We start from the raw sequence: 51,618 nt of genomic DNA on the forward strand, positions 1-51,618 counted from the left end.
CATCGGCCGCGGCGTCGCATCCGGCGTCCGGGCAGGCGCGGGCGGGGCTTCCTCGATGAGGACATGCGCGTTGACACCGCTGAGCCCGAAGCCGCTGACACCGGCCACGCGGGGCTTGTCGCCCTTGGGCCACGGCGTCACCTGCGTGGGGATGGCGATCTGCAACTGCTGCCAGTCCACGGCCGGGTTGGGCGTTCGGAAGTGGAGGTGCGGGGGAATCTCGTCCTGCCCCAGCGACAACACGACCTTGATCATCCCCGCGGCTCCGGCGGCGGACTCCAGGTGTCCGAGGTTCGTCTTCGCGGAGCCGACGAGCAACGGAGCGTCCGCGCCGCGCCCGTGCCGGAGCACCGCGTCCAGCGCCCGCAGTTCAATCGGGTCGCCCAGCGGCGTCCCCGTGCCATGGGCCTCGATGTAGTTCACGTCCGCTGGGGCCAGGCTCGCCGACTCCAGCGCCTTGCGCAGCAGCTTCTCCTGCGCGGGCCCGTTGGGAACCGTCAGGCCGCCGCTGAGCCCGTCATGGTTCACCGCGGAGCCACGGATGACGGCGAGGATGCGGTCGTTGTCCCGCTGCGCATCCGAGAGCCGCTTGAGCACCAGGACGCCGCAGCCTTCGCCGCGCCCGTAGCCATTGGCGGACGCATCGAACGTCTTCGAGCGCCCATCCGGCGCCAGCGCCCGCATCTTCGACAGGACGATGTTGTTGTCCGGCCGGAGAATCACGTTCACCCCGCCCGCGAGCGCCAGCGAACACTCCCCCTGCCGCAGCGCCTGGCAGGCCAGGTGGGCGGAGACGAGCGCCGAGGAGCACGCGGTCGCGACCACCATGGACGGCCCCTGGAGGCCCAGGACGTAGGACACACGTCCCGCGGAGAAGCTCAGCTCGTTCCCGGTCCCCATGTACGGCAGGTCCCGTGTCTGCACCGCGTTGAAGGGAACGCGCCCGTAGTCACTGCTCAGGAAGCCGACATAGACGCCCGTGTCGCTGCCAACCAGGGAGCCCGGGGCGATTCCGGCGTCCTCCAGGGCTTCCCACGACACCTCCAGCATCAAGCGCTGCTGAGGGTCGACGTAGTTCGCCTCACGCGGCGACAGGCCGAAGAACTCACTGTCGAAGCCGGCGATGGGTTGGTTGAGGAACCCACCCTCACGGACCACCATCTTCCAGCCCGCGTCCGGGTCCGCCGCGTAGTACGCATCCACGTCCCAGCGGTCCGGCGGGACGGTGCTCACGGCATCGACGCCGCCGCGCAGCAGCTCCCAATAGGCGCGCGGGTCGTTCGCGCCGCCGGGGAACCTGCACCCCATGCCGATGACGGCGATGGGCTCCGAGCGCGCGCGCTCCAATCCATCCACGCGCGCCCGGAGGGTCTTGATTGCCAATGCCGCCCGTTGCAAGGGCGTCATCGACTCCATCGAGAGAGCATTCTCCTCGTTGGACATCCTCACTCGAATGGACTCATCCGACACTGCCCACCCCTTTCGCTTCGACTAGCTGATTGAGATCTTTTCCAACGGTTCCGGCGCGGAGCTGGACGCAGCGGCCGGGCTGCTTGAATCCGGAGAGGTAGCGCTCGCCGGAGGCTCACGGCGGTCACTGGGCCGGGCGCCCGCATCGGAACCCGTCGTCCCCTTCGGCCGCTTCGCGAGGATCAGGTCCCCCGCCTTCTGGAGCACGTCGCCAAACGACACCCCGGACCGGTGCGGCTGGCCCGCCGCCGGAGCCGCGTGCGCCTGCTTCGCCTGGCCCTCGATGGCCGCGTCGATGTGCTGCAGCTCGTGAATCTGCGCTTCGAGGATGTGCGCGACGCCCTTGAGCGCCTCCTGCTTCGCGCGGAAGAGCTGCTGCACCAGGCCTCGCCCGCCCGGAATCAGGGCGTTGGTGAGCTCGGCGAACCGAGCGCCGTACTCCGGCGAAGCGCCAAAGGAACCCTGCGGATAACGATCATCTTGCGTGGACATCAAACACCTCTTTCTTTTTGGAAACTCACGATGAGCCGGTCACCCTCCATGCGGGCACCCGACGTCGGGAGGAGTGCAATCATCCGAGGCAACACGACGTTGCGCCGGACGGCCCCGACCTGGATGACGAACTCCGCGCCGCGGCGGGAGAGCTCGACATCGCTCTTCGCCACGAAGGGGAGCCGCACCTCCAGCGAGTACGCATCCACTGCGTCCTTGCGGATGCCCAGGGCAGGCTGCGGGGCCGTGAGACGGACGGGGTCCTCTCCCTGGTAGAGCTGCTCCGCGAAGACCTCCAGCGGCTTCTCCCCCACCATCTCCGTGGCCTGGTGCGGGACCTTCAACACCAGCAGCGACGAAAAGGCGCTCTGGAGCTTCTCGACGAGTGGCTGCTGCGCCCGCCCCCGGTCGGAGCCGGCGTCGGCGGCTTCCGGTGCGAGTCGGTTGATGACGACGCAGTCCACCGCGAGGCCGAGCAGGCTGAAGTACGTGTACGCCCGCTGCGCCTCCTGTCCGGACACCGTGTCCGCGGTGGTCACCAGCCGGAGGGTCGTCACCTCCGGGTCGTGCAGCAGCGCGTCCACGGCGTTCAGCCGGTCGCGAACCTCCAGGCTCGCGTCCGCGCCGTGGAGGCTCGCCGCCAGCAGGCGTGCCTTGCGCCCCTGATGCGTGGGCGTCTGCTGCTTGCGTGTGTACCAGCTCATCGCCGGCACGGTGTTGAGCAACTGCAGGGCCGAGCTGGTGGACGGGCAATCCACGATGACGAGGTCGTGCTGCTGCTCGCGGAGGTACTCGCCCAGCCGGAGGAGCATGACGATGTGGGCCGCCTCGGCCGTCATCGCCACCTCCTCCGCGTTCACGCGCTCCGGCCCGCCATCCACGAGCGCGGCCAGTCCTCCCTGGCCCCCGTTCCATCCCCGGCGGAGCTCTTCGCCAACGTCCACCTCGTGGAAGGACAGGTGGTCGTTGACGCCCACGGGAACACCCCGGGGGCCGGAGAAGAGCGGACTCTCGACGCCCATGGCGGCGCTGAGGCCGCGGGACAGGTCGAACGAAAGCACCAAGGTCCGGAGACCCCGGCGGGAAGCCGCGAGCGCTGTCGCGGCCGCCACCGTGGTCTTCCCGGAACCGCCGGTACCGGAGACAAGAATGATCCTGGCCATCTCAATCCACCTCTCGCGCTAGGCCGCCTTGGCCGCGTCAGACATCCAGCCCGACTTCCCGAGCCACGTCTGCGCACGGTTGAGCTGCGAGACGGTGGACTGGGTGCTCAGCAGGCTCTGGACAGTGGACTCCACCTGCTTGAGGTTCGCCGCCGAGAGCGTCTGATCCACCACGGGATTCAGCCGGAAGTACTTCTTCCGAAGAATCATGCGGCACTGGTAGTCCGCCGCGTCCGAGCCGGCCTCCAGCATCATCTTCACGAGCACCATGGGGTCGTGGAAGTCCAGCAGCCACTTGGAGAAGCCCCAGTTGGCCACGCCCTTACAGAAGTGCGGCGTGAGGTACGACGACATGCAGCCGTTGCCCACCGACATCATCAGGATGTTCGTCAGGTCGGGCGGCTCCGTCTCCAGCGTCTCCACCTTCTCCGAGCGGCTCTTGCGGGTGATGTTGTTGATGATCTGCGCCAGCGCCACCAGCGACGGGTTGTTGGCGAAGATGCCGCCGTCGACGTAGCCGCTGCCCTGCTCCCGGATGCCCTGGTAGACGGGATAGGAGAGCGGAGGCGAACCGCTGCGCATCAGCACGTCCACCACCAGCTCGTTGTGGTCGGAGTCGTTGTCCGGCCCCGTGTTGTGGAAGACCTTGGCCTTCCAGGTCCGCAGCGACTTGCGGTGGCCGTCGAGCTGGAAGGACGGCAGCGCCACCTTCCGCTTCAGGTCTCCCAGGCGCAACGTGGCGCCGAAGTAGCTGCAGAAGAAGTCGCGCATGTAGCTGGAGTCGAGCAGCGCGGCGTTGCCCGTCAGCGCCATGGCGGTCCGCCCCAGTGACACCGCCTTGCGGTTCATCTGGACGACCTCACCCCAGAAGTCGAGGATCTTGGGGAAGGCGTCATCGGGGTTCTCGTAGGTGGCGAAGAACGCGGCGTTGAAGGAACCCGCGGACGTGCCGGAGAACAGCTCCACGTCGTTCAGCAGGCTCTGCCCGCCTCCGCGGCTGGTCAGCGTCTCCTTCAACGACTTGAGCAAGCCCGCGGTGACATACCCCTCACCACCGGAAATAGACGTACCATCCATTGCAAGGACTCGGTGCGGCATTACATGACCTCCATGGGGAGCTGCGCAGCCAGCCCCGTTGCTGGCATTTCCGCCCGAGACATTTCTGCGATTGGCGGGAGCGTCAAAAACCTATCCAGACATTTCTGTATTTCAATTGCAAGCACGGCGACATTCCGTTCATCCATGATGAGCGTCATGTGATTGCCTGGAACCGGTATCACTTCCGTCCCCGCGAGCGCGAATCTGCGCACACTGTCGACGAGCGGATCGCCGCCAATCGTCACCGGACCCGTCCTGAAAAGTGTGGCGGAGCCTCCATACGAAGAGAACGTATAGAGTTGCTCCGAGCGGCGTGTTGCCAGGAAATTCCGGGCCGTCAGCGCGCTGTCTCGCAAGAAACGCCACAGGTATGAATACTGCCCATCTGTATCCCGACGAAGCAGGTCTGCCCATGCCTCGGGCAGGCTGATTCCCATCCATTCGCCTATCAATCTCAGGCTGGCGTAGTCCCGCGGCATCTGGGCCTCCCCCAGCACCTTGATGAGCTGGGAGCCCGCGGGAATCTCCTGCGGGGTACCGTCGTGCCCGGCCAGCCGGTCCAGCGCCGCGCCGTCAATCAAGCCGAGCAGCGCCACCTGTTCCCCGAGCGCTTCGAGCTGCCGCGCCATTTCACAGACGACGAGCCCTCCGTAGGACCAGCCCGCGATCCGGTACGGCCCGCGCGGCTGGACCTTCCGCAGGGCCGCCACATACAGCGCGGCGGTGTCCTCGATGGTCTCCGGTGGCCGCTGGTCGTCCATGACGCCGGGCATCTGGAAGCCGAACACGGGCTGCTCCGCGTCCAGGTGGCGGGCCAGGGTGACGTAGACGGCCGGGCTGCCAGCGGACGGCGGGGCGAGGAACAGCGGCGGCTTGTGACCCAAGGGCTTCAGCGCCACCACACAGGCGGGCAGCTGGCGAATCAACGCGGTGACCTTGCTGGAGTGTTCGTCAACCCATTGCGCCAGGGCCTCCACGGAGGGCCGGTCGAACACCTCGTTGAGGGGCACCTCGATGCCCAGCTTCGCGGAGATGCGCGAGATGAGCGTGACGGCGAGGAGCGAGTGGCCTCCCAGTTCGAAGAAGCTGTCGGTGGGGGCCACGGAGCTCAGGCCCAGGAGTTCGCCGAACAGCGCCTGGAGCTGCCGCTCCGTCTCGGTCCGAGCCTCCGTGCGGGCCAGCGCGCTGGCGACGGGGGCCTCGGACGCCACGGGAGGGAGCGCCTTGCGATCAATCTTCCCGCTGGGCGTCAGCGGCAGCTCAGGGAGGACCGCGATGACCTCCGGCATCATGTACTCGGGCAGCACCTCACGCAGGGCCTTGCGCAGCTCGGCCCGCAGGTCACCGTTCTCCATCGACTGGGGCTGCACGTAGGCCACCAGGCGCGGCGCCCCGCTGGGGAGACGCTGCAGGAGCACCGCGGCCTGGACGACGTCGGGATGACGGCCCAGCGCGGCCTCCACCTCTCCCGACTCGACGCGGTGACCACGAATCTTGAGCTGGTCGTCCTGACGGCCCAGGTATTCGATACGTCCGTCGGAGAGGTACCGGGCGTGGTCCCCCGTGCGGTAGAGCCGCGATCCCTCCGTGCCCACGTCGAAGGGATTGGGGACGAAGCGCTCCGCCGTCAGGTCCGGCCGGCGCAGGTAGCCTCGGGCCAGTCCGACGCCGCCGATGTACAGCTCGCCGGGTACGCCGACGGGCACGGGCTGGAGGTACCGGTCCAGGATGTACAACCGCATGTGCGGGATGGGCCGGCCAATGGGCACCCGCTCCGGGGGTGGTGTGCCATCCGGGAGCAGCGTCTCGAAGCAGCACGCCACCGCGGCCTCGGTGGGGCCGTACTCGTTGATGACGCGCGTGGGGATGCCCTGCTCCCTCCACGCGGCCAGGTCCACGCCGTGCAGCCCTTCTCCGCCCAGCACCACCGCATGGGTGCGGCCGAGCACCTCGCGCGTGCGCCCCAGGCCGTTGAAGGCCCGCAGGTGCGACGGCGTCATCTTGACGAAGCTGAAGCCCTGCTCGGGGTAGTCCCGGGACGTCAGCTGGTCGATTTCGTGGCCGCGCGGCACGAGGAACAGCGCGCGGCCCGCCAGCAGCGGCGCGAAGAGGCTCGTCAACGTGCCGTCGAAGCTGACGGAGCCAATCACCGGGCTCCCCGTCCCTTCGCGAAGCCGGTACGCGTCCACACTCCAGCGCAGGTAGTTGACGATGCTCCGGTGCGTGATTTCCGTGCCCTTGGGCCGGCCCGTCGAACCCGACGTGTAGAGGATGTAGGCCAACTGGTCCGGGAGGCCGTCGCGACGGAGCTGCTGGCCGGGCGCGGCGGGCATGTCCCGGTAGCCTTCGTCCACATGGAGAGTGACGAAACCCCCCATGCCCCAGAGGCGCTCGGACAGCTTCGTGGAGGAGATCACCACCCGGGGCCGGGCATCCGCGACGATGTGGCGGAGCCGGTCCGCGGGCTCGTCTGCATCGAGCGCGAGGAACGCGCCCCCTGCCTTCATCACCGCCAGCAGGCTCACGATGAGCTCCGCCGAACGGTCCAGGTAGACGCCGACCACCACCTCCGGTCCCACGTCCAAATCCTGGAGTGACGCTGCGACCCGGTCGCTGAGCTGGTCGAGCTCGCCGTAGGTCAGCTCCCAGTCGTCCACGACGACGGCCACCGCATCCGGCGTGCGCAGCGCCTGGGCTTCGATGAGCGCATGGAGGCACGCGCCTTCCGCCTCCGGCGTCCCCGTGTCGTTCCACTGCCGGAGCACGCGCTCGCGGACATCCGCGGGGAGCACGGGCAGCTCGCCCACCGGACGCTGGGGCTCGGCCACGAGCCCTTCGAGCAGCACCTGGAAGCAGTCCACGTAGTGCTGGATGGTGCCCTGCTCGAAGAGGTCGCGGTTGAACACCATCCGCGCCGACAACCGGTCGCCGTGGTCATCCACGAAGAGGTTGAGGTCGAAGCGCGATGATTCCGCCTCGAACTCGAGCGGCCGCATGCGGAGGCCCGTCTCGTCCTGGGCCTCGCCGGAAGCGCGGACCCAAGCAAAGACAACCTGGAACAGCGGGTTGAAGCCCAGGCTGCGCGCGGGCCTCAGCTCCTCCACGAGCAGGTCGAAGGGCAGGTCCTGGTGAGCGAAGGCCTCGAGCACCGTCTCACGCACGCGCTCCAGCACCGTGGCGAACCCCGGGCCGCCACCGAGGTCCACCCGCATCACCAGGTTGTCCACGAAGAAGCCCACCAACGGCTCCAGCTCCGTGCGCGTCCGGTTGATGGAGTTCGCGCCCAGGACCAGGTCCTCACGGCCCGTGAGGCGGTGCAGGAGCACGAAGAACGCGCTCAGCATCCCCACGAAGGGTGTGGTGCGGGCCGCGTGGCTCTGCGCCTTCAAGGCCGCGGTGAGCTGGGGCCCCACTTCGAAGCGCACCTCTCCGCCTCGGTTCGACTGCACCTTGGGGCGCGGATGGTCCGTGGGAAGCTCGAGCAGCGGAGGCGCCCCATCCAGCTTGTTGCGCCAGTAGTCCACCAGCTTCTGGCGCACCTCGCCCTGGAGGTACTCCCGCTGCCATACAGCGAAGTCGGAGTACTGGAGCGTCAGGGGCGGCAACGGTGAGGGTTGGCCGCCGGCGAAGGCGCCATACAACGTCACGATTTCACGGACGAGGATGGCCTGCGCCCACACGTCCGCCGCGATGTGGTGCAGGCAGAGCTGGAGGTATTGCCCCTGGGGGCCCCGCTCGATGATGAGCACACGCATCACGGGGCCTGTGGACAGGTCGAAGGGCCGCTTGCCCTCACGCTGGAGGAAGGCCTCCACGCCCGCGGGTTCGGAGGCCAGCACCTCGCGCTCGTCGAGCACGCGGAAGTCGAACCGGGGCTCCGGGTCGACAATCTGGACTGGGACGCCCGCGTGCTCGGCGTAACGCGTGCGCAGCACCTCGTGGCGGCGGATGACCTCGGTGAAGCAGCGCTTCAGGATTTCCACGTCGAGGTGCCCTTCGACCTGCAACGCCAACATGAGGTTGTAGGCGGTGCTCCCGGGCTCCAAGCGGTCGAGGAACCACAACCGCGTCTGTCCGTAGGAGAGCGGCGCGGGCCCGATGCGTTGGACCGGGACGATGGGCGCCTCCTCCTGGCCCTGGTCATGGGCACGCAGGAGCTTGAGCAGCTCGGGTTTGTGTTCCGCCAATGACTGCCGAAGCTCCGGGCCGGCGGCGCCTTTCGGTCCGCGAAGCCTCAGCGCGTCGCCTTCCACCCGGACTTCCAGTCCTCGCCGATTCAGCTCGGCGAGCAGTTCCCCCATGTTCATACCGTCAACTCCTCGATGTCGGCTGCGGCCTCCGCCGCGGGAGCACGCGCGAGCAGCTCCTTGAGCTCGAGCTGGGTGCTCAGCACATCCACAATCCCGTCGAGCGTGGTGCCGTCGATGAACCGCGCCATGAGCAGGTCCACCCCCAGCTCACGGCCAATGCGGTTCTTCAGCTCGACCGCGCGCAGCGAATCGAGCCCCATCTCGTTCAGGGAAATCTTCTTCTGGAGGACCTCGTGGTCCGGAGCGAAGCCCAGCAAGGGCCCCAGACGGCTCTGCACGTACCGCGTCAGCAACGCGCGCCGGCGCTCAGCGTCCGCCCGCTTCAGCTCGTCCATCAGCTCATGCATCCGTGAAGCGCCCGCGGACCGGGCCTGCTCACGGAGCATCAGCTCGGAGAACAAGGGGCCGTGGCCGGGCGAAGGCCCCGCCTCCAGCGAGGAGACGCTGAAGGGCACGACGCCCACCTGCACGGCCCCCTGCTCCAGCAGCTGTTCGAAGACCTGCAGCGCCACTTCGGGTGAGAGGCTGGTGGCATCCGACGCTTCCGACCGGTCCGCGCTCTTGGCGGCCATGCCCGCGCCCGACCACCGTCCCCAGTTGATGCTGAGGGCTGGCAGTCCCTGGCGATTCCGGTGGTGTGCCAGTGAATCGAGGACACTGTTCGCCGCCACGTAGTTGGACTGTCCCGCCACGCCCACCAGCGAGGCCGCGGACGAGTACATGACGAAGAGGTCCAGCGACATCCCGACCGTGGCGCGGTGCAGGTTCAACGCGCCCTGCACCTTGGGCGCGAACACGCGCGAGAAGCGCTCCGCCTCCTGGTGCAGGATGACGCCATCCTCCAGCATGCCCGCCGTGTGGATGATGCCCCGCAGGGACTGCCCCCGCTCGGACACGCTCGCCACCAGTCGCTGCACGTCCTCCTGACGCGAGACATCCGCGCGCGCGACGGTGACGTTGACGCCCCGCGAGGTCAGCGCCGCGAGCCGAGCGTTCGCCGCGTCCGTGGGCGCACTCCGGCCCACCAGCAGCAGGTGCCGCGCCCCGGCCCCCGCCAGCCACTCCGCCGTCGCGAGTCCCAGCGCCCCCAGGCCTCCCGTGACGAGGTAGACGCCATCCGGTTGGATACGCACGGGGGCTGCGCGTTCAGGTGGCTTGCCAGGACGCACGAGGCGCGCGCCCAGGAGCCGGCCGCCGCGCAGGGCCATGACGTTCTCCTGCGGCGGCTGCGCCATGAGGTGGAACAACCGCTCCAGCGATTCGGAGCCCGGCTCCAGGTCCACCATGCGGCACGCGAGCTCCGTGTGCTCGATGGCCACCGCGCGGCCGAAGCCCCAGAGCGAGGCCTGAGCGAAGCCCTCCACCGCATCCGTGGGCGTGGCGGCCACCGCGCACTCCGTCACCATCCACAGAGCAGGCGGCTGCGCCCAGCTGGTACGCGCCATCGATTTCACGAGGTGAAGCGCGCCCACGGTGCTCGACGGCACTGCGCCGGAGAGGGCTTCTGGAGAACGGTCACCGAGCCCCCACAGGAAGGCCACTGCCGCCAGCGCCGAGCCCGCGGAGGAGACGTCCTGGAGCAGCCGGTCAAAGCCGGCAGCGTCATGGGGGTTGAGCCGATAGTGGGTTGCGTCGATGCGTTCGTAGGACGCACCGGGCGTGGCCACCACGCAAGTCCAGGCACGTTGCCGCGCCAACGCCTTGATTTCGTCCGCGACGCGGTCCGAGTCCACCAGCAACAGCCAGGCCCCGGACTGCGAAGCCACCTGGTCACGCGCGGTGGGCACGGGCTGCTCCCGCCACGCCAGCTCGAAGAGGAGTTCCTGCATCGCCCCGGAGAAGGCCGCCTGGAACGCGCGGCGGTCGACCTGCTTCAGCAGCAGGCCTTCCACCTCGGCGACGACGGCGCCGTCCTCGTCCAGGATGCGGAGGTCGGCGCTCACCAGTCCGTCGGAGAGCGACGTGCGTGCACCGGTTCGGGCGTGCACCCAGATGCTGCTCCCGGGTCGCTTGAACCAGCGCAGCCGCTCGATGGCGACCGGAATGCGCCCCTGCCCTTCTCCCGCCACCTGCGCGCCGCCGTCCGTGAACGCCGCCGCCGCCGTCTGGAAGCACGCGTCGAGCAGCAACGGATGCAGCCAGTAATCCCCGAGACCGATGACGAGTTCATCGGGCAGCCGCACGTGGGCGAGGCATCCGTCCCCACCGAACCGCAGCGCATCGATGCCTCGGAACGAGGGGCCGTACTCCAACCCACCACGCGCCATCATGTCGTAGTGCGCGCTGACGGAGCCCTGCCGCGGGAACGACTGCAACAGCCCCGACTCCAGGGCCACGTTCTCCGGGTGCGTGCGGCCTTCGGTGATTCGACCTTGCGCCAACCGGGCCCAGTTCCGGTCCGCGGCCCCTGTCTCCTGCCCGAAGATTTCGAAGCGGGAGCCCTGCTCCTCGGGTGTCAGCACCGTCTGGACGTTTTGTGACTGTCCCTCCGCGAAGACCAACGCCCGCTCCAGCTCGATGGACGTGAGTTCCAGGGGGCTCCCACCCGAGGTCGCGTGGTGCGCGGCGCCGAGCGCCATCTCGACGTAGCAAGCGGCCGGCAACACCGGGTTGCCCAGCACACGATGCTCCTCGATGAAGGCGGGCTCGTGCCTGCTCAGCCGGGCCGCGAACCGTGACTCCTTCGAACCCGCGAGCGACAGCGGTGTCCCCGGCAGGGAGTGCGCCTCGCCTCGTGCGGCATCGTCACGCGCCACATGGCCGCGGTGCTTCTCGGGGCTTCGCAAGTCCATCCAGTAGCGCTCACGCTGGAAGGGATGCGTCGGCAAGCAGCGCGGGCGCCGCTCGAACGGCGCATCGAACGCGGCCCAATCCACGTCGAAGCCGCGCATGTACAGCTCCGCCACGCTGGAGAGCAGCTGCGCCGTCTCTCCAGCGGACGGACGCAGGCTGGGAAGCCAGCACAGGTCTTCCGACTGGAAGGTCCTGCGGCCGATGCCAGCCAGGATGGGCGCTGGCCCCAGCTCCAGATAGGTCCGGTGACCTTCCTCGCGCGACAGCTCCAGCGCCTTGGCGAAGGCGACGGGCTCTCGGATTTGACGGTACCAGTAGTCTGGCCGGGTGATTTCGTCGCCGACACGCCGCCCCTCCAGCGTGGACACCAGCGGGATGCGCGGTGCCGCCAGCGTGAGCCCTCGGAAGGACTCGGCGAACGGCTTCAGCACGGGCTCCATCTGCGCGGAGTGGAACGCGTAGGACATCCGCAGACGCTTCGTCTGGACGCCCTGGCTCGTCAGGGCCTGCTCCACCTCGGTGATGGCATCGGGCGCCCCTGAGACGACCACGTCATCGGGGCCGTTGACCGCCGCCAGGGAGACCTTTCCGGCGTGCGGCGCAAGGGCCCGGTTCACCGTTTCGAGCGAAGCGGAGACCGCCAGCATCGCGCCAGGGCCCAGCAATTCGCCGATGAGCCGCGCGCGCGTCACGACCAGGCGCAGCGCATCCTCGATGCTGAACACCCCCGCGACGGCAGCCGCGGCATACTCACCCAGGCTGTGCCCGATGAGCGCCGCTGGCGTGACGCCCCAGGCACCCCACAGCTCCGCCAGCGCATACTCCAGGGCCACCAGCGCGGGCTGCGCATGGCGCGTGTCCTCCAGGAGCGTCGCGGAAGATTCACCGAAGAGGAGCGCTTCGAGGCTGCAATCGAGCAGGCCCTCCAGCGCCTTCGAGCACCGCTCCAGCGCGGCGCGGAACACCGGCTGCGTCTCGAAGAGTTCGCGCCCCACTCCAGGGCGAAGCGCGCCCTGCCCCGTGAAGAGGAAGACAGGCCGGGGGCTCTCCGTTCCGCGCAGGGGTTCGCGTGCCGGACGCAGCTTCTCTTCGCGCAGCCGCGTCAGGTTCGCGCGCAGCTCCGCGGTGGTCGCGCCCGAGACGGCGGCACGGTGCTCGAACTGGGAGCGGCCCGTGTTCGCCGTGTAGCACCAGTCTCCCAGCGCCGCAGGGTCCTCTGGCAAGGCGCGCTCCTGCGCTTCCATGAGCGCTTCGAGCGCGGCTTCGCTCTTCGCCGACAGCGTCAGCACATGGGCCGGGCGCTCCGCATCCACGCGGGGGCGCGCCAGCACGGGGGCCTCCTCCACCACCATGTGCACGTTGGTGCCACTGAAGCCGAAGCTGCTGACTCCGGCGATGCGGCGCTTGTCACCGCGCAGCCAGGGCTGGGTGGCCGTGGGGATGGTGACGGGCAGGTCGTCCCAGCGGATGTTCGGATTGGGCCGCTCGAAGTTGAGGTGCGCGGGGATGGCCTCGTTCTGCAACGCGAGCAGGACCTTGATGAGCCCCGCGATACCAGCGGCGGCCTCCAGGTGGCCGATGTTCGTCTTCACCGAGCCGACGTACAGCGGCTCACCGCGAGCGCCCTTGCGCCCGAAGACGGACCGCAACGCCTCCATCTCGATGGGGTCGCCGAGCAGCGTCCCCGTCCCGTGGGCCTCGATGTAGCCCACCTGGTCCGGCTCCACGCCACAGCTGTCCAGCGCCGCCCGGATGACGCGCTCCTGCGAGCGCCCGTTCGGCACCATCATCCCGCTGCTGCGGCCGTCATGTGTGACAGCCGAGCCCCGAATGACGCCGAGGATGGCATCGCCCTTGGCCAGCGCGTCCGACAGGCGCTTGAGTACGACGACGCCACAGCCCTCGCCGCGCCCGAAGCCGTCCGCGGACGCGTCGAACGTCTTGCAGCGGCCATCCGCCGCCAGCATGCGGTTCTGGCACTCCACCATCACCGTGACGGGAGAGAGGTTCAGGTTCGCGCCCGCGGCGAGCGCGAGGTCGCTCTCGTCGTTGCGGAGGCTCTGACAGGCCAGGTGGATGGCGACGGCGGACGACGAGCACGCCGTATCCACGGAGACCGCGGGCCCCTGAAGGCCCAGCGTGTGGGAGATGCGTCCCGCGGCGACGGACGGGTAGTTGAGCGACGCCGAGTGGAACTCCATGTTCTCGGCGATGCCCAGCAGGTTGTAGTCGTTGTGCATCAGCCCCAGGAAGATGCCGGTGCGGCTCCCAGTGAGGCCGGCGGGCGGAATGCCGGCGCGCTCCAGGGCTCGCCAGCACTCCTCCAGCAGCATGCGCTGCTGCGGGTCCATGCCCTTGGCGTCACGTGGCGTGATGCCGAAGAAGCCAGGGTCGAACAGGTCGACGCCGTCGATGAACGAGCCTCGGCGCGTGTACATCTTTCCCGGGACACCGGGCGTGGGGTCGTAGAACGCGTCGACGTCCCAGCGTGAGGCAGGCACCTCTCGTGTCGCGTCGCGGCCTTCGGCGAGCAGCTCCCAGAACGTCTCTGGCAGGTCACCTCCACCGGGGAAGCGACAGGACATGCCCACCACGGCGATGGGCTCGGCCGCCAGCAGCTCCTTCTTCGAGCGCAGCTGGCTCGCGAGGTACGCGAGCTTGACGACAGGCAATTCAGAAATGCGTGTGGATAGTTTCGCCATCAGGGTCTCATCTGGTGAGCGCGCTCTCCAGCTCCTGGTCGATGAGGGACGTCAGCTCCTGCTCCGACAGCCCTTGAATCTCCGCGGAGAGCGCGCCCTGCGCCTCCCGCGATGCTTCCTGCTTCTTCTGTGCCTCTGTCCCCAGCCCCAGCTCGTCGGTCAGGTGCGCGACGAGTCCGTTCACGGTGGGGAAGTCGAAAATCAGCGTCGAACGCAGGCTTCGCCCGAGGCTGCTCGCGAGCCGGTTCTTGATTTCGATGGCCAGCAGCGAATCGACGCCCAGTTCGAACAGGCGCTCGTTTCCGGACAGCCGCTCCGACTCCGGCATGCCCAACGTCGCGGACACCTGCCCCGCGACGTGCTGACGCAGCAGCTCCGCCTTGCGATTCGGCGGCGCCGCGTCCAACTGCGCGCGGAAGGCCGGCGCTTGCACCCGCTGTGGCACGCTCCCCAGCAAGCCCTGAACGAGCGCCTGCCGCGCGAGCCCTGGCAGTTGCTCCGCCAGCCGCGTCCAGTCCACGGGGAAGACGCCCCACTGGACCTGTGTGCTCCCGATGAGCCGCTCCAGCACGCTGAAGCCCTGCTGGACCGGAATGGCGCCGAAGCCCTGCGCCCCCGGCCGCGTGGAGGCCGCCCGCTCCAGCCGCGCCGCCATGCCCGTCTCCGCCCACGAGCCCCAGTTGAGCGTCAGCGCGGGCAGCCCCTCCGCGTGGCGCAGATGGACCAACGCATCGAGGAAGGCATTCGCGGCGACGTAGTTCGACTGACCCGGTGAACCGATGAGCGAGGCGGCGGACGAGAAGCAGACGAAGAAATCCAGCGCCATGCCCCGGCTGAGCGCATGGAGGTTCCACGCACCCTGAAGCTTGGGGGCCAGCACCTCCCGGAACTGCTCGGACGTCTGGTTGGCGAGCGTTCCGTCGCGGAGGACGCCCGCCGAATGGATGATGCCGCGCACAGGCGGGGCGTCGCGCAGGCTCGCGAAGAGGTCCGCCATGGCGTCGTGAGACGCGATGTCCACCCGCGCGACCCGCACCTTCACGCCCTGGCCCTCGAGCGCATCGAGCTGGGCGCGGGATTCAGGAGACGGCGCGCTGCGTCCCATCAGGACCAGGTGCCGCGCACCCTGCGCCGCCAGCCAGCTTGCGGCACGCAGGCCAAGTCCACCCAGACCTCCCGCGACGAGATAGGTGGCCTCCGCGACGATGGACACCTTCTTCGCAGCGACCGTCCGTGAACGGGCCCGCTCGAGCCGGGGGGTGTAGAGACCTCCACCACGAATGGCCGCGCCAGCCTCCCCATCGGGCAGCGCGAGCGCCTGTACGAACGTGCCCAGGTCTTCGGACCGGGGCTCCGCGGGCAGGTCGATGCGGAGGCACCGCAGTTCGGGCAACTCCGTCGCCACGGCCTGTCCGAAGCCCCACAGCGGCGCCTGCGCGACGCGCGCACCGTGCGTGTCCGTGGGCAGGCTTTGCGTGCCCCGCGTCACCAGCACCAGCCGGGGCGGCGTTCCCTGCCCATGCGACAGGGCCTGCGTCAGCCGCAACGCGCCCAGGCACCCCGACTCCTGAGCCGCGTCGAGCCAGTAGCGTGCGTCATCCGCCTGCCCCCTCCCATCGAGTCCCCAGAGGTACAGCAGCCCCGTGGGCGGCTGATTCGCCCACGCCTCGACCAGCCGCGCATGGTCCTCCGGGCTGGCGGGATTGATGCGGAAGCCCTCTGACGCGCTGCTGAACGACGCCCCCTTGCGAACCAAGGTGCAGCGCTCGCCCCGCTGCGAAAGCACCTGCAGCAGGTCCGAGGAGAAGTCGTCCTCGTTGGTGAAGACGGCCCAATGTGGAATCGCGGAGCGGGCTTCCTCCGGAACATCACGCGGTACCCAGTTGAGTCGGTACAGCCAGTCCTGGAAGTCGTTGTCGAGCCCGCGCAGCAACACGTCGCGTTCGGCCTTGCGCACCGAGAACCCCGACACGGCCGCCACCACCGCGCCATCTTCGTCACACAGGGTCAGGTCCGTCGCGGAGAAGCCCTCCTGTCCCTCCCGGGGAGGCTGCGTCGCATACGTCCAGACCCGTTCCGGCAGTGGCCGGTACAGGTCGAGCGTCTGCAAGGCCACCGGGAGGTGCAGCGCGTCTTCCTCCGTGAGCTGCGACACCGCAGCCGCCGTGCGCAAGCAGCCGTCGAACAGCGCCGGGTGGACGCGGTAGTGCCCGCTCCGGTCCTCCACCTGGCCCAATGACAGCGCGGCCCCAGTCCCCCGATGCAGCGACGTCAGCACGCGCAGGGACGGCCCATAGTCGAGCCCATGGTGCGTGAAGACGGCGGAGAGCTCATCGATGGAAACAGGCGTCGAGCAGTCCCTCCGCCACGCCTCCCGCTCCACCGATGGGGCCACGGCGCTCAGAGCCGACACCCGGCACGTCACATGGGTGACCCAAGCCGCGCGTGCGCCTCCGCCCTCCTCCGAGCGCTCATCCCCACGGCTCACCACCTTGCACAGAAGGCCCGCCTCGCCCTGGTCCTCCAGCACCGTCTGGACGACCCGCGTCTGCTGTTCGGGAAGCACCAGCGGCTGAAGCAGGGAGATGTCCTCCAGCCGCAGCGACTCCGTTCCGAGCACCTGCGCCGCCGCCGAGGCCAGCATCTCCACGTAGGCCGCGGCGGGAACCACCGCCTTGCCGTACACCCGATGGTCCGCCACGAAAGGCACGGTTCCCGCCGACAGCTCACTGGAGAAGACGGTCGTCCCCTCCTTCAAAGCGGCGGACTCCAGACGCGTCCCCAGCAACGGGTGAGTCGACGCACGGCGCGACGTGCGCGTCCAGGGTGCGGGCACATCCAGCCAGTAGCGCTGCCGCTCGAAGGGATAGGTCGGCAGGACCTTGCGGGTCCGCCCATAGCCCGCATCGAAGCGCTCCCAGTCCGGCCTGGCGCCGCGCACATACAGCTCGGACATCGCCCGGAGCAGGCCGACCCAGTCGGAGCGGCGCGGGTGAAGCGTCTCCAGCCACAGCGCCTCCTCACCCGCCACCACGTCTCGCGCGAGGTTGGACAGCGAAGGCTTGGGGCCCACCTCCAGGAACACACGCACCCCGCGCTGGAGGAGCGTCCGGATGCCCTCCTCGAAGCGCACGGGCTGGAGGACATGCCGGGACCAGTAAGCCGGCTGGGTGATGGCCTCGCCTGCTTCGCGCCCGTCGAGGTTCGAGATGAGGGGAAGGCGCGGCTTCTGGAAGGAGGCGCGGCTCGCGGCCCGCTCGAACTCCGCCAGCATCGGCTGCATCAGCGGGGAATGGAACGCGTGTGACACCTTCAGTCGCCGGCTCTCGATGCCCGCCTCCACGAGCGCCTGGACCACGGTGTCGATGGCCGTGCTGTCTCCTGAGATGACGGTGTTCCGCGGCCCATTGATGGCCGCCACCGTCACCCGGGGATGCCCGGCGATGAGCGGCAGCACGCGCGCCGGCTCGGCGAACACGGCCAGCATCGCGCCGCGCTCGGGCAGCGCCTGCATCAGCCGCGCGCGCTCGGCCACCAGGGGCAAGCCGACCTCGGGCTCCAGGACGCCCGCGAACATGGCCGCCGCGTACTCGCCCACGCTGTGGCCCAGGACCGCGTCGGCGCGCAGTCCCCAAGCCCGCAGCAGGTGCGCCAACGCCAGCTCCAGCGCCACCAGCGCGGGCTGGGTGTATCGCGTCTCGTCCAGCGCCCCTTCCGTGTCCTGGAAGAGCACCTCGGTGAGCGGCCGTTCCAGGTGCGGCTTCAGGATGCCCTCGAAGCGCAGGAGTTCCCGGCGGAACTCGGGCTGCGTGTCGAACAGCTCCCGGCCCATGCCCGCGTACTGGGAGCCCTGGCCCGTGAAGAGGAACGCGACGCGGGGTGCCTCGGCGTCGCGGCGGCCTTCCACGCAGGTCTCGGGGACGGTGGGCGCACCACGGCTGAACGCACGCAGCGCCTCGGTCAGCTCCTCGGGGGTCGAAGCCGTGAAGGCCGCGCGCTCTTCCATGGCGCTCCGGCCGGTGTTCGCCGTGTGGCAGATATCCGCGAGCACTTCCGCGGGGCACAGCGACAGCTCCTCCGCGATGGACCCGGCCAGCCTGCGAAGACTGGCGTTCGAGCGCGCGGAGAGCGCCAGGACGTGACGCGGGCGTTCCACATCCCGGACCGGAGACTTCGGCCGTGGCGCGGACTCCAGGACGACGTGCGCGTTCGTCCCCGAGAAGCCAAACGAGCTCACCGCCGCGAAGCGCGACTCCGTCCCCTGCCACGGACGGCGCGCGGTCGGCACTTCGATGGCCAACTGCTTCCAGTCCACATGCGGCGTGGGCGTGCGCAGGTGGAGATGCGGCGGAACCTCCTCGTTCGCCAGGCACAGCGCGGATTTGATCAACCCCGCGATACCGGACGCACCTTCGAGGTGCCCCATGTTCGTCTTCACCGAGCCGGCCATCAGCGGCTGCTGCCGTCCCGTCCTGGCGCAGTAGACGGACGCGAGGGCCTCCAGCTCGATGGGGTCGCCCAGCGACGTCCCCGTCCCGTGGGCCTCGACGTAGCCCACCTTCGCGGGCTCCACCTGTCCGTCCCGCAGCGCATCCCGGATGACGCGCTGCTGGGCAAGCCCGTTGGGCACCGTGAGCCCGCTGGTCCGCCCATCCTGGTTCACCGCCGAGCCGCGAATCACCGCGACAATGGGGTCCCCATCCGCGATCGCATCCGACAGGCGCCGCAGGAAGACGAGCCCACAGCCCTCACCTCGCCCGATGCCGTTCGCCGAGGCGTCGAAGGTCTTGCACCGGCCATCGGGCGACAGCATGTGCGTGCGCGACTCAATCAGCGTCGCGACGGGAGAGAGGACCAGGTTCACCCCGCCCGCCAGCGCGAAGTCGCTCTCCCGCTGACGCAGGCTGCGGATGGCCAGGTGCACCGCGACCAGTGACGAGGAGCACGCGGTATCGACCGTGAGGCTGGGCCCTTCGAGTCCGAAGGAATACGACAGGCGTCCCGCGGCGACGCTCGCGCCATTCCCCGCGCCGGTGTGAGCGTCGATGAGCTCCGGGGACTGGGTGGCAATCTGCGTGTAGTCCTGCCCCATCAGCCCGACGAACACGCCAGTCCGCGTCCCGCTCAGGCTCGTCGGATTCCGGCCGGCACGCTCCACGGCCTCCCAGGCGACCTCCAGCAACAGCCGGTGCTGCGGGTCCATCCGCGCCGCCTCGCGCGGGGAGATGCCGAAGAAGCGCGGTTCGAACTGGTCGATGTCCCGCAGGAAGCTCCCGTGGCGCGTGTAGATGCCACCGGGATGGTCCGGGTCCGGGTGGAAGAAGCTGTCCGCGTTCCACCGGTCGGATGGAATCTCGGTGACGGTGTCCACGCCCTCGGAGAGCAGGCGCCAGTATTCGGAAGGGCTGGTGACGCCCCCCGGGAACCGGCAGCCGATGCCGACAATGGCAATGGCCCCGTGCTTTTCCTGCTCATGGGCATCGAGCTTCGACTGCGTCTCCTGCAACTTCAGGAGCGCGCGCTTCATCAGCTCGCCGTAGCTCGTGTCGTTTCCTTGCGCTGACATCGATCCGTCCCTAGTTCATCTTCGACAGCTGCTCGGAGAGCAGGTGCGCGAGGTTCGCCTCAGCCAGCCCTTCCAGCGGGCTCTCGACCGGGGCGTCTGACTTCGACGTGACGCGCGCTTCCTCCGTGAACTCCAGAGGGATGAACGCGTCCATGAGCTGCGTCGCGAGCTTCTCTGCCGTCGGGTAGTTGAAGACGAGCGTCGCCGGCAGCGACACGCCGAGCCCGCTCTGAAGCCGGTTCTTGAGCTGGAGCGCCGCCAGCGAGTCGATGCCCAGCTCGTGGAACCCCCGCGCCGGGTCGATGGACTCGCTGGAGCCCACGCCTCGCATCCACGCCACTTGCTCGCGCACGTAGTCCATCAGCAACTGCCGACGCATCTCGATGGGCGCCGCCGTGAGCGTGTCCAGGAACGACGCGCGCTCCACAGTGCGCTCGCCCCCTGCCCGCTCGCGCAACTCCGCGACGTAGGGCGTGGACCGGCCGCTTCCGAAGACAGCCCAGTCGATGGCGGCCACGCCTACCTGAGGAACGCGCGACGTGAGGAGCAGCTCCAGCGCGCGCAGGCCCTGCGCCTTCGGAATGACGCCGAAGCCCGGCGTCCGAGCCTCCTCGCTCACCGACACCTGGGCGCCCGCGTCACCGGCCCAGATGCCCCAGTTGATGCTCAGGGCAGGCAGCCCCAAGGCACGGCGGTGGTGCGCCAGCGCGTCCTCGAAGGCGTTCGCCGCGCAGTGATTCGACTGTCCCGCCGAGCCGACGAGCGATGCGACGGAGGAGAACATCACGAAGTAGTCCAGCGGCAGGCCCGCGGTCAGACGATGCAGGTTCCAGGCGCCACGCAACTTCGGCCGCAGCACCGTCTCGAAGCGCTCCCAGCGCTGCTGCCGCAGCACGCCGTCATCCAGCACACCGGCCGAGTGGAACACGCCGCCCAGAGGGGCCATGTCCCGCGCCACCTCGTTCAGCAGCGCGGCCAGCGGCTCCGCATCCGCGATGTCGACTTGCCGGTACTCGACACGGACACCCTTCTGGCGCAGGTGCTCCAGACGTTCCGCCGCCTGCGGCCCCGGAGCGCCCCGGCCTGTCAGCACCAGGTTGCGTGCCCCCCGGCTCGCCAGCAACTCCGCCGTCAGCAGGCCCAGGCGTCCGAGCCCGCCCGCCACGAGATAGCTGCGGTCCGCCCGGAAGGCGTCGACGCGCTCCGCGGACGGCTCGACCAGCTTCCGTGACTCGACCCTCTGGAGTCTCGCGACGTAGCGGCCATCGCGATAGGCCACCTGGTCCTCCGCCACCTCCGCGCGGCGGCGAATCTCCTGCGCGAGCAACTCCACCTGGGCACTCGGTTCGCCCTGGGCATCGAGGTCGACACACCGGCAATCCAACTCCGACGCCTCGATGGCCAGGGGCCGCGCCATGCCCCACAGCAACGACTGGGCGAGCCCGGGCAACGGAACGCCCGGCTTCACGGGCTGCGCGCCACGCGACACCAGCCACACCGTGCCGGAGTACCCACGGTCCAGCAGGAACTGGAGCAGTCCCAGCGCGCCACCACCCGTCACCCGAGCCGCCTGCCCCAGCGCATCCGCATCCAGCGTCTCCGCTTCCTCGGTGTGGGAGCCCCACATCAGGATGACGTCGGACAGTGCCGCCGGCAGCGGCAGTTCGCGCAAGGCCTCCACGAGCGCTTCGGGCGAGTCAGGGACCTCGAAGGTGGTCTCATCGATACGGTGCGGCTGTGTGCCACGGATGGCGACGAAGCAGGCGCGGCCATCGCGCGTCAGCACCTGTGCGAGCTGCTGCCCCGTGCCGTCGCGCTCCGAGAGAATCAGGCACGCGCCGCTCGCGGGCACCAGCGTCTCCGGACGACTCCCCTCCAATGCGAGCGGTTCCCACCGCCGCTCGTAGAGCCACTCATCCAGCGAGGTGGAGAGCGCGGCACGCAGCGCCTCCTGGCTCGTGCGCTGAAGCTCCAGGCCGCGCACCCAGGCGCGCAGCGCTCCATCTCTTCCGAAGATGCGGACATCCGCACGCAACCGCTTCCCAGCCTCATCCACCGGCCGCACTACGGCATGGCTCCACACGCCGTCTTCGATGCTGCCCAGCACGTGAAGCCGCTCGATGTGCACCGGCACGTACAGCTCGGTGCCATCCATGTCCGGATAGGCGCCGCCCACCACCTGGAGGCAGGCATCCATCAGGGCGGGATGCGCGAGGTAGCCACCGCCGCTCCCGAGGCCCGCCGGGCGCTCGATGCGCGCCAGGACCTGCTCGCCTTCCCGGCGCAGCTCGGTGATGCCCTGGAACTCCGGCCCGAAGTCGACGCCCGCGTTCCGTGCCCGCTGGTAGTAGTCCTCGACGGGAAGCGGGGTCTGCAGGTCCTTCAACACGCTGTCGAGGTCATGCGCCTCGGTGGCCGATACACCATCACCGAGGACGACGAGCGTGCCCGTCGCATGAAGGCTCCACGCGCGCTCCGAGCCCTCACCCGTCCGGCTGAAGATGCGCACAGCGGCCTTGCCCTCTCCGTCGCGGCGCACGGCGCACTGCACTTTCCGCTCGGCATCCTTCGGGAAGGTCATCGCGTTGAGGATGGCCAGGTCTGTCAACTCCAGCGCGGCCGTGCCCAGCAACCGGGCCCCGGCGGCCAGTGCCATCTCGACGTAGCCCGTCGCAGGCAGCGTGGGCGTGCCGAAGACGCGGTGCTGGCCCAGGAACGCCTGCGAGGCAGGCCCCAGCGTCGCCTCGAACAACAGCTCACCGGCCTCCAGGACGGCCAGGGGCACGCGCTCGCCAATCAGCGGGTGCTCGGCGCGGGAGACGCTTCGCCCGTTGGGGCGCTGGAGGCCCGCGCCCTCCTCCCAGTAGCGTTGACGCTGGAAGGCATACGTCGGGACTTCCACCTTGCGCCGTGGGTAGCCGGCATCCACTGCCGCCCAATCCACCGGAACGCCGCGTACGTACAGCGCCGCCAGACTCTCCAGCATCTGCCGCCAGCCCCCGTCATCGGCGCGCAGGCTCGGCAGCCAGGTGCCCACGCCCTCGGGCACCGAGCGCGCCGCCATGCCGAGCAGGGTCGCCTTCGGGCCGACCTCGACGAAGACGCTCATGCCGTCGCGGTACAGCGCCTCCACGCCCCGGCCGAACTGCACCGGGTTACGAAGCTGGCTGCACCAGTAGTCCGGCGTGCAGAGCTCGTCAGTGATGAGCTCGCCCGTCATCCCGGAGACCATCGGAATCGACGGCGGCGAATAACGCAGCGTCGCGGCGACGGCCCTGAACTCCGGGAGGATGGCCTCCATCATCACCGAGTGGGCCGCGCGCGGGATGTTCAGCCGCTTGACCTTGTAGCCCTTCGCGTCCAGCGCCTGGCCTATCTCCACAATCTCTGCGGGGATGCCGGAGATGACGACGTTGTCCGGCCCGTTGACGGCCGCGATGGAGCTGGCCCAACCGCCCTGGGCGAGGAACTGGCGCAGCTCCGGCTCCGCCGCGGAGACCGCGATGTTGCTGCCCTCCGGAAGCTGCTGAATCAACCGTCCGCGGTGAACGGCCAGCTTCAGGCCATCCTCCACGCTGAACACGCCCGCGATGCAGGCCGCCGCCAGCTCGCCCGTGCTGTGTCCCAGCACTACGTCCGGCTGGATGCCCCACGACATCCACAGCTCGGCCAGCGCGTACTCCAACACGAAGACCACCGGCTGGGCGTAGTCGAGCTGGTCGATGGGCGATGGCGTCCCCGGCTCCGCGTAGAGGACGGAGATCAGCGAACGGTCCCAATACTCACGGAGCATCTGGTCGAACGAATCGATGCGCCGGCGGAAACCCGGATGCGTCTGGTACAGCTCGCGCGCGGCTCCGACGTACTGCGAGCCCTGACCGGAGAAAAGGAACGCGACCTTCACCGCCTGCTTCGTGTCGGCCTCTCCCTGGACGACCCCCGGGTGCTCGTCATTCCGCTCCGCCGCGCCCAGGACGGCTGCCACCTGCGCGGCGTCCGCCCCCACCACCGCGAGCCGGTGGTCGAAGGCGACACGCCCGGTGTTCGCGGAGAAGCACACGTCCGCGAGCGATGCGCCCGGTGCTTCGAGCGCCGCCCGGTAGCGGCCCGCGAGCTGCCGCAGCGCCTCCGGGCTCCGCGCCGAGAGCGCCAGGAGGTGCCGCGAGCGGTCCATCTGCTGCACGTCCGGCGCTGGCGTCGCCTGCGGCGGCGCCTCTTCGAGGACAACATGGACGTTGGTGCCGCCGATGCCGAACGAACTGAGCCCCGCCCGCAGGACACCCTGCGTCGCGGTCCACGGCCGGGCCTTGTCCACCACGTAGAAGGGCGTCTTGTGGAGCTCCAGCCGCGGATTCGGCGACTGATAGTGGAGCGTGGGCGGCAAGGTGCGGTGCTGAAGCGCGAGCACGACCTTGATGAGCCCAGCGATGCCCGCCGCGCTGTCGAGGTGGCCGATGTTGCCCTTCACCGAGCCCAGACCGCACGACTGCGTCTGGACCTGTCCCCCAAACGCCTCCGTCAGCGCGGAGACTTCAATGGGGTCGCCAATGGCCGTTCCGGTGCCATGGGCTTCGACATAGGAGATGGTCCGCGGGTCCACCTTCGCGTGCTGATGCGCACGGCGAACCACGTCCGTCTGGCCCTCGACGCCGGGCGCCATGAAGCCCACCTTGCGGTGCCCGTCGTTGTTGATGGCGGAGCCCTTGATGACGGCGAGCACCCGGTCCCCATCCGCCAGCGCCTGGCTCAGGCGCTTGAGGACCACGATGCCAGCGCCGCTTCCCGGGAGGGTTCCGTTGGCCCCGGCGTCGAAGGGACGGCAGTGGCCGTCGCGCGAGAAGACGCTGCCTTCCTCGTACAAGTAGCCCACGCGGTGGGGGACCTTGATGGCCACGCCGCCCGCGAGCGCCAGGTCGCAGCTGCCCTCATTCAGCGCCGCGCACGCCGCGGACACCGCGACCAGGGACGTGGAGCACGCCGTCTGGACGTTGATGCTGGGCCCGCGCAGGTCGAGCTTGTAGGACACCTGCGTGGCCAGGAAGTCCTTGTCCTGGGCCATCAGGTCCTGGAAGAAGCCGATGGGGCGCGTCAGGTCCGGGTAGGGATAGCGATAGTGGCTGACGCTCTTCCCGGCATACACGCCGACGAGCCCGTTGCGCCCCGACGGCGGATAGCCCGCGTGCTCCAGCGCCTCCCAGGCGCACTCCAGGAACACCCGCTGCTGCGGATCCAACGCGCGTGCCTCACGGGGCGTCAGCGAGAAGAACTCCGCGTCGAAGGCGTCAAAGTCCTCCATCACCGCCGACGAGCGGACGTACCCGGGATTCCGGAACGCCTCCGGACTGACGCCCGCGGCCAGCAGCTCGTCATCGGTGAAGGTGCCCACCGACTCCACGCCCTGCATCAGGTTCTGCCAGAACTGCTCGGGCGTCGACGCCCCGGGGAAGCGGCAGCTCAAGCCGATGATGGCGATGTCCCGCGCATCCTGCGTCAGCGGCGTCTCCTCGCGCGGCGCGAGTGCCTCCTCGGGCTTCGCCTCACCGCCCGCCGCCGCAAGCTTGGCCGCGAGCACCTTGACGGTGGGCCTGCCGAACAGGTCCGTGACGGGAACCGATAGCCCCAGCTTTTCCTTGAGCTCGAGGTGGAGCTTGATGAGGTGTACCGAGTTGGCGCCCAGCTCGAAGAAGTTCCGGTCCGGGTGGACGTCTGGAACCCCCAGCACCTCCGCCACGGCCTTCGCGATGGACTGCTGAAGCGCCTGGGCCTCACGGCCTGGACGGACGGCGGCAGCGGGCTTGCTCTCCTCGCGCTGCGTGGGCTGAGCGACGTGGTCCGGATGCGGCAACGCCTTGCGGTCCACCTTCGCGTTGCGGGTCAGCGGCAGCGCCTCCAACACGACATAGGTCGTTGGGACCAGGTGTTCGGGCAGCTTGCGCGACAGGAACTCACGGACGTGCCGGGTATCCACACCGCGCTTCGTGTCCGAGGCGACGACGTAGGCGACCAGGCGCTTTTCGTGGTGCTCGCCGACCGCCCCGACCACCGCCGCGCTGATGCTCGGCTCCTGGAGCAACGCGGCCTCGATTTCACCCGGCTCGATGCGCTGTCCACGGATGGAGAGCTGGAAGTCGACGCGGCCGAGGAACTCGATGGTGCCATCCGGAAGGTACCGCCCGAGGTCGCCGGTGCGGTAGAGGCGCTCGCCCGTCCGTGGGTGCACGGTGAACTTCTTCGAGCCCGCTCCCGCGCCCACGTAACCCAGCGCCACTCCCACGCCCGCGCAGCACAGCTCGCCGGGCACCCAGATGGGGCGCTCGTCCAGGTGCTCGTCCAGCACGTAGTACTTCGTGTTCGAGATGGGCTTGCCGTACGGGATGCTGCGGCGCCGCTCGTCGGCTTCGACGACCGGATGGGAGATGTTCCACAGGGACGTCTCCGTCGGGCCGCCGACGCTCATCAGCTTCACGTCGCCGAACTTCGCCCGCAGCCGCGCGGGCATGGTGACGGGGAGCCAATCTCCTCCGAGCATCACCAGGCGCAGCGGGCAGGTCAGCCGGGCGTTGCTGCCTTCGAGATACGTCAGCAGCATCTCCATCATCGCCGGCACGGTGCTCCAGATGGAGACGCCATGACGGGACATCAGCTCGGCCCAGTGGGAGGGGTCCCTGCGCGAGGAGGCGTCCGGCATGACCAGGGCCGCGCCCGCGCTCAGGGTTCCGAAGACGTCGTAGACGGAGAAGTCGTGGTGGAGCGCACTGAGCGCGATGACGCGGTCATCCGGCCCGACGCCGAACTTCCGGTTCGTCCACTCCACGCCGTTGACCATCCCCGCGTGGGTGAGCATGGCCCCGTTGGGCTGCCCCGTGGAGCCGGAGGTGTAGAGGATGTGCGCCAGGTCCTCGGGCTTCTGCACGGGCGCCAGTGGCGCCTCGCTGTACTCACTGAAGGCGTCCGGCGTGACGACCAGCACCTGCACCCCTTCGGGCCAGGACTCCTGGGCGAACTTCGGCTGCGTCACCGCCAGCTCGGCCCCGCCGTTCCGCATCATGTAGACGCGCCGCTCGTGCGGCAGCCCTGCGTCAATGGGCAGGTACGCCGCTCCCGAGCTGAGAACCCCCAGCGCGGCCACGACCTGCTCCCACCCCTTCTCCATCACAATCGCGACGATGCGGTTGGGCGCGGCGCCACGCTCGCGCAGCGCATGTCCGAGCCGGCTCGAGCGCCGGGCGAGCTCGCCATAGCTCAGGCTGACGCTCGACGAGGCCAGCGCCAGGGCGTCCGGGCGCGCCGCGGCGTGGCGGTAGAAGCCCGTGTGGAGCAACTCCCCGCTCCGCGGGCGCGCCGTGTCGTTGACGCGGGCCAGCAGTTCCACCTGCCGGACCGGACGGGTGTCCAGCCCCTGCTGGTCCCACGCCGCGTCGTCCTCCGCCAGCCGCCGTAGCAGCGCGCAGAAGCTGGAGAACATGTCTTCAATCATGCCGGGCGGGAACAGCTCCTCCGCCACGTCCCAGTTCAGGAAGACGCCGCCCCGCTGGTAGACAATCTGCAGGTCGATCCACACCTGGGGCGTCTGCGTCAGCGCCTCGATGAGCTCGCCGAACTCCTCCGCCAGGAAGTCGACCCAGTGCGAGTCCTTGCTCTTGGAGTGAGACGCGAAGCTCGTCATCACCACCGGCATGATGGCGCCCGCGATACGCCCCTGGGCCCTGAACAGCTCCCGCAGCAGCTCGACGCCGCTGACCTCACGGTGCTCCAGCGCCAGGAAGAGCTGGTCCCGGATGGCCAGGGCCCGCTCCGTGAACGTCCGCTCCGGCCGGTGGTCCACCTCGATCAGCGTGAAGCTGGCGAAGGTGCCGACAATCTCGTTGACCTGGGGATGAAGGGGCAGCCGGTTGAAGTGCGGGACGTTGAGCGTGAAGCGAGGGCTGCGGCTCCAGCGCGCCATGACCTCCGCGTACGCCGCCAGCAGCAGCTCCGGCTCCGTCAGCTTGCGCGCGCGGGCTCGCTGCTTGAGCGGCTGCCAGGTATCCGGCCCCAGCCGTTCGAACACGCGCCCGAAACGAGGACGCCGGAGCGAACCCGGGTCCTTGTCGAGCGGGAGGTCCGGCGCGGGCGGGAGGTTCGGAAGACGGGAGCGCCAGTACTCGAGCGAACGCGCATAACGAGCACCGCGCGCATGCTGCACCGCCAGCGCGTAGTCCCGGAAGGACAGGTCCAGTTGGGGAAGCGCGGGCGCCCCACCCAGGTGTTTGTAGAGGTGAACGAGCTCCCGGTAGAGAATCTGGAAGCTGTAACCATCGATGAAGGTTCCATCGATGCTCATGAAGAGGCGCGAACGGCCCCCGTCGAGCTGACACACGCGGAGCTCGAACAACGGCCACTGGTCGAGCGCCAGCACCTGCTGCGACAGCCGCTCGCGGATGGCCTGGAAGCGAGCCTCCGTCTCTTCCTGTTCGCGTCCGAGCAGGTCCTCCACGGGCAGGACGTAGCGCGGCACATCGGGGAGGATGCGCTGCTGGAAGCCCGGGAGCGCCACCACCCGAAGCATCTCGTGGCGGGCGATGAGCAGGTTCCAAGCGTCCTCGAAGCGGGCCAGGTCGAGCGCGTGGCAGTCAATCTCGTTGTACGCGTGCATCGCCGCGTTCATCTCGAGCTCGGCCTGCCGGCCCACGCTGTAGGCCTGCTGGATCTCCGTCATCGGGAACGGCGCGTGCCGCGCCTCCGGCCGGGGAGTGATTTGCGGAAGCGTCTCCGCCTGGGGCACGCGCTGCTCCGACAGCAGGGTCAGCAGCGCTGCCTTGTTCGCCACGAGCTGGTCGCGCAGCGCTCCCGGAATCTCGCCGGTGGGCGAATCGACCGCCAGGCGGTCCCCCTCCACCGACAGCTTGATGCCGTGCCCAGCCAGGGCCTGAAGAAGCTCATTCAATGTCATAGCAGGACCCGCTTCGAATCATTGCGCTCCGAGGAGGCAGCGCCGAGCACACTGGCCACAGCGAGCTTTTCGAGAAGCTCAGCCGTCACCTGCTCGATGGAACGTTCATCAACGAAACTCTTGAGAGGCATGCTCACGTCGAGTTCGCCCAGCACCATGTCCCGCAACTCGAGCGCCATGATGGAGTCGAACCCCAGCGCGTCGAACGAGTCCGTGGACGAGAGCTTCGCCGTCGGGATCTTTCCGACCTCGCTGACCATCTCCTTGAGCCGCGCCTCCAGGACACCACGGCGCGCGGAGCCATCCAGCGCGAGCAACACCTCGCGCAGCTTGCGAGGCGCCTCCACGACGTCAGGGACGTCATCGATGGCGGACGCGGGCCGGAACAGCGACGAAGCCACGATGGAGGGATGGCTGGCAGTCCATCGCGTCACATCGAAGCGCGCGATGCCCCGGGTGACGCGGTTCTCCGCGAGCACCAGCGCCATGGCCGCCAGGGCTTCCTCCACGGACATGGGCGACATGCCCCGCTCCGCCAGCCGGTCGCCACGCCGAGCATCCGCTACGGCCATGCCGACCTCGCCCCAGCTCCCCCAGTTGAGACTGATGGCCGGCAGACCCCGTGCGCGACGGAAGTGCGCCAGCGCATCGAGGAATGCATTGGCCGCGGCGTAGCTGGCCTGCCCCGGCGAGCCAATCAGCGACGCCGTCGAGGAGAACAGGACGAAGTGCTCGAGGGTGGTGTCCGTGGCCAGCGCATGGAGGTTCCAGGCACCATCGACCTTGGGGCCCATGACCGTCTCGAAGTCCTGGGGCTCCCACTGCAACAACGAGCTGTCCGCCAGCACACCCGCGCTGTGGAAGATGCCCCCCAGCGGCGCTCCGCCTCGGCGGACGGCAGCCAGCATCTCCGCCACCGACTCCGGGCGGCTCACATCGACGCGGAAGGTCTCCACCCGCGCGCCCGCCGCACGCAGCGGCGCCAGGGCCTGCCGGGCCTCCTCGGTCTCACCTTTTCTTCCACAGAGGGCAAGGTGCCGCGCGCCGCGCTCCACCAGCCAGGAGGCGAGCCGCAGTCCGATTCCACCGAGCCCACCCGTAATCAGATACGTGCGGTCTTGCCGGGGACGAAACGCTCCCGCGCCTTCCGGAATCGTTTGGGTCTGCGTGAGCGAGGGCACCAGTCGCTGCTCGCCGCGCAGCACGACCTCGTCGTCGTCAGCGGCAGCAGGAGCCTTGCGCGCCAGCTCCGTCACCAGCGCACCGAAGGCCGCGGGTTCGATGTCGATGCGCTTGCAGGCAAGCTCCGGGTGCTCGTAGGCGACAACGCGTCCCAGGCCCCACAGTGGCGCGCCAGCAATCGCCGTGGGTCCAACCGCTTCGCCAGCGGCTTGCGAGCCCTGGGTGACGAGGAACAACCGAGGCAGCGCAGGCACCGACTGCCGCGCCAAGGTCTGCACGAGCGACGCCGCCGCGTGGACCTCTCGCTGAACCGAGGTGTGCAGCCCTTCCAGTGATTCGGGGTGCTCCGAACCCGACAGGTAGATGACGCCTCGGGGCGCCGGGCTCTCGGACAGCCACTCCCGCAGCACCGACGTCTGCTCGGAGCCCACGATGGCCACGCGCACGGTGCCTCCGGCCGTGGATAGGGCTTGCCGCAGCGACTCCGAGGCAGCCGGCTGCGTGCTCACGATGAGCCAGCGTCCCTCCGCGTCCACGGGACCCTGCCCCACCGTGCGCGCATGCCACGTGAGTTCGCAGAAGAGGTCCCGGGGGGATGCATCCCGGACGGTCTGCACGCTGCTCGGCGCTGGAGCGACCGCGCCGTCCCACCAGTAGCGCTCACGCTGCCACGGGTACGTCGGAACCACCGTCTTGCGCGCCCCCGTGAAGAGCCCCTCGAAACGAATGGAGCCTCCGGAGGAGTACCCACCCGCGATGACGCCCAGGACACCCGTCCAGGCATCTTCACCGGGCCTGCTGGCACGCAGAATGACGGCCTTGCTTCCGCGGCTTCGCGCAGCGGCCTCCAACGCCTCCCCAACGGAAGCCTCACAAGAGACCTGGATGAAAGCCGAGGCGTTCCGCGCACACAGGTGCGCCACGGACGACGTCAGGTCGCTCACCGCAGCGCGCGGTCTCTCCCAGTACGCACCCGGCACCGTGGCGCCCACTTCGACCCAGGTGTCATCGACGGTGGAGAAGAAAGGGCACTTCACGGGTTGAGGACGCACAGGCTGCGCTGGAGCCAGCTGCAAGGCGAGCCGCACGGCGTCTTCCACGCTGAGGGCTCCCGCGACCACTCCCGCGGAGAGCGCTCCCACGCCGAAGCCGGAAACAGCGGCGGGGGTCAGACCGCACGCGCGCCAGAGCTCCGCCAATGCGAGTTGGAGCACGAGGAGAGCGCCCACCGGGTGTCCTTCGCCCGCCTGCTCTCCCGCCACCTGGTCGATGACGGACCAACCCGCCACCTGCCGGAGGACCGCATCCACCTTCTCCGCGTGGGCTCGGAAGACGTCCCGGCCCAGCAGCTCACGCATCAACCGGTTGGCCTCGGGCTCCGTGCCACCGAAGAGGAAGACGGGCTCGCCCTCGCTTGAACCTCGAGTGACACCCGGCGCATCGCGCCCCTCCGTGACAGCGTGAAGGGCCGCGCGAAGCGCCTCGGGCGTCCTCGCCACGAGCACCGCGCGGTGCGCATGGTGTGAGCGTCCAGCGCCCGCCATGAAGCACGCATCCTGGAGCCGCGCTCCAGGACCGGCCTCCGACACGTACCGGAGCCATGACTCCGCCAGTGTGCGCAACGCGGGCTCCGAGCGCGCGGAGAGGGGCAACACATACGGCCCGGCGTCCACGGCGGCATGGGCTGCCTCCGCGTACGCCTCGACGAGCGCATGCGCGTTCACACCGCTCATCCCAAACGAGCTCACAGCGACGCGATGAGGTCCGTCCTTCTCCGCCAGGGACGTGCGCGCTCGAGGCACCGCGAGCCCTGAGCCCTCCCACGTGAACTCCGGGGTCGGGTGCTCGAAGTTGATGGAGGGAGGCACCTCGCCCGCCTGGAGCACCAGGACGGCCTTGATGAGTCCCGCGATGCCGGCCGCGGCCTCCGTGTGACCGATGTTCGGCTTGACGGAGCCAATCCACAGCGGGCGCTCCGAAGTCCGCGCTGCGCCGTAGACGCGCGACACGCCGTCCAGCTCGATGGGATCTCCCAGCCGCGTTCCCGTCCCGTGCGCTTCCAGGTAATCCACTTGCCCGGGCTCGATGCCCGCGCGCTGCAACACGCGCCGGTACAGCGCCTCCTGCGCCCCGACGTTCGGCACCGTGAGACCACCGCTCGCGCCGTCGTGGTTCATGCCCGTGCCACGCAAGGTCGCGAGGATGCGGTCGCCATCCCGAACGGCGTCCCGCAGCCGCTTCAGGACGACCACGCCACAGCCCTCCCCCTGCACCATGCCGTCCGCATCCCGGTCGAACGTGCGGCAGTGACCGCTGGGGGAGAGGGCTCCCGCCTTGGACAGGAACACGCTGAGTTGCGGCGCCAGGATGAGCTTCACGCCTCCGGCGATGGCGAGCGTCGACTCCTCCGTCCGCAGGCTCTGACACGCCAGGTGCACGGCGGACAAAGAGGACGAGCACGCGGTGTCCACCGCCATGCTCGGCCCTTCGAGCCCGAGGAGGTACGACAGCCGGCCCGCCACATAGCTGGCGTCCACACCCGTGGAGTAGTGGGCGCTCACCTTCTCCAGACCACCCTCCGTGACGAACGCATAGTCCTTCGCGTGGACGCCCGCGAAGACACCGGTCCGCGACCCCTGGAGCTGGTGCGGGGGAATGCCAGCGTCCTCCAGGGCCTCCCAGCTCACCTCCAGGAAGAAGCGCTGCTGCGGGTCCATGCCCTCGGCTTCACGCCGGGAGATGTGGAAGAACTCCGCGTCGAACCGGTCCACCTCGTCGACGAAGCCGGCGCGGCGCATGGACGACTTCCCAGGCCTGGAGGGGTCCGGGTCATAGAGCCCCTGGAGCGCCCGCCGGTCGCTGGGAATCTCCGTCAGCGCCTCCCGTGCCCCCCACAGCAGGTCACGGAACTTCGCGGGGCTGGTGGCGCCCCCCGGAAAGCGGCAGGCCATGCCGATGATGGCAATCGGCTCCCGCTCACCATTCGAGGCCGTGGCCAGCTTCTTCTGCAGCTTCTCAATCGTCAGCAGCGCCTGCTGGAGTGGCGACAACTCCGCCATGAATCCGTCCTTGCGGTTCATCACGCGACCTCGAGGCTGAGTTCGGCCAACGTCCGGGCGATCTGCTCGCGCGCTTCGTCCTCGGACAGCCCGGCAATGCGCTCCATCAGGCCCTGCTCCTCCTGCTCGGGCGTGCTCACGTCGCCCGGGTCCGACGCCAGGCGGCCACGCCGCGCCTCCAACAGGGACAGCAGACGCTTCGCCAGCGGCCCCAGCCGGGGCAGCTCGAAGAAGAGCGTCGTCGACAGCGGGAGCTCGAGCGCCCGCGAGATGCGCTCCTTCAACAACGTGGCCCCAATGGAGTTCAGGCCGAGTTCGAAGAAGGTCCGCCCCTGCACATCGAGCGTCGCGGGCTCGACCTCCAGCACGTCCGCGAGGTGCCCACGCAGGAACGCCTGCATCTGGGCCTCCCCATGCACAACGGGAACGCGGGAAGCATCCCCGGCGGCCACCGCGGCGGCCTGAAGGAGGCTGGCGGCATCCGGCCGCGCGTCCTTGGGTGAGCGGCAGACTTCATCGGGTGAAAGCCACTCGGGCCACAGGCGCTGACGCTGGAAGGGGTAGACCGGCAGGCTCACGCAGCGCCCTGCGCGCACCGGGAACACCTCGGGCGGCACCGCCCCATCCGCGACGAAGACACGGCCGGCCTCCACCTGCTCCAGCGGCATGCCCTCCTGAACCAGGAGCGTCGTCCCACTCGACGTCGCAAGCGAACCGAGGAGCGCCACGAGCCCAGCCCGGTCGCCCGCGATCACCGCGGCACGGTGCCGGTGGTGCTGACGCTTGAGCGCCGCCGTGAAGCAGACGTCCTCCAGCGTTGCCACGGAGTCCGGCGTCGCGGCGAGGAAGTCCCGAAGCTGGAGCGCCCGCTGACGGAGCGCGTCCTGAGAGAGCGCCGAGAGCGCCAGGAAATGGACCGGCGCTGGCGTCCGCTCCAGCACCGCAGCCGGAGCTGCCTCCAGGACCACGAAGCCGTTGGCACCGCCCAGGGACGTGGACACGATGCCCGCTCGCAGAGGCACGCCAGGCTCCCGCGCGGCCCAGGGCTCCAGCTCCGTCTGGATGCTCAGCCCGAGCGCGTCGAACGAAACCAGCGGGTTGGGCGCATCCACGTGAATCGTCGGCGCAAACGTGCGGTGGTGCAGTGACAGGCACACCTTGATGAACTGCGCGATGCCCGCCGCGGCGCCCAGGTAGCCCACGTTGTTGCTGATGGCGCCGAGCCTGCAAGGCACCGGCCGCTGCGTCCCGAGCGCCTCCCCGATGGCCTCCGCCTCGGCCGCGTCGCCCTTGAGGAACGACGAGCCGTGCATCTCGATGTAGTCGATGCTCGCCGGAGCCACCCCGCCCTGCTCACACGCCTGCCGGATGACGTCCGCCTGCGCCGAGGCGCTGGGCGCCATGATCCACTCGTTCCGACCGTTGTGATTGACGGCGCTGCCCCGAATCACCGCGTACACGCGGTCACCAGGCTCAACCCTGGACAGGCGCTTGAGGACGACGACGCCAGCGCCCTCCCCGCGCACGTAGCCGTCCGCCTGCGCATCCAGGGTCCGGCACTGCCCCCGCTCGGAGAACACGCCGGCCTGGGACAGCATGATGCTGCTGTCCGGCGACAGCATCAGCTCGACGCCCCCGGCGAGGGCCATCTCCACCTCGCCCAGCGTCAAGCTGCGGCACGCCTCATGGAGGGCCACCGTCGAGGAGGCACACCCCACGCTCGACACGGTGCTGGGTCCCCGGAAATCAAAGGCGTAGGAGAGCCGGTTGGCCGCGAAGGACGCCGTCGTTCCCAGGACGGAATAGCCATCCAGCGCGGACCAGTCCCGCGCCAGCATCCGCTGGAAGTCGCTGAAGTTGACGCCCATGAAGACGCCCGTGCGGCTCCCTCGCACGGCGTCGAAGGGCAGGCCTGCATCCTCCAGCGCATGCCATGCACACTCGAAGAGGAGACGGTGCTGCGGGTCCATCTGCCGCAGCTCCCGCTTCGACAGCCGGAACGCCGCGGGGTCGGCCAGCTCCACGCCTTCAATCAGTCCGGCCTTGCGGTTGCGAATCGTCCCGGGGCGATCGGGTGCAGTGTCGAAGAGCGAAGACAAAGGCCAGCGCCCGGCCGGGATGTCCCCCGTCGCATCAATCCCATCACATAGCATTTGCCAGAGCGTACGCGGGCAGTCCGACATGGGCAGACGCAGGCCCAGTCCAATCACAGCAATGGGTTCACACAACATCAAGGCACGGCTCCGCTGGCGACTCGCAAGCCGCTCAGACTCATCACCTGTTTGAACTTCATTCTCAACCAACAAGAATCAATAAAGACATACGTCCGGAACGTCTTTCACTGCGGCCGGCGTGGCATCACGCGGCCCGAGGCCTCCGTCCTCCACCACGGACAGATCGCCAAAATCAAAAAGGGCGTGCTTGTACAGCTTGAGGCGCGGACTCAATCCTTCGGGCCCCACCCGCACCGCGACGAACTTCGCGCGATCGGTCTGCATCATCCGCTCGAAGTCCCGAACGGCTTGCTTCGAGGACACGGGATACCCGAACCGGGAGATGGCTTCCAGAACCACAGAGGTCTGGATCCCACAATAGATGAGGTTGACGCGCTTGGGCTGGGATTGGAACTCGGAGGCCTCGATGGCGACCTGGGTCATCTTGTCCGCGGAGTGCTCCCAGAGCAGCGCGTTCAGCTGGCGAACCCGCTCCAGCTCCGGGGCGGACACGCCCATTTCCTGGAGGAAGCGCCACAGCTCCGAGCCTGGCTGGAATGGCGGCTGCTTCTCGTCGAAGCGCACCAGGTACATCTTGGATTCGAGCGTTCCGTCCTCCAGGAAGCTCAGTCCCAGGAACAGCGGGTAGTACTCGGTCCGCAGCGCGGAAGCGTAGGTCTTCACCCGCTCCGCGAAGGGCCCTGCCCGGAAGCGCTCCGGCAGGCGGCTCATCGCCTCATCGAAACCGGAGTGCCCGCGCATGGGGTCGAAGTGCCAGCTGGCGGCAATGGAATACCGGGTGGGGCCTCCGGGCTTGAACTCCGCGCGCACCAGTCCCAGGTCGGATGACCGGAATGTCTCGCAGATGGCCACGGACCGCTCGACGCCCTCGTTGGAGATGCCGAGCTGACGCGTGTAGTCCCGGAAGGCCTGCGTGACCGTCCCATTGTCGCCGTAGAGCATGAAGCCCAGGCCGGGCTCGTCCGCGTTGTAGGAGAACTCAATCAACGCCTTCTTCGCGATGCCCAGGCCCTGCACCGGGAGCCAGTACTCCAGGAACCGCCGCACCTCGGAGGCCTCGCTCAGCAGACCTTGGGCGCGCAGGGCATCCCGGACGAACCACCCCAGCGTCTTGTCCGGCTTCCACAGCACTTCCGTGTCGAAGTGGCAGATGCGATCACGCGGGCCGACCCGTTGAGGAACCACCAGGTTGGCCAGCATCCGTCCCGCGTAGCGCGCTCCCAGCGCCACCCGGCTGGCGGGCCACAGTGCCTCGGTGCCCAAGCCCTTCTCGGACTTCTGCTGCCAGGCGCGCTTCGCGAGCCGCAAGGCGATGTCCGGGCGCAGGAGGAACTCCGGTCCCGCCTGGACGTGCATCAGCTTGAGGAACTCCTGGTAGATCTCCGGATGCTCGTGGTTCAGCGCGTAGAGCTCCTCCACGTACCACTGGGCCAGCTTGATGAGCCGTGTCCGCTCGCCGGGGACGTGGGGATGCCGCATGGCCTCCGCCGTCACGAAGAACCAGAGGCCCTGGAGCCACTGCGCGCCCGTGCGCAGGTAGGACGCCGTCCAGGCCTGGGTCACCGCCTCCAGGCTGTCGAGCTGATGCAGCGCCTCGTTGAGGAGGTTCGCCTCCAGCATCGCCACCGACATGCCCTGGCCGAAGACGGGGTCGAAGTAGCACCACGCATCCCCCAGGACGAGCAACCCCGCGGGGAAGTCCCGGATGCGCTCGAAGTGGCGCCATTTCACGTCCGGCACCCGGTACACCCCGACGTCCGAGACGGGCTTCGCGTCCTTGATGGCTTCGTAGATGTCCGGCTCGCGGAGGCTGCGGGCGAACTCCACGAATCCGTCCTCGCCGCGGGGCGGGTGGTGTCCTTCGTAGCCGAACAAGGACACAATCCAGCGATTGCCTTCCACGCCCAGCATCGCCCCGCCGCGCGGTTCGTCGGGCGGCAGCGGGGTGATCCACAGCCCGCGCCAGTCCCTGGCTGTCTCCGGCTGCTCGAAGAGGCGTGACACGTAGCAGAGGTTGATGGGCAGCCGGCTCTCCTCCGGCGGGCTGAACCCCAACTCCGACAGCCACTTGCCCAGCTGCGATCCGCGCCCGCTCGCGTCGACCACGACGTTTGCGAGCCGGTTCGTCACCGCGCCGCCGTCCTCGTGGCGGTCATGCGTCTGGACACCGAGAATCCGCCTTCCATCCGGCGTGGCCAGCAGCGCCCGCACGGCGGTCGACTCCAGGATCTCCACGTTGGAATAGGCGCGAAGCCGCTCTCTCAGGTAGCGCTCCAGGGAGAAGCGCGTCTGCGGGTACAGGACGATGCCGCTGCGGTGGCGCGGCATCCAGTCACCAAACTGCAGCCACCGGAGGTCCTGGGTGAAGTCGAAGGGCTCGATGCCGTCCGCCTTCATCTGCTCGACGAGGCCGGGGAAGTACTGCTCCAGCAGGTCCACACCCTTTCGCAGCAGGACGTGGATGTGATTGGCCTGGGGCGCGCCCTGGCGCGGGCCTTCCTGGAGCACGTCCCGTTCAATGACGGTGACGCGCTCGAAATGGTCCGCCAGCACGCGCGCGGCGCTGAGCCCACCAATGCTGGCGCCAATGACAATGGCGCTCCCAGGAAGTTTGTTCATGCCGTGTCCCGCCTCGTTCAGCGTCAACGCTCAGGTTGCTCGCGGAAGCCGTTCAGGCCGCCGCCTGCTGTCCGGTCAGGTGCGCCAGGATGAGGTCGTGGACTTGCGTGGCGTGGAGTATCTCTGCCTCGATCAGCTCACCATGTCGTGTCATCAGCACCGGCCCATTCTCCGGGCCGGTGGGTAGGCCATGCGCGCCTTTGAGGAGGGAGCCGTCCATCGAGACGACCTCCAGTCGCGATCGCACGCCCAGCTTCTCCTTCACGACACTGCCCCCCAGTTCCAGCATTCGAAGACCGAGCTTCGGGTCCACGAACATCTCCAGCGGGTCGTAGCCCGGCTTACGGTAGATATCGACGGTCCGCGCGTAGTCCGGCGCACGCGCATCATCGAGCCAGTAGAAGTACGTGAACCAGGCATCCGGTTCGGCCAGGGCCACCAGTTCGCCGGAGCGTGGGTGGTCCAGATGGTGGGTGCGCTTGCCCTCGGCATCGAGCACCTGGGCCACCCCGGGCTCCGCCTCGACCAGCGCCTTGACCTCATCCAGCAGCGCGGGGTTCCGGACGTAGATGTGCGCGATCTGCATGTCCGCGACGGCGAAGGCCTCACTGCCGCTGGGATAGACGACGTCACGCCCGCCCTCTTCCCGAATCGCCAGCCACCCTCGGCGGCGGAAGAGGCGGTTCAGGTGGACGGCCCGAGACACGGGGACCGCTCCGAACTCCGAGAGGATGATGACGCGCACGCCGCGCGACTCGTAGAAGCCAATCAGCTTCCCGACGACATCGTCGATCTCGCGAAGGCTCTTGTGGATCTCCTTCGCGTCCGGCCCAAACGTGTGCGGCGTGTAGTCCAGGTGCGGCAGGAAGACGAGCGAGAGCGTGGGGTTGTGCCGCTGCTCCAGCCACATGGCGACGTCGGCGATCCACTCCGAGGAGCGGATGCTGTAGCGGGGCCCCCAGTAGTCATACGCGGGGAAGTTCCCCAACGCCTCGACGAGCGGCTTGCGCAGGTGGAGCGGCTCCGTGAAGACGTCTGGCAGCACCCGCCCGTCCGCGGTGAAGGACGGCTGCGGCGTGATGGCGTAGTCCGCCTTCGAATACATGTTCATGAACCAGCACACGCGGGCACAAGTGAAGCTGGGGTCGAGCTTGCGGGCGGCGTCCCAGAGCTGCGGCGTCTGCACGAGCCCGTCGGACTGGGGCCAGAAGCGGACCTCTCCCAGCTCCCGGTTGAGCCATCCATCTCCGACGATTCCGTGCTCGCTGGGGTATCTTCCGGTCAGGAACGTCGCCTGCATGGTGCAGTTCAGCGCCGGCAGGACGGGCTGGAGCGGCACCATGCGCCCCCGCTCCACGAATGCCTGCATGTTTGGCGTCGAGGGACCGACATACCTCGCGCTCAATCCAGGCAAATCCAAAACGACGCAACGTTCCATGCCCGAAGCAAACTGCTCACGAGCAGACCAGTCAATCACCGACCAGGTTGTCCCATACCCTGGTCTGAGATGGGTGTTCAGCCACTTCGACCAGGTCGGCCGCGTGTAGAATTTTACCGCGGCCATAGGCTGGAGAGCACTGCTGCGAGCGCTCGCAGCGGGAATGAGTGACACCGCACCCAGTGCAATGGGTAGTGAAACGAAACGGAATACATGGTCTGGAGGGGCGGGTCATGGGCCTCATTTCAGCCCTTTCCCCTACTGACCGCGGGTGCGCGGCCGGTCCTCGAGACCAGGTCCTCCGCGGCAGCGGCAAATCGCGTCCCGGCCCATTTGTAACTCATTGAGTCCACCTCGGGCCAGACCCAGTAGATAGGAATTACCGAGCCCCGCACTTCAATCCCATCCAGCGCCACCTCAAAAGACACACTTTCCGACCACCATCCCCGAGGTTCTTGACGGCTCGTTCCTGCGCACGCGAGACTTCGCCTGACTCCTCTCACGTCTCACCATCCATCTCCGAGGGCATGCAGCGCGAGCGCAAGGCGTTCGAAGCGCGCCCCCTCGTTGCTGTCACCCGTTGGAACGCCAGGAAAACATGGACTTCAGTTGGACTCACGAGCAGGTGGAGCTCTATGACCGTGCCCTCGCCTTCGCGCGAGCGCAGTTGCCCGAGGCCTCAAAGCCCAGCAAGGAAGCCCTGCCACGCGATTTGTGGCAACGCTGTGGTGAGTTCGGCTTCCTGGGTCTGCCCGTGCCAGCGGCGCATGGCGGACTGGGACTGGACACACTGACCACTGCGCGGGTGATGGAGGCGCTGGGACGCGGCTGCGTGGACACCGGACTGGTGTTCTCCGTGGGAGCTCACCTCTTCGCCTGCGTGATGCCCATCCTGGAGAGCGGGGATGACGCGCAGAAGTCCCGGTACCTGCCCCGCCTGTGCTCGGGGGAATGGGTGGGCGCCAACGCCATCTCCGAACCGGAAGCGGGATCGGATGTGTTTGCCCTGAAGACGCGCGCGGTGCGGGACGGCGACAGCTACGTGCTCGATGGTGGCAAGAGCTACGTCACCAATGGCCCTTCCGCGGACGTCTTCCTCGTCTACGCCGCCACGCAGCCGGCCCATGGGTACATGGGCCTGAGCGCATTCCTCGTGGAGAAGGACACGCCGGGACTGTCCGTCGGGCGTGCCTTCGAGAAGATGGGGCTGTCCACGTCGCCCATCGCCCCCATCTACCTGGAGGGGTGCCGTGTCCCGGAGTCCGCGCGGCTGGGTGCGGAGGGCCAGGGCGCGGCGATGTTCAAGCGCTCCATGCAGTGGGAGCGCGCATGCCTCTTCGCCGCCTACGTGGGCGTCATGGAGCGGGTGCTCGAACAGACGGCGGACTTCGCCCGGACCCGCAAGCAGTTCAAGAAGGCCCTGGGGAAGAACCAGGCCATCTCCCACAAGCTGGCGGACATGAAGCAGCGGCTGGAGGCATCCCGGCTGCTGCTGTACCAGGCCTGCTGGAAGATGGACCGAGGCCAGGACGCCGTCATGGAAGTGTCCCTGGCCAAGCTGGCCATCAGCGAGGCTGCCATCCAGAGCGGCCTGGACGCCATCCAGATTCACGGCGGCATGGGCTACGTGGCCGAAACGGGCATCGAGCGCGTGCTGCGTGACGCCATTCCCAGCGCCATCTTCTCCGGCACCTCCGAAATCCAACGCGACATCATCGCCAACCAGCTCGGCCTATGACACTCGACCAAATCGTCATCCGTGCAGCGGCGAAGGCTCCCGAGTCCATCGCCATCAAGGGTCCCGACGGGACCCTCACCTACGGCCAGTTGGACGCGCTCGCCAACCGCATCGCCCGCGCGCTCCAGGAGCTGGGCGTGAAGCAGGGAGACCGCGTGGGGCTGTGGACGGAGAAGTCCGTGCGCGCCGTCGCCGCGATGCAGGGCATTGCCCGGCTGGGCGCCGCCTACGTCCCCATGGACCCGCTGAACCCCGCGACGCGGACGCGGCTCATCCTCGACGACTGCGGCATTGACGTGATGGTGACCACCACCACGCGCGCGTCCGAGCTCCACAACGCTGGCGTGAGCCGGCTGCGCTACCTGCTCGTGGACGACAAGGGGCCGGAGATCTGCTGGAACCGGCTGTGCGGTTTTTCGTCCGAGCCGCTGCCGCCGCACGGCGCGGGTGACCACGACCTGGCGTACATCCTCTACACGTCAGGCTCCACGGGAACGCCCAAGGGCGTGTGCATCAGCCAGCAGAACGCGATGGCCTTCATCGAGTGGTGCCATGAGCTGCTGGGCACCACGCCGGAGGACCGCTTCAGCAACCACGCGCCGTTCTTCTTCGACCTCTCGGTGCTGGACCTGTACGCGGCCTTCATGGGTGGCGCGTCCGTCACGCTCATCCCGGAGGCGCTTGCCTTCGCGCCGGAGAAGCTGGTGGAGCTGGTCCTCCGCGAGCGGTTCACCTGTTGGTACTCGGTGCCGTCGGCGCTGATGCTGATGATGCAGGAAGGCGGGCTGCTGAAGCATGGGCCGCTGCCCTTCCGCGCCGTGCTCTTCGCGGGCGAGCCGTTCCCCATCCGGCACCTGCGCCCGCTTCGTGAGCACCTGCGGCAGGCGCGGTTCTTCAACCTCTATGGACCCACGGAGACCAACGTCTGCACCTTCCATGAGGTGACGGACATTTCGCCCCACCGCACCGAGCCGGTGCCCATTGGCCGAGCGAGCTGTGGCAACCGCGTGTGGTTGGCCCGGCCGCCGCCGGACTCGAAGGAAGCGCGGGAGGAAGGCGACGGCGTGGGCGAGCTGATGGTGGAAGGCCCCACGGTGATGCTGGGCTACTGGGGCCAGCCTCGCCACGGGAGCGGGCCGTATGCCACGGGGGACCGCTGCCGCGAGCTGCCGGACGGCACGTTCGAATACCTGGGCCGCCGCGACAACATGCTGAAGGTGCGCGGGCGCCGCATCGAAGCGGGCGAAATCGAAGCGGCGCTGCTCACGCACCCGGACATCCGCGAGGCAGGCGTGATTGCCACCGGCTCCGGCCTGGAAGCGCGGCTGGTGGCCTTCGTGGTCAGCGGCGCCAGCAAGCCCCCTTCCCTGCTCAAGGTGAAGAAGCACTGCGCGGAGCGGTTGCCTCGCTACATGATTGTCGACGAGGTCCGCGTGCTGCCCGAGCTGCCCCGGACTCCCAACGGCAAGCTCAACCGGCGCGCACTGAGAGAACTGACGCAGGCGCCTTGAGTCGGTAACGGGCCGCCAGGGCTCCTGGCGGCCTTCCCCACACCGTCCGTGCAACCGCCCCGCGGCTGCCCGCCTGCCCGCAACGTCTCCTCGACTTCGTACAGACCCCCGACCATGATGGCCGCGCGCGTCAACCGGGCCACATGGATTCCACCACAGCTGAACGGCCTCGCCGGCGGTGGGCTCGAATCATCGCGGGCGTGGTTCTTACAATCCTGGTCGTGCTCCCCGCGCTGGCACTGGTCGCTGCCGTGGTGGTGTTGCGCAACCTCGACAATCCCTGGCTGAAGCAGCCCATTGTCTCCGAGGTGAAGGCGGCCACCGGGCTCCAGGTGGACTACCAGGTCGCCCAGGTCGAGCTCCTCTCGGGGTTGAAGCTGGGTGGGCTGGTGGTGCGGACACCCGCTCCGTTGCATACCGCCGCGCCCGAGCTGCTGCGCGTCGGCACGTTGGAGGCGCACTGGTCGCCCCGTGCGCTGGTGACCGGTCCCATCCGGATTGAGCGGGTGGTGGTGCGAGACGTGGCGCTCGCCCTGGTCGCTGACGATTCAGGCGCCACCTCCCTCACGGGACTGACGGGACCTGAAGCCCCAGAGCCGCCGCCCGTTGAAGCGCCGGTGAGTGCCTCCCAGCAGGTCGCCGACCTCCTGGGCGCGCCGCTTCCCGTCGGGCACGTCGATGTGTCGGGCGTGTCGCTGAGCTACGTCCGCGTCCAGCGTGGCGAAGTCGCCGAGCGCTGGTCCCTGGGCGGGCTCGCGGCGAGGGTCGAAGCGAAGCAACACGGCGGGGAATGGAAGGTCTTCGCGAACCTGGGCCAGGCGGGTGCCCCGCTGCCGCTGGAGCTGCGCCACGAAGGCTCCGCCACGCCCCCGGCCCTCGCGGAGCTGGCGTTCGCCCTTTCGATGGAGGCTGGCGCTTCGGCCGCTCGCGCGCAGGTGGACCTCGATGTCACCCGGCAGACCTTCGACCCACGCTTCTCGGTCCAGTCGCTGCTTCACGGCGCGGTGGCCGCGCGGTTCGATGTCGAGAAGCGCCACATCGCCGTGGAGCTGGAGCGCACCCAGCTGACAGACAGCGCGGAGCTCGAGGTCCAGGCCGTGCTCCCGGATGCCGCGGACGAGCCCCCGGTCGTGACACGCGCCCTGGCGGACATCGAGCTTGGAGGGCTGCTGGCCGCAATCCCTTCCGAATGGCGCCCGTTCACGCTCGAGCGCGGCAAGGTCAAGCTGGACGCACAAGACGTCACCCTGAGCGCGATGCCTCAACTGGGGCCTCGCGGCAGACTGGGCCTGGACGTGGACGTCGCGTCGCTCCGGATGATCGGTGAGCCGGTCCGACTGGCGCTCGGCGGAGCACGCGTCACCCTGGTGGCGACACCTGATCCGCAGCAGGGGATCTCCGCGCAGCTGACGTTCGGAATCGATGGGCTCGACGTGGGAGGCCCCACGGCCCTGCGGATTCCAAAGGCCCACGGTGAAGTGAAGGGACATCAGCTCCGCCCAGAGCCCTCATCCCCGCTCCAGGTCGCCGGGAACGCGAGCCTGTCGGGCATGGTGGAGTCCCTGGACCTCCGGACTCCCGACCTCCGAGCGAAGGCCGAACGGATGGGTTTCCAGCTCAGCGCGCCGCTGGCGGCAGCGCCTCCCTTCGCACTGAGCGCGAACGTGCCCGTCAGGGCGCTCGATGTGTCGTCGCCGGATGGGCGCACGCTGCTGAAGGGCCCCGTGCGCGTGAAGCTCGATGCGTCGGACGCGTTCCCGCAGCTCGACGAGCCCCAGCTCAGCCGAGGCCGCGTGCAGTTCGTGCTCGACGTCGGCGACACGCAGGCGTCCCTGGATGCCACCAAGGACACCGACGCGGTGTCCTTCACCCTGGCTGCTCGGACACCGGACCTCGCCGCCGCCCGCCCCTTCATTCCCGACTCGGTCGCGGCGCGCATTCCGTGGCGGCACCTGGGCGTGAGCCTGGACTCCAAGGGCAGCGTGAAGGCGCTCTTCTCATCCGCGCCACGGCTGGAGCACCGCACGGAGCTGAAGCTGCAACGGCCCGCGTGGGACAACGTGACGGCAAGCGACGTCGCCGTCGTGATGCGCTCGCGGGGTGACGCCTGGCGCCACCAGGGCGACCTGGACCTGCGAATCGAAGGGCTCCGGGCTGGTGAGAAGGACATGGGGCTCCAGCATCAGACGCTGACCCTGGACCTCAACCGCCGGAAGCCCGCGTTCCGGTTGGGCCTCACCAGTCATGAAGGGCCGAAGGTCATGCTGGACGCCTCGGCGGCGTTCGACCGGAAGGCCCGCGCCCTTCGCATCGACGTGAAGGGCGACATTCCCCCACTGGGCCCTCTGGCGCCCTTGCTGGCCATGGCGCAGGTGCCCCCGGAGCTGGATGCCGGGCGGCTCGCGGTGGGCATCGAGCTGCACGGCACGCTTCGCGGCGTGCTCACGGGTGTCACAGCCGATGGCACGCCGCGACTCGCCCCGGACCCGGCGCGTACCGCCAGCTTCGATGGAACGGCGGTGGTGAGCGCGCGGGGCCTGCGCTGGAGGCAGGACGCCCTGTCGCTCAACATTCCCGCGCTGCATTGGCAGCTGGCGTCTCGCGTCGAAGGTCCCAAGCGAACCGTTCACAGTGACCTGCGCGTGGAGAAGCTCACGGTCGGAATGAGCGATCGGCGGCTGTCCTTCTCGGAGCTGACCAGCGACACCACCGCCAGCTTCACCGAAGCGCTGGAAGCGGACGACATCGAGCTGAAGCAGCACTTGAAGCTTCGCGCGCTGGAACAGAACCCGGCGCTGCCCTATCCGGTCCAGGACGTGGAAGCGACGTTCTCCGCGCGGCGCAAGCCCACGGGCGTCATCCACGTTCCCCAGCTCGAACTGACCAACGCGGGAACCCGCACCCATTTGAAGGTCCGGGGGCGGCTCGACCTCAGCGAGGACCGGCGCCGCCTGGGGCTCCGGGGCGAGCTGTCGCAGGACATGGCCAGGCTCGCGCGACCCGGGACTCTGGAGGGAAGCGGCAAGGTCACCGTCGACTTCCGCGTGGGCTCACCCGACCTCGTCGTCTTCCGGACCGTCTCCAACCTGCTCCTCCAGGACTTGAACCTGCGCCTGCCCGAGCAGGGCTTCGAGATTGAAGGGATGGACGGCAACGTCCCGCTCACCGAGAACCTCGAGTTCAGCGAGGGACAGCTTCGGCTGCTGAGCGACATCGACGTGAACCCGTACCCGATGCTTCGTTTCGCCGACCAGCATCCCCTGCTCTCCCGCAGCGGGTATGTGTCCGCCAAACGCATCAGCACGCCGTTCGTCGCCGTCGCGCCCCTGGCGGGGAACCTGTCCATCGACCAGCACGTCGTCTCCATGACGCAGCTGGAGATGGGGGTTCGTGGTGGGCGCATCACCGGACAGTGGCTCCTGGACTGGCAAGGCAAGCACTCCACCCTGGAAGCCCGCGTGCGAGCCACCGGGGTCCAGTCGTCCCGAGGCGAGCCCTTCGACGGCAATGCCGCCGTGGTCATCTCCGCGAAGGACCGCAGCATCAATGGCCGCGCGGAGATTCTGCGCATTGGCAACCGCCACCTGCTGGACCTGCTCGACATCGAAGACCCCCGCCATGTCAACCCCGCCACCAACCGGGTCCGCTATGCCTTGCGGCTGGGCTACCCGGAGCACGTGCGGGTGAGCTTCAACCACGGCTTCGGCAGCCTGCGCATCACCATGGGCGGCCTGGCGAAGCTGATCAGCATCGACGAAATCCGGGGCATCCCCATGGGCCCCATCGTCGACCAGCTCATCAAATCCATGACTCCTCCGGAGACCACGCCATGAAACACCGTGGGTTGCTGCTGTGGGCCGCCCTCGCCACGTCCGGGTGCATCAGCGCGCCGGAGATTGTCATGGTGGACCGCGCGACGGCGCTCGAGGAACAGGCCTCGGGCTCGTTCAAGGATGTGGAGCAGCGGCTGGCTCGCGCGGGCATGAATCCCACGCCGGTGCCATTCACACCCAATCAGTTGGAAGAGCTGGGCATCCAGCCCACGCCGCTGGTGGAGAACATCGGCAGGACGCCCGCGGACCGCGTTGACGACCTGCTCCGTCGCCACTGCGTGGGCGAAGGGCGGGACGGGCTGCTGGTGAATACCCGGCGCCGCTGCCAGGCCGGGCGCATGACAGCCGACGACGTGGCCCTGGTCGAGCGGGTGAATCGCTCCCGTCAGCTGCTCTGGAAGTGGATGCGGTCGGCCCGCCCCGACGTCCCGGAAGAGACGCTGCGCCGGAACTGGCACAAGGTGCACGCGGAGGGTGTCGTCTGCGGCGGTTGGGTCGAGGCCGAGGATGGGACCTGGGGAGAGAAGCAGTGCTGACGCGGCGGAGACGGGGCGTCGTGGCCCTGGTGACGCTGATCGCGGGGAGCGTCTGGGCGCAGGACGATGAGAACGATGGAGGACTGCGCACGCCCACCCGGCTCACCGTGGGCGTGGGCGACCAGTTCCTGGGGCAGTTGGCGCCTGACGGGAACACGTTGATCTTCGCGTCCAACCGCAGCATCGCGACCGAAATCTTCATGCAGGACCTGGAGCGCGGCCGCGAGCGCCGGCTGTTCGACGAAGGCGCGGATGTCACCTGGCCGCGCATCAGTCCCGACGGCAAGCACCTGCTCTACATCTCGTTCCGCAACCAGGCCGGTGGCCAGCTGTGCGTGCGCGAGCTGCCCACCGCGAAAGAGCGCCGGTGCCTCGAAGGAGACGCCAACGCCCTCCAGGCGGAGTGGATGGACGCCTCGCACATCGCGCTGGTGAGCCGGGCCACCATTCAGGGCGACCTTCACCTGTCGCGAGTCGAGCTGGGCGGCACGTGGCGCGTGACGCCCCTGCTCGAGCGGAACCTGACCAGCCCGACCCTGTCCCCCGATGGGCGCTGGCTGGTCTACGTCCCCATCGAGCGCTCCGTGCGGCAGGTGGGCCCCGGCTTCGCCGCGCGCGCCGCGCCCCATCTGGAGGCGCTGCGCCTGGATACCCCCGGCGCGAAGCCCGTCCCGCTGTCGCTCGACATCCCGGGGCAGACGGGACAGCCGACGTTCTCCCGGGATGGGCGCTACCTGTACGTGGTGCAGTTCTTCACGGACTCGAATGCGGATGGCGTCATCGATGCCAGCGACAGCGGCGTGCTGTTCCGGGTGCCATTCGCGACGGAGCGTGACGACGCCGCCGAGCAAGCCGCCGCCGCCAATCCGGACCAGCTCACCAGTGCGTCCTGGGACTGCCAGTACCCGGCGCCCGCGGCCACGTCTCTAGCGGCGACCTGTTCACGCTCACAGTCCCTGGACGTGTACCAGATGCCGCTGGATGGCCAGGTCCCCAGTGCCTGGGATGCGCGCCGGCTCAGCGAAGAGCTGAGGATGGTGGGCCGGCGCGCCGATGAGCTGCTGCTCTATCGCCACCGGCTGCTGCTCGAGACGCGGCCCAGGCTTCGCCGCCTGCTGATGATGCGCATGAGCATGCTGCACCTGGCCTACGAGGACTTCAGCGCGGCGGAGTTCTACGCCCGCCACCTGGGCTCGGTGAGCGACCCCACCACCGCGGGCCTGGAGGAACCGCTCCGCATCCTCATCGACCACCGGCGCGCCATGAAGGAGCGCGAACGGGGCCGCATGGTGGAGGAGCTGAGTGTCGCGGAGCAGAAGCGCATGGCCGCGCTGGATCCCGCGAACGCGCTCAGCCCCGCGGCCGCTGTCTTCCAGCGCGTGGTGCGCAGTGAGCTGGCGGATGACGCGGGTGACTTCACGCGGGCCCGGAAGGAGCTGGAGGCGGCTGAAATCGCCGACACCACGCCGCGCGCGGTGCTGGAGGCGTATCACGCGCGAGCGGACGCGCTGTACCGGAAGCTCGATGAGCGCGAGCCCTTGATTGAAGCGGGTCGGCGGCTCTCCGAGCACCGCATCTTCCCGGCCGACGACCAGCTCGACTTCGCTCGCGCCGCGGTCCGCGCCCTGTACCGGGGACGCCCCTACGATGAGGCGGACGCGGCGATGGCGCAGGCACTCACGACAGCGCCCGCCGGTTCGGCCTACGCGTACGCGCTGGAGCTGGGCCGCCATATCAATGCGCTCCGAAGCGAGCGGCCGCCTCGTGCCGTGCGGGAGGCGCTGCTCGGATTCTACCGGCAGCAGACGGACCCGCTGCGCAGACGGGTCCTGGTTCAGGACGCCGTGGAGCGCGCGGCGGGGCTCGGCGCCGATGGCATCATGGAATCGCTGGCGATGGTCTACGTCGACGACACGCCACCGGGGAGCGAGGAGCGACGCCGCGCCGAGCGGCTCTTTCGCCGCGCACTGATGGGCCGCGCCTACCGGCGGCTGGCGCGGCAACGCCAGGACATGGCGCGTGCGGACTTCGACCTGGTGACGCAGCGGACGGGTTCGCTGGAGAGCGCCGTCGAAGCCATGAACCTGCGCTTGCGAGCCGGCGTCAGTCCGGACGTGGTGGAGAAGGAAGTCACCACCACCGCTCCGAACATGGCGAAGCCGCTCGCGCACTTCGTAAAGGCCTACGTCACCGCGCGCCAGCTCTCCAAGTTGGAGGGGGCTGCCCATGCGCAGGCCGTGACCTCGGCGGTGAGGGAGCTGCGTGCCGCGTGGCCGGAGCTGAAGAATCAACGCGTGGTGCAGGCGCTCCTGGGCGCCATCCATCACGAGGACTTCCTGCGCAATCGCGACCCCGCCGCCGCCGAGCGCGCCAACCGCTACTACATGGTGGCCCTAGATTTGATGCGGAACAACGTCCGCTACCGGGCCATGATTCTCGGCGCGCTGGGGCTGCTGCACACGCAGGTGGGCAACTTCCACATCGCCCTGGGCTACCTCGAACAGCGGGACAAGCTGCCGTACGTGGACAATTGGGCGGGGCTCGCGGTGTCCATGGCGCGGGCCCACGCGCTGCTCCACGTCGACCGTGAAGCCGACGCGGCCCAGGCGGCGGACAAGGCCCTGGCCATGGTGGAGACCACGCAGCGGCTGTCCAGGTTCCTCCCGCTGGCCCTGGACCGTGCCGCGCTCTACAACCTCGCCGCGGGCCGCTTCGAACGGGCGCTGACGCTCTATGACCGGGAGCTGCCGCTCGTGGAGGCGAGCCCCCAGGACGAAGAGGGCCTGCGCAACCGGATGGTGGTGCGGCTGGCGCGCGGCGCCGCGGCGCTGGGTGCAGGTCAGCCGCAGCGGACCTTGGAGGACCTGGAGCAGGTCGAGCGAGACCTGGCGACGCCCGGTGTTCGGAGCGCGTTGAAGTGGGCCCACTCCACGCCGGAGCATGTCCTGCGCTCCTACCGCCTCATCGCCTCGAGCCTGCGCGCGAACGCGGAGACCCGGCTGGGACGCCTGGACGCCGCGGCGCGGGCGCTCGAAACGCGGCGCAAGCTGTACCTGGATCAGTTCGACCAGTTGGACCGCGATGAGGACATTCGCGCCGTGACGCTGGCGGAGCTGCGGCTGGCGGAGAACGCGGTGGACCAGCAGGACCCGGCACGGGCGGCGCGCTGGCTGGGCGAGGCGTTGAAGCACTCCGACTCGCTGGTCGCACGGACGCACGCGAACGTCGATCCGGGGCAACTGGACGTGCTCTGGTTCGCGGCACAGTTGAATGTGAAGGGCGACGGAGGCTTGCCCTTCGACGTGCCTCAGCGACTGGGCAAGGCGCGCCGCACCCTGGTCGAGCTGCGTGACCCGGCCTGGCGTTCGTACCTGGCGTGGTTTGAAATCTACTCGGCGCTCGCGGCGCCCGCCGCCGAGGAGGCCCGTTCGGTCCCGTAGGCCGCGCCCCAGGGCTCCCGGTGCTCCAAGGCGAGCGGACTCAGGCGGGCAGCGCGCGTGACAGCGCCTGCCGTACCGCCGCGCGCACGGGCGCGGGGACCTCATCCCCGGGGATGCGCCGGCACAGGGACACCGTGCGCTTGAGTGCGTCACACGCGTCGCTGCAGCGGGGGCAGCGGGACAAATGGTCCTCCAAGCGCACACAGGCGGCCTGGTCCACCTCCTCCGCGGCGAACTCCGACAGCTCCTGCGCCAGCTCCGGACACCCCGCGCCCTGTCCGTGGGCGCCCTCCCCCAGGAGGGTGGCGAGGTGCTCGCGCATCTGGAGCCGCGCGCGGTGCAGCCGGCTCTTGAGCGCACGCACCTCGATGCCCACCACGCTGGCCGCCTCCTCGGCCGTGAGCCCCTCCACGTCCCGGAGGATGAGCACCTCTCGATGCGCCTCCGGCAGCGCGAGGATGGCCACCTGCAACACCTCGCCCATCTGCCGCGCGTGGGAGACCATGTCCGGCGTCGCCTCCTCCGCCGCGACGTTCGTGGCCGCGGGCGAGTCGAGCGGCTGGAAGTCCTCAGGCGCGCCGACGCGGCGGCGGCGCAGGCGGAAGCAGTGCGTGCGGGCCACCTGGTACAACCAGGTGGACAGCGCCGCGTCCCCTCGGAACGCGTGGATGCCCCGGAAGGCGGAGAACAGCGTCTCCTGGAGGACCTCCATGGCGTCCTCCTCGGAGCCGCACATGCGCAGGCCAAAGCGGTACACCTGCTTCTCGTGGCGGGCGAGGACCTCGTCCAGGGCCTTGTCGTCGCCAGCGCGCGCGGCCTCCATCAACTGCTCATCGGTTCGCGTCGACATCCGCCCTTCGCCTCCTCATCGGAAGAACGCCCGGTCACCAGGATGCCTTCCTGGATGGCGCCAGGAGGTTACATCGCGCCAGACCTAGCGCCTGTGCTGAAGCGACAGGCCGAGCTGACCGCCGGACGCGCCGTGCCCGGGAGGCCGCCAGCTCCCGCCCAGCGTGGCTCGAAGCGCCTGCCGGCGGAGATACCAGCTGAGCCCGGCATCCAGCCGCGCGCCGCCCGGGGCGTCCGCCAGGGCGCCGCCCGTGACTCGCGCCACCAGCGCCCACGGCTCGAGCACCGTGGCCCCCGGCCCCGGCAGGTTGAGGCCCGCGCGGACGTGGGCGAGCAGCGCGTGCCCCTGGGGGGAGGCCACCTGGTGGAGCTCGGCCGAGAGCACCAGCGGACGCAGGCGCAGGAGCGCATCCACGCCCCAGGAGCGTGCGTCGCCCCCAGGCTCCGTGCTCCCTTGCAGGGCCAGGGTGAGGCCCGGCCGAAGGCCGAAATCATTCATGGGCAGGCTGAGGGAGTACGCCTCTGCCTCGGGCGCGCCCAGGGTGAGCGCGGCGCGGGCCACGAGCAGCGGCGGTCGCCACGCCCCCTCCGGCCCGGGGCGGTACACCACCTGTCTCTTATACAAATCTCCGAGCCCACGAGACTACGCTGCA

Annotated in this window: 19 protein-coding genes (1 of these 19 only partly in view); 5 read left to right on the forward strand and 14 right to left on the reverse strand. The window is 69.0% G+C overall.

What is annotated here, in order from left to right; genetic code table 11:
* The 12 genes from F8M74_RS10410 to F8M74_RS10465 all read right to left on the reverse strand — a co-directional run.
* Nucleotides 1-1,443, reverse strand: partial view of a type I polyketide synthase gene (locus F8M74_RS10410; RefSeq protein WP_163884371.1) — the start only. The gene continues 4,116 nt to the left of window position 1, outside the view; only the first 1,443 of its 5,559 coding nucleotides appear in the window; the start codon lies at nt 1,441-1,443; its stop codon lies beyond the left edge, outside the window.
* Nucleotides 1,444-1,491: 48 nt separating this feature from the next.
* A complete protein-coding gene (locus tag F8M74_RS10415) occupies nt 1,492-1,962 on the reverse strand; it encodes a hypothetical protein (protein WP_228559686.1) in 471 nt (156 codons plus the stop codon).
* Nucleotides 1,962-3,125, reverse strand: a complete 1,164-nt coding sequence (locus tag F8M74_RS10420; protein WP_141253075.1) for an ArsA family ATPase — start codon at nt 3,123-3,125, stop codon at nt 1,962-1,964. Before F8M74_RS10420 ends, F8M74_RS10415 begins: the two co-directional genes overlap by 1 nt.
* Before the next feature lie 18 nt (nt 3,126-3,143).
* A complete protein-coding gene (locus tag F8M74_RS10425; RefSeq protein ID WP_141253076.1) occupies nt 3,144-4,223 on the reverse strand; it encodes a patatin-like phospholipase family protein in 1,080 nt (359 codons plus the stop codon).
* On the reverse strand, nt 4,223-8,530 hold the full coding sequence (locus F8M74_RS10430) for a non-ribosomal peptide synthetase (protein WP_141253077.1): 4,308 nt from the start codon (nt 8,528-8,530) through the stop codon (nt 4,223-4,225). The genes F8M74_RS10425 and F8M74_RS10430 overlap by 1 nt, the downstream gene beginning before the upstream one ends.
* Nucleotides 8,527-14,028, reverse strand: a complete 5,502-nt coding sequence (locus tag F8M74_RS10435; RefSeq protein WP_141253078.1) for a type I polyketide synthase — start codon at nt 14,026-14,028, stop codon at nt 8,527-8,529. The genes F8M74_RS10430 and F8M74_RS10435 overlap by 4 nt, the downstream gene beginning before the upstream one ends.
* 7 nt (nt 14,029-14,035) lie before the next feature.
* Complete coding sequence (locus F8M74_RS10440; RefSeq protein WP_141253079.1) at nt 14,036-19,594, reverse strand: type I polyketide synthase; 5,559 nt, start codon at nt 19,592-19,594, stop codon at nt 14,036-14,038.
* Between the two features lie 10 nt (nt 19,595-19,604).
* Complete coding sequence (locus tag F8M74_RS10445) at nt 19,605-28,526, reverse strand: non-ribosomal peptide synthetase/type I polyketide synthase (RefSeq protein WP_141253080.1); 8,922 nt, start codon at nt 28,524-28,526, stop codon at nt 19,605-19,607.
* A complete protein-coding gene (locus tag F8M74_RS10450; RefSeq protein WP_171410155.1) occupies nt 28,523-32,788 on the reverse strand; it encodes an SDR family NAD(P)-dependent oxidoreductase in 4,266 nt (1,421 codons plus the stop codon). Before F8M74_RS10450 ends, F8M74_RS10445 begins: the two co-directional genes overlap by 4 nt.
* The gene (locus F8M74_RS10455) at nt 32,788-34,998 is read right to left on the reverse strand and encodes a beta-ketoacyl synthase N-terminal-like domain-containing protein (RefSeq protein WP_141253094.1); all 2,211 of its coding nucleotides are present in this window, start codon (nt 34,996-34,998) and stop codon (nt 32,788-32,790) included. The genes F8M74_RS10450 and F8M74_RS10455 overlap by 1 nt, the downstream gene beginning before the upstream one ends.
* A gap of 78 nt (nt 34,999-35,076) precedes the next feature.
* Nucleotides 35,077-37,620 (reverse strand): NAD(P)/FAD-dependent oxidoreductase, encoded by a 2,544-nt coding sequence (locus F8M74_RS10460; protein ID WP_141253082.1) that lies wholly within the window; start codon nt 37,618-37,620, stop codon nt 35,077-35,079.
* 52 nt (nt 37,621-37,672) lie between these two features.
* The gene (locus F8M74_RS10465) at nt 37,673-39,058 is read right to left on the reverse strand and encodes an alkaline phosphatase family protein (RefSeq protein WP_141253083.1); all 1,386 of its coding nucleotides are present in this window, start codon (nt 39,056-39,058) and stop codon (nt 37,673-37,675) included.
* Nucleotides 39,059-39,656: 598 nt separating this feature from the next.
* Between F8M74_RS10465 and F8M74_RS10470 the strand changes: the two genes are divergently transcribed.
* From F8M74_RS10470 to F8M74_RS10490, 5 genes are all read left to right on the forward strand, one after another.
* Nucleotides 39,657-40,796 carry an acyl-CoA dehydrogenase family protein gene (locus tag F8M74_RS10470; RefSeq protein ID WP_141253084.1) on the forward strand — a complete coding sequence of 380 codons (1,140 nt, stop codon included), beginning with the start codon at nt 39,657-39,659 and terminating at the stop codon, nt 40,794-40,796.
* Nucleotides 40,793-42,307, forward strand: a complete 1,515-nt coding sequence (locus F8M74_RS10475) for an amino acid adenylation domain-containing protein (protein WP_141253085.1) — start codon at nt 40,793-40,795, stop codon at nt 42,305-42,307. Before F8M74_RS10470 ends, F8M74_RS10475 begins: the two co-directional genes overlap by 4 nt.
* Before the next feature lie 143 nt (nt 42,308-42,450).
* Nucleotides 42,451-46,140: an AsmA family protein gene (locus F8M74_RS10480; protein ID WP_141253086.1), complete on the forward strand. Its 3,690-nt coding sequence runs from the start codon at nt 42,451-42,453 to the stop codon at nt 46,138-46,140.
* Complete coding sequence (locus F8M74_RS10485) at nt 46,137-46,676, forward strand: DUF1318 domain-containing protein (protein WP_011554310.1); 540 nt, start codon at nt 46,137-46,139, stop codon at nt 46,674-46,676. Before F8M74_RS10480 ends, F8M74_RS10485 begins: the two co-directional genes overlap by 4 nt.
* Nucleotides 46,670-50,116, forward strand: a complete 3,447-nt coding sequence (locus F8M74_RS10490) for a PD40 domain-containing protein (RefSeq protein WP_163884373.1) — start codon at nt 46,670-46,672, stop codon at nt 50,114-50,116. The genes F8M74_RS10485 and F8M74_RS10490 overlap by 7 nt, the downstream gene beginning before the upstream one ends.
* Nucleotides 50,117-50,156: 40 nt before the next feature.
* On the opposite strand, the gene F8M74_RS10495 is transcribed toward F8M74_RS10490, so the two are convergent.
* Together F8M74_RS10495 and F8M74_RS10500 are read right to left on the reverse strand one after the other, a co-directional pair.
* A complete protein-coding gene (locus tag F8M74_RS10495) occupies nt 50,157-50,966 on the reverse strand; it encodes a sigma-70 family RNA polymerase sigma factor (protein ID WP_141253088.1) in 810 nt (269 codons plus the stop codon).
* Nucleotides 50,967-51,050: 84 nt separating this feature from the next.
* Nucleotides 51,051-51,590, reverse strand: a complete 540-nt coding sequence (locus F8M74_RS10500; protein WP_240462282.1) for a hypothetical protein — start codon at nt 51,588-51,590, stop codon at nt 51,051-51,053.
* Nucleotides 51,591-51,618 lie beyond the last annotated feature (28 nt).

The organism is Myxococcus sp. CA023 (assembly GCF_010998615.1).
Lineage (GTDB): Bacteria > Myxococcota > Myxococcia > Myxococcales > Myxococcaceae > Myxococcus.

What these genes read in the sequence shown, in the direction of transcription:
- F8M74_RS10415 (WP_228559686.1), bottom strand. Translation starts at nt 1,962, where the DNA reads ATGTCCACGCAAGATGATCGTTATCCGCAGGGTTCCTTTGGCGCTTCG.
- F8M74_RS10420 (WP_141253075.1), bottom strand. Translation starts at nt 3,125, where the DNA reads ATGGCCAGGATCATTCTTGTCTCCGGTACCGGCGGTTCCGGGAAGACC.
- F8M74_RS10425 (WP_141253076.1), bottom strand. Translation starts at nt 4,223, where the DNA reads ATGCCGCACCGAGTCCTTGCAATGGATGGTACGTCTATTTCCGGTGGT.
- F8M74_RS10430 (WP_141253077.1), bottom strand. Translation starts at nt 8,530, where the DNA reads ATGAACATGGGGGAACTGCTCGCCGAGCTGAATCGGCGAGGACTGGAA.
- F8M74_RS10435 (WP_141253078.1), bottom strand. Translation starts at nt 14,028, where the DNA reads ATGGCGAAACTATCCACACGCATTTCTGAATTGCCTGTCGTCAAGCTC.
- F8M74_RS10440 (WP_141253079.1), bottom strand. Translation starts at nt 19,594, where the DNA reads ATGTCAGCGCAAGGAAACGACACGAGCTACGGCGAGCTGATGAAGCGC.
- F8M74_RS10445 (WP_141253080.1), bottom strand. Translation starts at nt 28,526, where the DNA reads ATGACATTGAATGAGCTTCTTCAGGCCCTGGCTGGGCACGGCATCAAG.
- F8M74_RS10450 (WP_171410155.1), bottom strand. Translation starts at nt 32,788, where the DNA reads ATGAACCGCAAGGACGGATTCATGGCGGAGTTGTCGCCACTCCAGCAG.
- F8M74_RS10455 (WP_141253094.1), bottom strand. Translation starts at nt 34,998, where the DNA reads ATGTTGTGTGAACCCATTGCTGTGATTGGACTGGGCCTGCGTCTGCCC.
- F8M74_RS10460 (WP_141253082.1), bottom strand. Translation starts at nt 37,620, where the DNA reads ATGAACAAACTTCCTGGGAGCGCCATTGTCATTGGCGCCAGCATTGGT.
- F8M74_RS10465 (WP_141253083.1), bottom strand. Translation starts at nt 39,058, where the DNA reads ATGGAACGTTGCGTCGTTTTGGATTTGCCTGGATTGAGCGCGAGGTAT.
- F8M74_RS10470 (WP_141253084.1), top strand. Translation starts at nt 39,657, where the DNA reads ATGGACTTCAGTTGGACTCACGAGCAGGTGGAGCTCTATGACCGTGCC.
- F8M74_RS10475 (WP_141253085.1), top strand. Translation starts at nt 40,793, where the DNA reads ATGACACTCGACCAAATCGTCATCCGTGCAGCGGCGAAGGCTCCCGAG.
- F8M74_RS10480 (WP_141253086.1), top strand. Translation starts at nt 42,451, where the DNA reads ATGGATTCCACCACAGCTGAACGGCCTCGCCGGCGGTGGGCTCGAATC.
- F8M74_RS10485 (WP_011554310.1), top strand. Translation starts at nt 46,137, where the DNA reads ATGAAACACCGTGGGTTGCTGCTGTGGGCCGCCCTCGCCACGTCCGGG.
- F8M74_RS10495 (WP_141253088.1), bottom strand. Translation starts at nt 50,966, where the DNA reads ATGTCGACGCGAACCGATGAGCAGTTGATGGAGGCCGCGCGCGCTGGC.